Origin of the sequence: Bacteroides sp. AM32-11AC, from assembly GCF_003603515.1 — a bacterium.
GTDB lineage: Bacteria > Bacteroidota > Bacteroidia > Bacteroidales > Bacteroidaceae > Bacteroides > Bacteroides uniformis.
This window is the reverse complement of record NZ_QTNH01000002.1, coordinates 259,468-317,138: the sequence shown is the minus strand read 5'-3', so window position 1 is coordinate 317,138 and position 57,671 is coordinate 259,468. Positions and strand designations below refer to the sequence as shown.

The following is a 57,671-nucleotide window of genomic DNA, read 5'->3' as shown; positions in this document are numbered from 1 at the left end:
AATCGGGATAACCGCTGAAATCGGTCTGCGACACCCCCGTCACAATATGATTAATCCCCCGCTCGCGGGCGTAGACGGCGGCTATACTCAGGAAAAACAGATTGCGTCCCGGCACAAAAGTATTCGGAAAGCTGTCTGCCGGCTTCTCCTGGTCCATCTCCATGTCGGCATCTGTCAATGAGTTATGTCCCAGCCGGCCGATAAAGGAAACATCCATTACTTCGAACTCCACACCTGCCTTACGGGCAATGGCCCTCGCCAAGTCCACTTCCTTCTGATGTTTCTGTCCATACAGAAAACTCAGCGCATACACTTTCTTAAATTCACGTTTTGCCCAAAAGAGGCAAGTGGTCGAGTCCTGCCCGCCACTGAATACCACCAAAGCAGTGTCCCTATTCATCTTGTTAAAAGCCTCTCTGTTTCCCTCCCCCGTAGGGAGGGAAACAGAGAGGGCATTGCTAATTATTTGTTTGACATAATAACTGATTTCCCCTCACTACGGGTAAGGGGCTTTAAATATCGCCTATTTTCCATACTTTATAGGAGATGCCTTCATCATAGACATCACTACCGTCTATCCGCTTAATAGCTTTTACCACACGGATAGTCACAGGCAGTATCAATACCTCGTACATGGACTTCAGCAGAATCTGGATACACATCATCACCAGCAACTCCCGCCATGCAATGATTCCTCCGAACGCAACCGGAAAGAAAATCAACGAGTCTGCCGTCTCACCAACCACCGTCGACCAAATGGCACGTGCGGAGAAATTACGCCCGTTGCTTGCCAGTTTCATGCGGCTCATTACGTAGGCATTCAGAAAAGAGCCCACCAAGAATGCCGTCAGACTGGCTATGACAATACGGGGCGCCATTCCAAATACGAAATTGAAATGCGCGGCACCATCCCAGAAAGGGGCGGCAGGCAACGCCACGGCTATCAGTCCCAGCATTACCACAAAAAAGTTCATGGCAAAACCGCTCCAGATAATCAGGCGGGCTTTACGAAAGCCCCAAACCTCGGCTATGCAATCGTTGATAATATAAGAAATCGGGAAGACCAGCAATCCGGCTGTTACGGTAATACCAAAAACCTGGATAACTTTAGTCTCAAGAAGATTGGCTGCAATCAAGCATACATTGAACAGAATGCCCAGCAACATAAAAGGTACAGATACTTTTTGTTTCATACTCCTGTTTTTTACGTGGTGTTCTAGAATACACGACCGCTATTCACGGCATCATACATTTTAAATCCGGTTGCAAAGGTACAACAAGTTTTGCAAATGAACAAACAACATATATTTTAACTAAATCCCAAGCAAGACAAAGCTCCTTTTTTTTATTCGAAGTAATTACAGACAGTGCATATTTAGTTAACGAGACTTAAATAAGATTTCCCAAACCAAGAATATTATTTACAATAGTTTTAAAAAGCATAAACCAACAGCATAAAAATCAATATATTAACTGATTTTAGCACAAAATCAAAAACATGCAACCAAGTTTGCTCTCAAACAAGATTTCATTCACGCAAATTTCTTAAGCAAATAAAATAATGGACAACATATTTTAATACATACGATTCTATATTTTAAATAATGAAAATTAGGATTATATTTGATAACAACAATCCGGAAGCTCTGGAAAGCACATTGATATTAACCAAGAATATACCATATTATATATAGTAACCTTAGAAAAACAATGAATGCCTATGATTTACCCGAAAGCCCCAAGACACTATTAGTGTCATCTTCTATTCAACCTATTTATTTTGAGATCCATTAGCTTAAACAAAAAACATCTATTATGAATGAAAATCGTAAACGAGGAACATCGAACAACAAAATCCTCACAGCAATTGCCATCGCCTCCCTATTTATAGGAAGCAGCAAAATCATGGCAATAGAGACCTATTCGGAAAATTCATTCGGAGTGACAGAACAGATGCAGGCACAAACAGCCCGCGGTATCATTGTCGACCAGAATGGAGAGCCTATCATCGGAGCAAGTATCTTGGAAAAAGGTACTACCAATGGAGTTACCACCGACTTATACGGTAAATTCTCGCTAAACGTAAAAAGAGGTGCCACCCTGGTCATTTCCTACATCGGTTATAAGACGCAGGAAGCCAAAGCAGATGCCAACATGAAAATCACCCTTACAGAAGATTCCGAACTACTGGATGAAGTAGTTGTTGTCGGTTACGGTGTACAGAAAAAGAAACTTGTCACCGGCGCCACTGTACAAGTGAAAGGAGAAGACATAGCCAAGCTGAACACCGTGGATGCCCTGGGCGCTTTGCAGAGCCAGTCACCGGGTGTCAACATCACGCAAAACAACGGCTTCCTGGGTTCGGGCTTTAAGGTGAATATCCGCGGTATCGGTACTACCGGAACCTTCTCCCCGCTTTATGTGGTAGATGGAGTTGCCAACGGTAGCATCGACGGGCTGAACCCGAGTGACATTGAATCTTTGGACGTCTTGAAGGATGCCGCTTCTGCCGCCATCTATGGTGCGCGTGCTGCCAACGGCGTTATCCTGATTACCACCAAACGAGGTAAAACCGGCGTTGCCGAAGTCAGTTACGATGGCTATGTCGGTGTGCAGAACCTCTACAAAATCCCTACTATCCTCAATGCCCAAGAGTACATGATGATGCAGGATGAAGGCCGTGTAATGGACGGATTGAGTCCGTACAACTGGGCGACCTATATTCCGGAAAGGGATTTGCAGGCCATACAGAACGGAACATGGAAAGGGACAAACTGGCTGAAGGAAGTGCTGAATGAAGATGCATTGGTACAGAACCACGCAGTCAACATCACCGGAGGAACAGACCGTTCCAGATATGCCATAGGTATTTCATACACCAACCAAGAAGCTACCATGGGAGTTCCCGGCGAATTTCCAGAAATGAACCGCTACAACTTCCGCGTCAACTCGGACCACGTAGTCATGAAAAAAGGCAATCTTGACTTCCTGAAAGTGGGCGAAACCATCAACTACAAATATTCGCAAACGCAAGGTTCATTCGGAACCGGCGGCATTTATTGGAACGGAGTGCACAATATGCTCATCATGAGCCCGTTGATGCACCCTTACAATTCAGACGGGGGCTACTACCTCTATGCAGACCAGGAAAAGGATAACTACAAATGGGATATCTCCAACGGAGCCAATAAAAACCCGATAGCTTATCTGGACTACTATATGAACCAGAACCTAAGCAAGTCCCATTACATGCAGAGCAGCTTCTATGCAGAACTGCAACCCATCAAGAACCTGCGTATCAAGAGCCAGTTCGGTTACATCATGGGAGCCTCCAGTTATCGTTCCTATTTGCCGAGATTCGATTATCTGAGTGCGTCACTCAACAACGCAGAAGACAAGGTTACCCAATCCATGTCTATGTATAACCGTTGGTCATGGGACAATACAGCCAACTACATCTTCAATATCGATGACCACAACATCGACGTCCTGGTAGGTCAGAGTATTGAAAAATGGGGTATGGGAGAAGAAATGAGCGGTTCAGCCATAGGCTCAAACTTCTATGATTTCAAGCACGCTTATTTGTCCAATGTTCCATTGACCGCCAACAGTGTGTCCTCCTTGACTGGCAAGCCTAACGGGGAAGGTTCCATCGCCTCCTTCTTCGGACGTGTCAACTACAACTATCAGGAGAAATACATGGCTTCTGTCATCATGCGTGCGGACGGTTCCTCCACTTTTGCCCGCGGACACCGCTGGGGATACTTCCCTTCAGTATCCGCAGGATGGGTTATCAGCAACGAGTCCTTCATGTCAGGAATCAAATGGCTGGACTTCTTAAAGCTACGCGCTTCCTGGGGGCAAAACGGTAACTGTAATGTATCTACTTTCCAATATCTTTCACTGATAACTTCCAACAACGGATATGGCGGTTATACGTTCGGCGACTCCATGGACCTCATCAGTACCGGTTCATACGCCTACCGACTGACCAACCCGGACCTTACCTGGGAAACACAGGAGCAATTGAATTTCGGTATCGATGCACGCTTCTTGAACAACCGCCTGGGCTTTGAATTCGACTGGTATAACAAAAATACCAGAGACTGGCTGGTTACGGCTCCGGTACTCTCTTCCTTCGGTGCCAATGCAGTGTCCGTCAATGGCGGTAATGTAAAAAACACGGGTATTGAAGTAGGACTCCACTGGAACGACAACATCGGAAAGGATTTCCAATATGGAGCCAACCTGACCCTTGCTCACAACAAGAATGAAGTGACCAAGATTGCCAACAAAGACGGAATCATCCACGGTAGCGGCAGCGTTCTGTGGGAAGGAGCCGAAGAGTGCTTCCGTGCTGAAGTAGGCAAACCCATCGGCTACTTCTACGGCTACAAGAGTAACGGCATATTCCAGAACCAGGAACAGATAGACAACTACAAAGGTCCGAAACTGAACGGCGACAAGACACAGCCGGGTGACGTAATCTGGGCAGACACCGACAATAGCGGTACGCTCGATGCCAATGACCGTACTATGATAGGTAACCCGAATCCCGACCTGACAATGGGACTTTCCCTGAATGCCAGCTGGAAGGCCATTGACTTCTCAATCACTACTTACGGCGCATTCGGCCAGCAGATTCTGAAGTGTTATCGTGACTTCTCCTCCTCACCCTTGAATAACTATACAGCAGAGATATTCCAACGCTGGCACGGCGAAGGTACGTCCGACAAGTTCCCGAGACTGTCCAGCGCTTCCAGCTCCAACTGGAACAGAGTATCAGACATTTATATCGAAGATGGAGACTATCTCAAGATAAAGAACATCACTGTGGGATTCGACTTCAAGAAAGCATTCAAGAAGTTACCGGTACAACAGCTGCGCCTATATCTGACCGCACAGAACCTCTTTACCTTCACCGGCTATTCCGGTATGGACCCGGAAATCGGTTACGGTGGCGACGATTATGGTTGGGCATCAGGCATCGACCTGGGCTACTACCCCAGTGCACGTACCTATATGATAGGCTTAAATGTAAAATTCTAATTAACCGAAGAAATTATGAAAAAGATATTATTCATAGCATCAGCAATACTGATTCTTCTTTCAGGATGCGAAAACTTCCTCGATTCGGAACTTTTGACCGAAAAGACAACCGCCAACTTCCCGGAGACAGAAAAGGATGCCCAAGAGATGGTGACGGCCATATACGCCCATCTGTTGTTTGAAAGTCCTGAAACCTCTTCCCAGTATTACATTGCCCAGTTGGCAGGTGACGACTGTCTGGGAGGCAACCTCTCCTACTCCAACAACTGTGCCACCAACTTCCTTATGTACAGTGGCAATCTGAATACATTTGCCGGCATCTGGGACCGTTGCTACACCCTTATCAACCGTGCCAACAATGCCATCAACACAATGGAGAATGTGAAATCATGGTCCAGCGAGAGCGAACGTAACCGACTTTTCGGTGAGTCCTACTTCCTGCGTGCCATGGCTTATTATGAGCTGGCACAAGTCTTTGGCGGAGTTCCTTTACGCACCACACTGGAAAGTACCAACCTGCCGCGTGCATCCGTAGACGAAATCTACACCCAGATTGCAGCCGACTTGAAAAACGCTATCGAAATGATGCCGGCAAAGATTTATCCGAAAGGCTCAGACATGACCGGACACGCTACAAAATATGCTGCCGAAGCCATGATGGCACGTGTATTCCTTTTCTATACCGGACGCTACGAAAAAAACGAACTCCCCAACGGAACTACCAAAGAGGAGGTCATCTCTTGGATAGATGACTGTGTAAACAACTCCGGTCATAAACTGGTGTCCGACCAACGCAACATCTGGGCCTACACCAACGATGCTACCGAAGACAATACCGAAGGGTTCCGTTACCAATACGTTATCAACCATAACCTGAAATGGGAAGGAAACAGTTCCGACGAAACTTTATTCGCCAACAAACATAACCTGAAATCCGACTGGACCTATACCTGGTTCTCCAACACATGCGCGCAATTCTATTCACCGTCTGCCGACAACTATTCCAACAAAGACAGTTATCCCTTCGGCACCGGTTGGGGAGCTGGCCCCGTATCTCCGGCTATGGTCAACGAATGGAAAGACTGGGCCGCCAAGCAGACCTATACGGACGGTTACAAGGAGGATCCCCGTCTGACCGGTTCCATATGGTCGTACAAAGCACTTGATCCGAATGTTGCCGGCAATGTGCTGATGGACTGCACCATGGACGAGGGTGAACCGGAATATACCGTATCCTATCGTTACTATGAACAAACCGGCTATTTCCAGAAAAAATACATCAATATCAATTCCTACAATGAAGGCAAAATCGAACCTTTCGGCAAGCAGATGTTCCCCGGAATATCTTCGCAGACATCCCAACAGCTACTCCAAATTGCCGACTTGATTCATATCCGTTTTGCCGACGTCCTGCTCATGCAGTCCGAGCTGAAACAAGACGCTACGGGTCTGAACAAGGTACGTGCCCGCTCCCACTTGGCTCCGGTGGCCTACTCCCTGGAAGCCATCAAGCAGGAACGCCGCTGGGAACTTGCATTCGAGTCCATCCGCTGGTGGGATATCCTTCGCTGGTCGGGTCCTTCGCTTGAGGAAGCCGGTGATATACTCAACAAACAGACCGGGTTCAATATAATAAATGCCGCTACGGTGGTACCGATGGTAAAATTCGACTATAAGAAACGCCTACAAGCAACCCAAGGCTACTGGCCCATTCCGCAAGACGAAATCGACATCTCCAATGGAGTCCTTGAGCAGAATCCAGGCTGGGATGCATCTGCCCAGTTCTCGGATTGGAACAATATGTAAGAGTATTAACCTATAAATAAAGACAATATGAAAGTAACAAAAATATTGATAGCAATGCTTGCTTCAGCCTTCATCGTTACTGCATGCGATCCTATCGAAGACGAAGACTTGCGAGACAAATATGTGACTGATGCCGGTACACCCATAACCAAAGAGGCATTACAAGCCGCCATATCCATTACCCAACCCTTCCCCAACCAAGACGGAGTAGTGGAAGGCGACCAGTATATAGCCCTGAAAAACTCCCGCCCGGACATTGGCGGTTCATGGCACATAGAATGGGGGGGCGAAGGAAGTAAACAAAGTAAGACTCTGGTCACGGACAACGCTACGGTCATCATGGAGTCCAATGCGGACTATTCCATCTACTATATGGGCATTTCCGCCAATCAGATTATCAAGACAGATCCGGTTGTAGTGACTGTGACCAATGTATTCGACGATTGGTCCACTTACTTCACCGGTGCAACCGACAAGAGTGACAAATCTGCCAAGAAGACCTGGAAATTCCGTGAAGTCAGCTGGGGGTCCGTCTGCAATATGGGGGCTCATGGAGGCTGGAAATATACCAGTGCAGGCTATACTCCCGAATCAAATTTTGCCTGGTGGGCCAATGTCACTGCCGCCGAAGCGGGAGACCAGTCCATGGTATTCGAATTCGACGGAAACAAGATGAAAACCTATGATGCCAGCGGAAACCTGAAGGCAGAAGGTACTTTCTCCTTCACACACGAAAAACCGGAAGACGGAGTACTGGGTGAACTGATAACAAGTATCCCCACCATCGGAGGAAATTATGACGACAACGGACAAAGCGTAGGCAGCAACAAATTTTGGCTGCTGACACTGGATGAGAACTATATCACAATCTATCATCCCGGCAAGTATAGCGGTGGTGTGGATTGGGACGACAGCGGCTGGTATGCTTATTTCAAGACTGAAGCAGAAACCGATTCTGAATAATATGCACTCTCTATGAAAAGGAAACTGCTATTTATAATAGCTACTGTCTTTCTAGTAGCCGCATGTCACAATGACGACTACATGCCCGGACTGCCAGCTCCGGGAAATGAAGACAACGAGACCGAAATGGCCGAGCAGGTTGCAGGCCGGGTTGCATTGGGCTACGTCACTTATTATGGCACATCCATACCCGATGCCAAATACCTGACCCACATAAACTACGCTTTTGCAGAATTATATGTTAAAAACGGAATTTATGAAAAGTTTGGCCTGCAAGGTGATAAATCCCGTTTTGATAAGGTAAAGAAAATAAAGAGCCAGTATCCACATGTGAAGATATTACTCTCTTTTACCAATAGCGTTTCCAATACTGACAATTCCCAGGACGGAGGTTTCTCCGCCCTGGCGAAGAGTCCGGAAATGCGCAAGCAATTCGCACAAGACTGCAAAGCCTTTGTTTCGAGTGAGGGCATAGACGGTATTGACATTGACTGGGAATTTCCCGGTATGACCTTCGGCAGCAATGCCTATGACGAGTTGGTAGATGTGGAAAACTTCACCCTATTGATGAAAGACCTGCGTGCAGCGTTGGGGCAGTCCACCCTATTGACCTATGCAGGTTATTGCATGGACAAGCGTCCCCAAGGCGAAGGCTATAAATATATTGATGTAAAGGCCGTAGACCCGTATGTAGATTTCGTCAATATCATGGCCTATGATCTGGTTGATGCCCCCCAGCATCAATCAGCATTGAACAAGCCAAGTAATTACTGGGACTGCCAGCGTTCCGTAGACGAATACCTGAATGCAGGGGTATCTGCCGACAAATTAGTGTTGGGAATTCCGTTCTACGGAAGAGCCGATTTCAATGCCGGCGGCAGCATCAATTATCGGGATATTCTCAACCTGAGTAAGGATGACGGCTATGTCATCGAAAATTGGGATACAGAAGGCAATGTCCCCTATGTCACCAAAAACGGCAGTTTCTACTGTGGTTACGACAATCCCCGCAGTATTGCCGCAAAAGGTGAATGGATATTAAAAAATGGCATGAAAGGCATGATGTTCTGGGATTATGAAGGCGATGACACCATGGGAACTCTACGCAAAGCGCTGTGGAATGCCGTCATGAAAAAATAAGTAACTTAACACACATTCTCAGGAGGTTATTCCGGAAATTAGGGTAAGGGTAATTTTGCATACGATCTTCATTCAAGGCAAGAATACTGACGGAATAACCTCCTTTCCTCCTCCAAGACTACAAAACCTTTTTTCATTTAAGTTGTTGAAAGCACATTCATCAAAACCTAACTTAAATGAAAACAATCTTAAAAGCAATGTTTCTGTTGTGCGTAGCCGGACTTCCCTTGTCCACTATCCATGCACAAAAAAAAGAGATTATCGATGACGAAGCTCCAAACGGCATTGTCATAGTTACCATCGACAAAGCGGGCGACGAGATTATCCGCATCATGAATGAGTCACAATTGCCTTACATCCATGACCCGAAAGCTCCCCGCTTCCTATTGATGGACAAACAAGGCAAATTCGCCCTGGGTATCGGAGGGTATGTCCGTGCCACCGGCGAGTATGATTTTGGAGGTATTGTGGATGATATTGACTTTGTTCCTGCCAACATTCCAAGCAGTAGTAAAATCAAAAATCAATTTCAAATGGATGCCAGTACGGCCACTATCTTTCTGAAATTAGTCGGACACACCCGGCTATTGGGTGACTTCACAGTCTATACAGCCGGAAATTTCCGAGGAGGAGACAAAACATTCCAGCTACGGAATGCTTATATGTCATTCCGAAATATAACGGTGGGATATACTTACGGCGGTTTCATGGACTTAGGCGCCCTCCCCTCCACCATTGACTTCCAGGGGCCCAACGGTGCCACGTTCTACCGCGCTACACAATTGTCATATACTTATAAAGGGCTGAAAGACTTTCGTTTCCAAGCTTCCATCGAGGCGCCTGCCGTTGACGGCACAACAAGCAGCCAATTCGAAATTGCCCAGCAACGCATGCCGGACTTCACAGCTTCGGCACAATACAGTTGGAACAGCAGCAGTCATCTGCGTGTAGGAGGTATCATCCGCAGCATGACATATACCAGCACGGAAAGGGACAAGGCTTCCAGCGTCACCGGATACGGTGTACAAGCCTCAACGACCTTTAACCTCGGTAAAAAATGGCAGGCATTCGGACAAATCAACTATGGTAAAGGTATCGGGCAATACCTGAATGACATCAGTAATCTGAACGTCGATATTGTCCCCAATCCCGAAAAGGAAGGCAAAATGCAGGCATTGCCCATGCTGGGCTGGTATGCAGGTCTACAATATAACATTTCTCCAAAGGTATTCCTTTCAAGCACTTACAGCATGTCCCGCCTTTACTCTGAAGACGGTTATCCCAACGACCTGCCAAGTACCTACCGCTACGGACAGTATTTCGTAGCCAACGTATTCTGGAACGTAACCCCGAACATGCAGGTAGGCGCTGAATATCTGCGTGGCTGGCGCACCAACTTCGACAATTCCACCAACCATGCCAACCGTATGAACCTGCTTGTACAGTATTCTTTCTAATCCAATATAAAATAAGAAAGAAGCCGCCTCAAATCGATATTTGAGACGGCTTCTTAATATATAAAGGTAGGATTGTGAAATCAGAACTTATAGTCAACACCAAGACCAAACACTTTATTAGTACGGCTATAAACATTCTTGGTGGTTTCACTTATCTTCTTTGTATAATCATCATAGTTTGTCCAAAAATAGGCTATATTCATAGTCAAATGCTTTGTCATTTTGATGGCAGCACCAAACCCCAGTGAATAAGAGTCACATGAAAAACTTATATCACTCTGAAAATCATCAGCCAAGCCATAATCTGTACGCTGATAACCACCACTGATGGTCAGCTGTTTAGCTATATCCCATTCTGCACCAATCAAAATTTCATGTGTGCCATGCTTCAACGCTTTCTGCTTATCATTGGCCATCCCTGCCGCTTTATCAAAAAAATGGTGATATTCCAGCGTTGCACGAAGCGTAGGAAGGAATTCATAACCAACAGCTGCAGTCAATAATGCAGGGATATCACTCGGAGTATTCACACCATCCTTATAGTCAGCCAAAGGATTCCCTTCATCTCCCATAGCAGTTCCCATTGCACGCACTTCAGCTTTTTTGGTTTTATTTTCGAGATTAAGACTTGTCATAAACTCGTACTTCAACCCAATATTCCATTTGCCCAACTTCACATCAGCTCCCAAGATAGGGGTCAATCCCCAGCCGGTCTGGTCGCAGTCTAAATCGATACCAACCAATTCCATGCCACCATAAGTAGGAATATTACTGTGTGCTGTTGCAGTCAGAAATCCTTCATACCCACCGGTAAAATAATTCATACGTCCACCGGCAAACACACCTAACCAATCATTAACTTGATACGACAACCCCAATTGCACACCATAAATAAACTGGCTTCCATCCATTGCACTATTGATAGAATACATATTGGGAGTGATTTGACCACCCGAAATAGTATGGACTTGTCCCATCACCATTGAATCGAACATACCCAAACCATCATCAAACGATGCCTTACCACCACCACCTACAACAGCAAAGCTACCAGAAATAGTCCAGTCTCCTTTTTTATATGCACCTTGAAAACTAGGAATGAAAGGAGCAGAAGCTTTTCCTTTATAATAACGTGTATTCCCATCTTCAATAAACAAGGGAAATGTCGCCTTTATGTTACGAGTCTGATAAGCACTTTGTCCATTCAAAGACAAATAGAGACCATCTTCCGGCAAGAAGGCCAAACCGGCCGGATTAGAATAGACACCGTCAATATCAATGGAAGCACCACGCGCTAACATTCTAAGAAAAGATACATGCTGATTTGTATTTGTTAGGATACCACCCGCAAAAGTTGGAATTGAAACGATTAACATCGCAATGCCAATCAACGAAAATTTTCTCATCTAAATCTTTTTTAATTGTTTTCGGGCGCAAAGGTACAATAATATTGCACATGAAAAAGAATTTTGTGCATAAAGTTATCCTAATATAGAACTTTAATTGAAATACCAAATAGTTTCTGATGAAACAAATAGAAATAATTATCATTTTATGAATCCTTCCGGCCACTGAACCATATCAACTTTCCACTTGTTATCTCCCTATAATTATGTAACATTTTAAAAAACAACAAATCCCATGGCATACACTATCGCATTTTTTGGCAGCAAACCTTATGATGAAGCGTCTTTCAACGAAAAAAACAAGGAATATGGTTTTGAGCTCCGCTACTATAAAGGGCATCTTAACAAGCACAACGTTATTTTAACCCAAGGAGTAGATGCAGTCTGTATTTTCGTGAACGACACGGCCGATACCGAAGTTATCCGTCTGATGGCGGACAATGGTGTGAAATTATTGGCGTTGCGCTGCGCCGGCTACAACAATGTAGATTTGAAAGCGGCTGCCGACTGTGGCATTACCGTAGTGCGCGTCCCCGCCTATTCCCCTTATGCCGTGGCAGAGTATACCGTTGCCCTAATGTTATCCCTCAACCGTAAAATCCCACGAGCCACCTGGCGGACACGGGACGGAAATTTCTCGCTGCACGGGCTTCTGGGCTTCGACATGTACGGAAAGACAGCAGGCATCATCGGTACGGGAAAAATTGCCAAGAAACTGATATGTATCCTGCGCGGATTCGGCATGAATATCCTTGCCTACGACCTCTATCCCGACTATAATTTTGCCCGTGAACACCAAGTGGTATATACCAGCCTGGATGAGCTTTATCACAATTCGGATATCATCTCCCTGCACTGCCCGCTGACTGAGCAGACCAAATATCTCATCAACGACTATTCCATCAGTAAAATGAAGGACGGAGTAATGATTATCAATACCGGACGTGGACAACTCATCCATACCAACGCCCTGATTGAAGGACTGAAAAACAAGAAAATCGGCTCTGCCGGCCTGGATGTGTACGAAGAGGAAAGCGAATATTTCTATGAAGACCAATCGGACAAAATCATTGATGACGATACCCTGGCGCGGCTACTGTCCTTCAATAATGTCATCGTCACTTCGCACCAGGCCTTTTTCACACGCGAGGCACTGGCAAACATTGCTTCGACAACGTTGCAGAACATCAAAGACTTCATGAACCATAAGCCACTGGAGAACGAGGTCAGGGCATAGTCCACTCATTTATAAATTATTAGACATCAGTTTTTAAACTTTATAGCTTTCCAAAGCGTTACTAGTACATAAACCATTTTAAGAAAAGGAATAAATTATGAAAAAAGTTATAGATAAATCAGACAGCAGAGGTCATTCCCTATATGATTGGCTTGACAGCCACCACACCTTCAGTTTTGACGAGTATTACAATCCCCGCCGGATGAATTTCGGCGCCTTGCGTGTACTGAACGACGACCGTGTGGCTCCGGGAAAGGGCTTCGGCACACATCCTCATAAAAATATGGAAATCATCTCCATTCCCCTGAAAGGGAAACTGAAACATGGGGACAGTCATCAGAACAGCCGCGTCATCACTCCGGGAGATATACAAACCATGAGCGCCGGCACCGGCATCTACCACAGCGAAATGAACGGCAGTGACACTGAAGCGGTAGAATTCCTGCAAATCTGGGTGATGCCCGAAAAGCTGAACACACCACCCGCATACCAGGACTTCGACGTACGTCCACTCCTGCGCAAAAATGAAATGGCACTAATAGTATCCCCTGACGGCGATGCTCCTGCCAGACTGCTACAACAGACCTGGTTCTCTATCGGTGAAATAGAAGCCGGAAAGAAGATTGACTACCACATGCACCAATCGCATTCCGGTGTATACATCTTCGTAATGGAAGGTGAAGTCAAAGTGGACGGCACAATACTCTCACGCCGTGACGGAATGGGAGTATACGAAACCGGCAGTTTTGAGCTGGAAACATTGAAAGACTCTCACATTCTCTTCATAGAAGTACCGATGTAGCGTGCTTTTGCATAAAATAACAGCTTAAACCGGAAGTTTGTGTAGCGTTTTTTGTAATATTGCGCTATAATTCAATCCGTAAATGAAACTTGATTACATCTACCATAGCGGCTTCGCGATTGAAGCGGACGGAGTGACGGTCATTATCGATTACTATAAAGATTCCTCGGAAGAGGTTTTCAATAAAGGTATCGTGCACGACTATCTCTTGGAAAAGCCGGGCGTACTCTACGTACTATGCTCGCATTTCCATCCCGACCACTTCAATCGCGAAGTTCTTTCATGGAAAAAACTGCGGCCCGACATCCGCTACATATTCTCCAAAGACATCCTGAAGCACCGCCGCGCCTCAGCGGAAGATGCCACCTACATCAATAAGGGCGACACCTACGAAGACGAACATATCCGTATCCAGGCCTTCGGTTCTACCGATGTGGGTATCTCCTTCCTGATAAACCTGCAGGGCAGACGGCTGTTCCATGCCGGTGACCTGAACAACTGGCACTGGAGCGAGGAATCTACTCCGCAGGAAATACGCAAGGCCGAAGGTGACTTTCTGGCCGAAGTGAGAGAGCTGCAGCAAACTGCACCTGCCGTAGATGTAGCCATGTTTCCGGTGGACAGCCGTATCGGAAAAGATTATATGCGTGGAGCAGAACAATTCGTGGAACGAATAAAAATCACTATATTTGTACCGATGCACTTCAGCGAAGATTATCAGGGAGGCAACGCCTTCCGGCAGTTTGCCGAGAGCAAGGGATGCCGCTTTCTGAGCATTGCACACCGTGGTGAAAGTTTCGAACTCCCCAACTTGTAGCCCATAATTCGTAAATTAATAATTAAAACACATACTATTATGAAAAATTTGACACAACTTCTTTTTACACTGTTTTGCCTTTGTTTGCCGGCCATGCTGCAGGCGCAGGATAAGGACGACAGTAAATATCTGGCCGGTGCTGTTCCCGAGGTGGACGGCAAAGTGGTATTCACCAAAGAATTCAGCATCCCCGGCATGTCTCAGGATGAAATCTACGAACGTCTGCTCGGCTGGATGGATGCCCGTCTGAAAGAGAATGAAAATACCAGCCGTGTAGTATTCTCAGACAAAGAGAAAGGACAGATTGTAGGTATCGGGGATGAATGGATTGTATTCAGTTCTACGGCTCTGTCATTAGACCGTACCAAAATCCTTTACCAGCTGACTGTGACCTGCCAACCCGAAAAGAGCGTGCTCGAAGTAGAAAAGATACGGTTTAACTACCGCGAAGGAAAAGAAAAATATACCGCCGAGGAGTGGATTGTAGACAAGTATGCCTTGAACAAGGCGAAGACCAAACTGGTACGCGGACTTGCCAAGTGGCGCAGAAAAACCGTAGACTTCGTTGATGACCTTTGCCTGGGAGCAGCAGAAGCATTGAGCGCCACCACTGCCAAAGCTCCGGTAGAAGAAAAGAAGGAAGAAAAGAAAGAGGTGAAGGCTGTCGTCAATTCCGGTCCGACGGTAATCACCCCGAAGAAACAAGTTACCGTGGAACCTGCCCAGGCTGCTGAAAAGGCATCCGAAGGCATCGTGAAAGATGCCCAAGTCATCGAAGTGCCCCAAGTCAAGAAACCTGCCGCACTGGTTCCTGCCCAAAAGAGCCAGCAGCAAGAATACAAGACCATAGCCCCCGAGCAATTGTCAGCCGATGCCATCCAGACCGGAGCAGGCAAATTGGTTATCGTCATCGGCCAAGAGCCTTTCAACATGACCATGATGACAGCAAACTCCGGAGGTTCTTTGGGCAAAGTCAACGGCAAACCAGTTGTATTCAGCATACTGTCGCCCGACCAGCCGTATGAACAAATGGAAAAAGCAGAAAGCTATACCATCCGTTTCTATCCTACGGGACAGACAGAGCCTACGGTCATTCTGGAATGTAAGAAACTGCCTTCACCGGCAACGATGGAAGGTATGCCACGCACGTATGTAGGCGAAATTCTGAAAGCAATGGTCAAATGACCGCACACGCAGACTGCAAATTGTAAATAATCAAATCAGAAATAAACAAATGGAAATAAAAAGTAAATTCGACCATTTTAATATCAATGTCACCAACCTGGAACGTAGCATCGCATTCTACGAAAAGGCACTGGGCCTGAAAGAACATCATAGGAAAGAGTCGTCCGACGGCTCTTTCACTCTGGTCTATCTGACCGACGGCAGTACCGGCTTCCTGCTGGAACTGACCTGCTTGAAGGAGCACCCACAAGCCTACGAATTAGGAGAGAACGAGAGTCACCTCTGCTTCCGCGTATCCGGCGATTACGACGCCATACGCCAATACCATAAGGAAAACGGATGGGTATGCTTCGAAAACACAGCAATGGGACTGTACTTTATCAATGACCCGGATGACTATTGGATTGAGGTACTGCCGGAGAAATGATATTCTACTTTATTAAAACAACGAAATATATGAGTATAGAAGAAGCGATGATGGGTGGTATTGTCTTCAAAGGCAAAAAGGACAAACCTAAAGAAGAAAACAAGATAAAGACCAAAGCCAAGAAGAAAACCTACATTACCGGGCAACACGGTTCCGCCTCAGCCAAAATGAAAGCAGAAATCCGCCGCAAACGCGCTAACAGACATAAGAAATGATAAATACAGCCTTATTGCCTGCCGACAAGGACCCGATGGGCACAGCCATAGCCGATTACTTCAAACGGCATAAAGCCGACCGCCTACGCGTGTTCTCTTCACAATTCGATGAGGACGAAATTCCCGTCGAAGAGCTATTCCGCACAGAAAAGCAAATGCCCTTGCTGGAGCGTACTGCTCTGCAAATGGCGACCGGAAAGATTCTGGATGTGGGTGCCGGTAGCGGTTGCCATAGCCTTACCCTGCAAGAAGCCGGAAAAGAGGTCCATGCCATCGACATTTCCCCGCTTTCCGTGGAGGTGATGAAGCAGCGAGGTGTGCGTAGCGTATCACAAACCAATCTGTTCAATGAACAGTTTGCCGATGAATACGACACTATCCTGATGCTGATGAACGGTTCCGGCATTATCGGAAAGTTGGAGAATCTGCCTGATTTTTTCCGGAAGATGAAGCTGCTGCTCCGGCCTGGAGGCTGCGTTTTAATGGATTCCAGCAACCTGAGCTATCTGTTCGAAGAGGAAGATGGCAGTATTGTTATCGACCTTGCCGGTGATTACTACGGAGAGGTAGACTTCCAGATGCAATACAAGAATGTCAAAGGCGACTCCTTTGACTGGCTCTACATCGACTTCCAAACCTTGAGCTTCTATGCCGCAGAAAATGGCTTCAAAGCAGAGCTGGTGAAAGAGGGTACACATTATGACTATCTTGCCAAACTATCCCGACAAGCATAAAAGTGAAGTGCCCCCTAAAAGTTAGACAAAAACTTTTAGGGGGCACTTCCTTTTTTATATCTTGCCTATTCCTACTATTCAGAAAGCATTCCGTCAATCTCCTTCACCAGAGAAGCAAATTCTTCAGGGTTATACAGACGTGTCAGCTTCACAATACGCCCTTCCTTATCAATCAGGACATTGCGTGTGATACCTGCCTTGCGGAGCGCATACTTCGCAAATATATCCGCTCCCGGGTCCAGACCCAAAGGATAGGTCACTCCGGTTGACTTACCAAAAGCAATCACTTTCTCCAACGGCTCGTCACGGTCGATGCCAATCAGCATAAAATCCGGATTCGACTTATGCTTCAGCCATATATCCTTCTCAATGAAAGGCATCTCCTTACGGCACACTCCACACCAGCTTGCGGTAAACTGCAACATGACCACCTTCCCACGAAGTCCCGAAAGGGTAATGCTTTTCCCATCCGTCAGCTTCACTGTAAAATCTGGAGCCATCTCCCCTACCTTAACGATGTAGCCGGTACTGTCCGCCACTACATCCTGCGCCTTGCCTGCCATGCTGCACATAGCAAACAGACAGAAAATCAGAAATCCAACTTTTTTCATTTTATTCAATCTTTAATAAGTAAGCTGTAACTATTCAGCGAATGATATTTTATAGAATGGGCAAACAATTCCCTATAACAAAAAACTCCGAAACACTTTTAAAAAGCAGTTTCGGAGTTTTATTCTTCGAGGTACCTGGCAGATTCGAACTGCCGTACACGGTTTTGCAGACCGCTGACTAAGCCACTCATCCAAGGTACCGGTTCTTACAAGAACTCTTTATTTCTTGTTTGCGGATGCAAAGGTAGCACTTTTTTTGAAACTACCAACTATCCGCAACAACTTTTCTTCTTTTTTTTCGTCACTCCACTACACTCTGCACGCTTCTTATCATACAAATTCTTTAGTTCACAGCCACTTGCACAGCTATCACACGGATTATCATTTTCTTTGACCCTATGAAAAAAAGAATAAATACTCATGCCAATCCGCACAGCGCAGAACAACAACAATAAGGCTACTACCCACTCCTGCCAACTATTCATCATAAAAACAGACCTCCTATCTGATAAATTGCAAAAGACATCAGCCAGGCCAGCGCAGTAGTATAAAGCCCCGCAAACACGGCCCACTTCCAACTGCCCGACTCCCCTTTAATGGCTGCCAACGTGGCGATGCACGGAAAATAAATCAGCACAAACACCATGTAACCGAAAGCCACCAGGGGCGTTATCGGAATGCGTTCACCCAAGCTTACGGCATCTGCCTCGGCATCGTCGGCATAAAGCACTCCGAGCGTGCTTACCACCAGCTCCTTGGCGCCCACGCCGGAAAGGATGCCGATGCCCAGCTTCCAGTCGAATCCCAACGGTTCGATGACCGGTTCCATGGCTTTACCAATCCGGCCGATGTAGGAATTCTCCTGCTGTTCCGTCACACTTTCATATTCATCGTGGTTGGGATAATATCCCAATGCCCAGATAACGATGGATGCCACCATAATGATGCCTCCCATCTTGCGGAGATACTGCGCCCCCTTCTCCCACGTATGGCGGAAGATGGCCTTGGACGTCGGCATACGATAAGGCGGCAGCTCCATGACAAACGGCGTATCGTCTCCTTTCACCAGGAAGCGGCAGAAAAGACGTGCCATGACCACTGCCAACAGAATGCCGATGGCATAGATTACTAACAGCACAAAGCTCGCATTGTTCGGGAAGAAGGCGCCTACCAGCAATAAATAGATGGGTAGACGGGCGCTGCACGACATCAGCGGATTGATGAGCATCGTCACCAGACGGCTCTTGCGGTTCTCTATGGTACGCGAAGCCATGATGGCGGGCACATTACACCCAAAGCCCATAATCAGCGGAATGAAGGACTTTCCATGCAAACCCATCTTATGCATAATCTTATCCATGATGAAAGCGGCACGCGCCATATAGCCCGAGTCCTCCATCAAGGAAATGAAGAAATAGAGCAACAGAATATTCGGCAGGAATACAATGACGCCTCCCACACCACCGACAATACCATCCACCAGAAGGTCCTTCAGCGGTCCTTCGGACATGTTGTCGCGTATCAGGTCGCCCAATTCGCCTACCAGCCATTCAATCCCCTGCATAGGATAGTCGCCCAGCACAAAGGTGCCTTCGAACATCAGATAAAGGAAAAGGAAAAAAATGGGATAGCCCCATACGCGGTGGGTAACGATTGAGTCTATGATTTGAGTGGTCCGCGACGTATCCTGATGATTGTCCACATAGGTCTCGCGCAGGGCACCGGCTATGAAACCATACTTGGCATCGGTGATGGCCTGCTCGCTCTCCTCGTTCACCACCTCGGCAATCCGTGCCTCTTCCCGGTCGCGGACGGCAAGAATTTCCTTTCCGTTAGGCAGCTCCTCCACAATCTTTTTCAAGTCTTCGTCGTTCTCCAGCAGCTTGATGGCAAGGAAACGCGTGGAATATTTGTGACGAATGTTCTCATTGACGCTGATGACGCGCTTCACCTCCTCAATGCTACGCTCCAACTCTGGACCGTGATTGATGTGGATATGGCGGAAAAAGCCGCGCGGCTGTTCCACCTCTTCTTTATGGCTGCCGAAATCATGGTCGGGAACATACTCCTGATGCCAGCTGCGAAGGTCATTCAATATCTCGCTGCGTATCCTTCCTTTATGGTCGAGGAAATCGCACCCTTCGTAAATATTGATAATCACATGAAACAGCTGTTCGATGCCCTTCCCGCTACGGCTGACCGTAGGCAACATCGGGACTCCGAACAACTGGCTGAGCTTTACATAATCCAGCGTGTTTCCACTGGCTTCCAGCTCATCGTACATGTTCAGTGCAATCACCATGCGCACGTTCATGTCAATCAGCTGGGTGGTGAGATAAAGATTGCGTTCCAGATTGGAAGAGTCCACAACATTGATAATGATATCCGGCGTTTCATTGATGATGTGCCGACGAACATAGATTTCTTCAGGGGAGTAGGCCGAGAGGGAATAGGTTCCGGGAAGGTCGACAATACGGAAGTGATAGCCCTGGAAGTCAAAATACCCCTCCTTGGCATCTACCGTAACGCCACTGTAATTGCCCACATGCTCGTGCGAGCCGGAAGCGATGTTGAAAAGAGAAGTTTTACCACAGTTGGGATTTCCCACCAAAGCCACATTTATAGTGCGGCGTTTGCCGAGGGCCAGTTGCTTCAGCTCATCTTCGCCCAGATGCATGTTTTCGCCCAGCCCCTCGTGGTAATCGGGTTGCACAGCCTGCTCCTTGGCTTCCTGCTCACTGATAATCTCTATCATCTCAGCCTCCTGCCGACGAAGAGAAATCTCATATCCCATTACTTTGTATTTGATAGGGTCACGTAACGGAGCATTCAGCAAGACCTCCACTGTTTTACCTTTAATAAATCCCATTTCCACAATCCGTTTGCGGAAACCGCCGTGTCCCAGCACTTTTACGATTACACCTTTTTCACCGGTATTCAATTCGGACAAACGCATAGTCTTTCTGCCTTTCTTTTCTATTTTGGGGGCAAAGATAACACTTATGGCTACAAGGTACAAATAATTTAGAATGTTTTTAAATAAGAGACACTAAACAATAATTCCCAGAAGGCAGAACATTATATCCAGAGATACTAAATCGTAATTTTACCACAGCTTTGTTCTTTTCTTACCACAGCTGTGGTAAGAAAAGAACAAAGCTGTGGTATGCATAAAACACAACTGTAGTAAGATTAGCTTTTAGCAAATACGACCTTAGCCGATAAAGATTCTGAAAATAGATACTTGCAGATATGGCAATAAAAATCGTTTGCACTATCTTTGCACCACTCTATAAGTTGAATATGCAGAAGGTAGTACAATACATCGAGCGCCACAAGCTCTTCTCGCCGGACGACAAGATACTTGTGGCACTGAGCGGCGGGGCGGACTCCGTGGCGTTGCTGCGCCTGCTCCTCAGCCTGGGATACACATGCGAAGCCGCCCATTGCAACTTCCATCTGCGCGGAGCGGAATCCGACCGCGACGAGCACTTTGTACGCCAACTCTGCCTGGAGCACCGGGTGACGCTGCACACCGTCCACTTCAACACGGAGCAGGAAGCAAAGGAACGGCATATCTCCATCGAAATGGCTGCAAGGGAATTGCGCTACGCGTGGTTCGAAAAAACAAGGGAAGCATGCAGTGCAGCCGTCATTGCCGTCGCCCACCATCAGGATGACAGTGTGGAGACATTGCTGCTCAATCTAATTCGCGGTACCGGCATCAACGGGTTGCGGGGCATACGCCCCCGAAACGGACATATAGTCCGCCCCTTGCTCTGCCTGGACAGAAAGGAAATCACCGGTTATCTGGAAAGTATCGGGCAATCCTACGTGACGGACAGCACCAATCTGCAGGACGAATATACCCGCAACAAAATACGCTTGAACCTGCTTCCCATGATGCAGGAGATAAACCCCTCCGTCAAGGAAAGCATCCTCAAAACGGCAGAGCATCTGGACGATGCGGCCTCTATATATAATATAGGTATAGAAGAAGCCAAACTGCGGGTCAAGACATCGGAAGGCATAAGTATCAACGCCCTGAAGCAAGAAGCGGCATCGGAAACGGTCTTATTTGAGATCCTGCATCCGCTCGGGTTCAACGCCGCACAAGTAAGGGACATCTGCCGGACATTGGACGGACAGCCCGGCAAAGTCTTTGCCACCCCCGGCTGGCGTGTCATCAAAGACCGCGGCTCGTTGTTGATAGAACCCGTACAGGAAGCCGTAAAGCCGTTATTGGAAATGAAAGAGCATCCCTATGCACCGGATTTCATGATTCCACGCGACAAAGCTACCGCCTGCTTTGATGCCGACAAACTCCAGCATCCCCTATCACTGCGCCTTTGCAGGCAGGGAGACAGCTTCGTGCCCTTCGGCATGAAAGGCCGGAAGAAGGTAAGCGACTACCTGACCGACCGCAAGTTCTCCCTTCTGCGCAAAGAACGGCAATGGGTGCTTTGCTGCGGAGATGACATCATCTGGCTGGTGGGAGAACGGGTGGACAACCGTTTCAGAATAGACGAAAAAACCCGGAAAGTGTTGGTCGTATCAACCATCGACCAGTAGCCATCACAGAATGATTCTGTCCTCCTTCTGTTTCTTGAAGCAATCGGAAAGCAATACGGCAAACGGCGTGTCATACGTGCGCGCCTTCTGCGGACAGCCTTTCACACAAGCACAACATTTGATGCATTTCTCTGCAACCGTATTGCACTCGTCTCCTTTTATAATGGCTCCTGCAGGACAATGCTTCACGCAATATCCGCAATGCGTACAACGTTCCGCATCTACTTGCGGAGTGCGGGGCATAGGCACCCCACTCTTACGCAACTTGACGACTCTGCGCAAAAAGCGGAGCAACGGGAAGAAAGGCTGGCGCGGACGCTGGATACGGGTCACATCCACCCCATACAGTTTCTCCATATCTTCGGCCGCTGCTATTTTAGCACGTATCTTTTCACCAAAAAGCTTTGCATACTCCAAGTCGTCCGCATCCGGACGTCCGGCCGCCACCGGATATTTCTCACTGCTATAAGAATGCTCGCCTACAAACGTGGCGCCTGCAATTACCTTGAAGCCCAACTTCGTGACAAAAGCATCCAATTCCACCAAAGCCTTCTCATAGGCCCGGTTGCCGTAAACCACCACAACCACGGCAGGTGCACCGTCAGCATGAAGCTTCTTCATTCTCTCCAATGCCAAAGGAGCCACATGACCGCCATATACGGGCACCGTGATGACCGCCAAAGCATGGGAAGGCACCTCCCTTTTACCCGCCGCCTCCAAGGTGAGGTCCACTTTGGAGACAGACGAAATTCCCGTTCCGTGAACAATTGCCTCTCCCACTTGTTTAGAGGTACAAGTAGGTGAAAAAGTTATCAACTGTACTTCATCTATATTCATAAACCAATCCTTCATGTTGTTGTTAATACAGCAAAGATAAAGTTTTAAATTTAAAAAAAAGATGATTTGTTTATGAAACCAAAAATATTTATTACCTTTGCACCGTTGAAACATTCTGCGACTTCTTGCTGTGGCGAGAATTGTTTATCAGATTTCCGGTTCAATAATAAATATCCCATATAAATCATATATCACAAGGTAAACTTGCCCAAGTTGCTTCCTACAACAACTGCAACTGTGCACTTATGCCTTTCAATAAAAGTAAATTTTAAACCATTCACATATATACTGTATGTATAACATCATTCAACTGAACGACAAAAATTTGTCGGAACTACAAACTATTGCCCAAGAACTGGGTATAAAAAAAACAGACTCACTCAAAAAAGAAGAACTTGTTTACAAGATACTTGACGAACAAGCTATCGCAGGCGCTACCAAGAAAGTTGCCGCCGACAAGCTGAAGGAAGAGCGTAAAGGGGAAAAGCAAAAACGCTCGCGCGTCACTGTAAAGACCGTAAAAAAGGAAGGTGCCGACAAAGTGTTCTCAGCCAATAAAAACGGAGACCTCACCAAAGCCAAAACAGAGGAAGCACCGGCTGCGAAAGAACAACCCAAAACTGTGGAAGCACCCCAAGAACCGACCATAGAAGCTGCAACGCCGGCGCCAGCCAAAGAAGCCGCCGTACCCAAACGCAAACCGGGACGCCCCCGCAAGGTAAAGGAAGAGACTGCCGCACCCCAAGCAACGGAAACCCCGAAGGTTGCCGAACCGGAATTGAACTTCGAGGCTAAAGCTCCGAAAACGGAACCCCAAGCGGAAGCTAAAAAAGTGGAAGCTAAAAAAGCCGTGAAGAATATCGTACCGGACGAAAGCCCTATCCTGGCCGAAGCGGCAGATGACTTCATCCCCATTGAAGACCTCCCTACGGAAAAAATAGAATTGCCATCCGAACTTATCGGCAAATTCGAAGCGACCAAAGCAGAAACTCCCGCAACTCCCACTCCTGCCGTTGCCCCTGCCGAACTGCAACCGCAACAGCCACAACGCCCACGCCTCCGTCCCCGTGACAACAACAACCCATATAATAATAACAACAATAATAACCGTACCGGTGGCTATAACCAACAGCGCCCCGTGCAGCAGCGCCCTGCACAACCGTATAACAACGGAGAGAACTATCCCGCCGCTCCGGAACGCAAACCCGTAATAGAACGCGAGAAGACGTACGAATTCGATGACATCCTCACCGGAACCGGTGTACTGGAAATCATGCAGGATGGCTACGGCTTCCTCCGTTCCTCCGATTACAACTATTTGTCCTCACCGGACGATATTTACGTATCACAATCACAAATCAAATTGTTCGGCCTGAAAACCGGTGATGTGGTAGAAGGCGTAATCCGTCCCCCGAAAGAAGGCGAAAAGTACTTCCCGCTGGTAAAAGTATCCAAAATAAACGGACGTGACCCGGCTTTCGTACGCGACCGCGTACCGTTCGAGCACCTCACCCCCCTCTTCCCGGACGAGAAGTTCAAGCTTTGCAAAGGCGGATACTCCGACTCTATGTCGGCCCGTGTCGTAGACTTGTTTGCCCCCATCGGCAAAGGTCAGCGTGCCTTGATTGTGGCACAGCCCAAAACCGGTAAGACCATCTTGATGAAAGACATAGCCAACGCCATTGCCGCCAATCATCCGGAAGTCTACATGATTATGCTGCTCATCGACGAACGCCCGGAGGAAGTTACCGACATGGCGCGTACCGTCAATGCGGAAGTAATCGCCTCTACCTTCGACGAACCGGCAGAACGCCACGTGAAGATTGCCGGCATCGTCCTTGAAAAAGCAAAACGCATGGTGGAATGCGGACACGATGTTGTCATCTTCCTCGACTCCATCACCCGCCTGGCACGTGCCTACAACACCGTATCCCCGGCTTCCGGCAAAGTGCTTTCCGGTGGTGTGGATGCCAACGCATTACATAAGCCCAAACGCTTCTTCGGTGCAGCACGTAACATCGAGGGCGGCGGTTCACTGACCATCCTTGCCACTGCCTTGATTGACACTGGCTCAAAGATGGACGAGGTTATCTTCGAAGAATTCAAGGGTACGGGTAATATGGAGTTGCAGCTCGACCGCAACTTGTCCAACAAGCGTATCTTCCCGGCTGTCAATATCGTTGCCTCCAGCACCCGCCGCGACGACCTGCTGCAAGACAAGCAGACACTGGACCGCATGTGGATTCTCCGCAAGTACCTTGCCGACATGAATCCGATAGAAGCCATGGACTTCGTAAAAGACCGTCTGGAGAAGACCAAAGACAACGACGAATTCCTGATGAGCATGAACAGTTAACAACAACTGCATACAGATATTGTACAAAAGCTTCCATTTACGTTCATAAACGTAGGTGGAAGCTTTTTTTATATCCGTTTTTTCATACATTTGCCACCATACAATAACCTTGAACAAATAAAATCCAAATCTGATGAAAACGATTCACTCTTTTATGGGAATGGCATTGTGCAGCTTTCCGGTAATGGCACAGCAATCGCCCAATTTTCTTATTATCCAATGCGACCATCTGACCCAGCGGGTAGTAGGCGCATACGGTGCCGACCCCAGCTGCACTCCACCTATAGACCGAATTGCCTCCCAAGGTGTAACATTTGCCAACGCATACGTGGGATGCCCCCTCAGCCAACCGTCACGCGCTGCCTTATGGAGCGGACTGATGCCGCATCAAACCAATGTACGTTCCAACTCGGCCGAACACATCAATCCTCCGCTGCCCGACAGCATTCCGACCCTGGGAAGCCTCTTCACCGCCAACGGTTATGAGGCCGTCCACTTTGGCAAAACCCATGACATGGGTTCCCTAAGGGGATTCCGCCACAAGGAACCGGTTGCCAAGCCCTTCACCGACCCCGAATTTCCCGTCAACAATGACAGCTTTCTGGATGTAGGAACCTGCGAGGATGCCGTGGCCTATCTCAGCAATCCACCGCAAGAACCTTTCATCTGCATAGCCGATTTCCAAAACCCGCACAATATCTGCGGATATGTAGGCGAAAATAAAGGGGAGCACATAGATAGCCCCATCAGTACCCCACTCCCGCTACTACCCGAAAACTTTGAAGTGGAAGACTGGGAAAAACTTCCGTTGCCCATTCAGTACATCTGCTGCAGCCACCGGAGGATGATGCAAGCCGCCCACTGGAACGAGGACAATTACCGGCACTACGTCGCCGCCTTCCAGCATTACACGCGGATAGTGGCCAGACAGATAGAGAGTGTACTGGAAGCCCTCTACTCCACTCCCGCCGGCAAAAATACAATTGTCATTGTACTGGCAGACCACGGAGACGGAATGGGGTCACACCGCATGGTAACCAAGCAGGTCAGCTTTTACGAAGAAATGACAAATGTGCCCTTCATCATAGCCGGTCCCGGCATTCATCCCCGTCAAAAACCGGTGGAAGATTTACTGACCCAACCCACTATCGACCTGCTGCCCACTCTCTGTGAACTGGCAGGCATTCCGGTGCCTTCCTCCAAGCCCGGCATCAGCCTTGCCCCTTTTCTGCAAGGCGAGAAGCAAAAGAGGCAGCACCCCTATGCAGCCTCCGAATGGCACAGTGAATACGAAGTGACCGTCAGCCCGGGACGGATGATACGCAGTCCCAGATACAAATACACACACTATCTGGAAGGCAACGGGGAAGAACTGTATGATATGCTGAAGGATAAAGGAGAAAGACGAAACCTTGCCCATGACCCCAAATACTCAAAGATTCTGGCCGAGCACCGGGCACTGCTGGACGACTACATCCGCCGCACACAGGACGACTACCGAAGCCTGAAAGTTGAAGCCGACAAGAGATGGCGCAGCCACGCACCGGGATATCCCAACCACGAAGGACCCTGCGCCAGAGACATTATCAATAGAAAGTAAGCAAAAAGAACTAAAAAAAACAGAATAATATAGATGATTATCAGTGCCTTGACCGGCACTTCCATTCTTTTCGCCCATCCCGCTGCAAGTCTTCAATAATATTCTGCTTCAAAAGAAGGCAGTTAAAGGGATTTTTTGTACTTTTGCGCCTCAATAAGAGTAATTTGTAATTTAGTAATTGTAATTAGATACTATGTTCGATAATTTAAGCGAGAGACTTGAAAGGTCGTTTAAAATTTTGAAAGGTGAGGGCAAAATCACCGAAATCAATGTTGCGGAAACCCTGAAAGACGTACGTAAGGCACTTTTGGATGCCGACGTGAACTATAAGGTAGCCAAAAACTTCACCGATACCGTTAAGGAAAAAGCCTTGGGACAAAACGTGCTGACAGCCGTTAAGCCCAGCCAGCTGATGGTAAAAATCGTACACGATGAACTGACCCAGCTCATGGGCGGCGAGACTTCTGAAATAAACCTCGACTCCAAGCCTGCCATTATCCTAATGTCCGGTTTGCAAGGCTCTGGTAAAACAACTTTCTCCGGAAAGCTGGCCCGCATGCTGAAGAGCAAGAAGAACAAAAAGCCGTTATTGGTGGCTTGTGACGTGTACCGTCCTGCCGCTATCGAGCAGTTGCGTGTACTGGCTGAACAGATTGACGTACCGATGTACTCGGAAGCGGACAGCAAAAATCCGGTAGCCATTGCCCAAAATGCCATCCAAGAAGCCAAAGCCAAAGGTTACGACCTTGTAATTGTCGATACAGCCGGTCGTCTGGCAGTGGATGAGGAGATGATGAACGAGATTGCCGCCATCAAGAAGGCCATCAATCCGGACGAGATTCTGTTCGTAGTGGATTCAATGACCGGTCAGGATGCAGTGAATACCGCTAAGGAATTCAACGAACGGCTCGACTTCAATGGTGTAGTATTGACCAAACTGGATGGTGATACCCGCGGTGGTGCCGCCCTTTCTATCCGTTCGGTGGTAAACAAGCCCATCAAGTTTGTAGGTACCGGTGAAAAGCTGGATGCCATCGACCAGTTCCATCCCTCACGTATGGCCGACCGTATTCTCGGTATGGGTGACATCGTATCTTTGGTGGAACGTGCGCAGGAACAATATGACGAGGAAGAAGCCAAACGCCTGCAAAAGAAGATTGCCAAGAACCAGTTCGACTTCAACGACTTCCTGAGCCAGATTGCACAAATCAAGAAAATGGGTAACTTGAAGGAACTTGCCTCCATGATACCGGGCGTAGGTAAAGCCATCAAGGATATAGACATTGACGACAATGCCTTCAAGAGCATTGAAGCCATCATCTACTCCATGACTCCGGAAGAACGCAGCAATCCGGCCATTCTGAACGGTTCACGCCGCCAGCGCATTGCCAAAGGTAGCGGTACGAATATTCAGGAAGTAAACCGCCTGCTGAAACAGTTTGACCAGACCCGCAAGATGATGAAGATGGTCACTGGCAGCAAGATGGGTAAGATGATGCCGAAACTTAAAAGATAAGATAACAGCCTATGACACTGATTGATGGAAAAGCAATTTCAGAGCAAGTAAAGCAAGAGATTGCAGCAGAAGTAGCCGAGATAGTGGCTCGTGGGGGTAAACGCCCGCATCTGGCCGCCATTCTTGTAGGACACGATGGAGGTAGCGAAACCTACGTCGCCGCCAAAGTAAAGGCATGCGAAGTTTGCGGATTCAAGTCCTCACTTATCCGCTACGAGGCAGACGTTACTGAAGAGGAACTGCTCGCCAAGGTACGCGAATTGAACGAGGATGCGGATGTGGACGGTTTCATCGTACAGCTTCCCTTGCCCAAGCATATCTCCGAGCAGAAAGTGATTGAAACCATCGACTACCGTAAGGATGTGGACGGTTTCCATCCCATCAATGTGGGACGGATGTCCATTGGTCTTCCCTGCTATGTATCCGCTACCCCCAACGGTATCCTCGAACTGCTGAAGCGCTATCAGATAGAGACTTCAGGCAAGAAATGCGTGGTATTGGGACGCAGCAACATTGTAGGCAAACCCATGGCTGCCCTGATGATGCAGAAAGCTTATCCCGGCGATGCCACAGTGACCGTATGCCACAGCCGCAGCAAAGACCTGGTAAAGGAATGCCAGGAAGCGGACATCATCATTGCTGCGTTGGGACAACCGAACTTTGTTAAGGCGGAAATGGTCAAGGAAGGCGCTGTCGTTATTGATGTAGGTACTACCCGTGTGCCCGATACCTCCAAGAAATCCGGATTCAAGTTGACCGGTGATGTGAAATTCGACGAAGTAGCTCCCAAATGTTCATTCATTACCCCCGTACCGGGAGGCGTAGGTCCCATGACCATCGTTTCCCTTATGAAGAATACATTGCTCGCCGGCAAGAAAGCAATCTACCAATAACAAGGCGATGAAAACGCTCGCCGTCTTCATTGTTGTCCTACTGTATAGCGTAACCCTTTCCTCGCAGGAAAGGATTACGCTATTATTTGTCGGCGACCTGATGCAGCACCAGGCACAAATAGACGCTGCACATGTATCTGAAGGAAAATATGACTACTCCTCCTGCTTCTCCCTCATAAAAGAGCAAATATCCCAGGCAGACCTCGCCATAGGAAATCTGGAAGTCACATTGGGGGGCAGGCCCTATCGGGGCTATCCTATGTTCAGCGCCCCCGATGAATATCTTCAGGCCATAAAGGACGCCGGATTCGATATTTTACTGACAGCCAACAACCACTGTCTGGACCGTGGAAAAAAGGGAATGGAGCGTACCATACAATTGCTTGACTCCTCCGGTATTCGTTACGCAGGCACCTACAAGAATCTGTCGGAGCGCAGGCAACGCTATCCCCTGTTCATCAACAGAAACGGCTTTCGCATTGCCCTACTCAACTATACTTACGGCACCAATGGTATCAAGGCTACCTCTCCCAATATCGTAAACTATATTGATAAGAATACCATCCTGCAAGATATCCAAAGTGCCAAGGCACGCCAACCGGATGCCATTATTGCCTGCATGCATTGGGGAGAGGAATATCAGTCCCTTCCCAACCGTGAGCAACGCGAACTGGCCAACTGGTTGCTCCAACAAGGCGTAACACATATTATCGGTTCACACCCTCACGTCATTCAACCGATGGAACTACGTACCAACGGTACCGAACAGCACATCATAGTCTACTCCTTGGGAAACTTCATTTCCAATATGAGCAAGGCCAACACTGACGGCGGCCTCATCTTCACTTTGCAGTTGGAGAAACATCCTCTCCCCCAACCCATCCGTCCCTCTTACACCGGTCAGAGTCAGACGCCCCTGCCAGACTCCAATCCTCTGCCTTTTCCATACTGTCGTGTTTCCTATTGTGGATATAATCTGGTCTGGACCGGCCGGCCGGAACTTACTAAAGAAAAAAATTACATTCTTTATCCTGCCAGTTTTCCTACAGAACATTTAACGCCGGAAGCTCGTAAACACCTGGAAATCTTTGTCAAAAGCTCTCGAAAGCTGCTCCAGCAGCACAATATAGGTATCTACGAGAAGAAAAAATAATGCAGAAATCTCAAAAATTTTCGTCTCATTCTTTGCAATATTAAAGATTATCCCTATCTTTGCACCGCATTTAAGAAATGCACTAACATGGTGGCTGTAGTTCAGTTGGTTAGAGCGTCAGATTGTGGTTCTGAATGTCGTGGGTTCGAGTCCCATCTGCCACCCGCAAAGAAGAGGAAATTCGAAAGAATATTCCTCTTTTTTTGTTATTGTCCAAACAATCCCCCAAAGGGAGGCAACGTGGAATCAATGTAAAAAATTGTAGGGATACTCCTCACAGAGTATCCCTACATCATAGGAAGGAATCAATTACCTAAACCAGTCCTTGTACAAAAGAGTTTACTTTCTCAAAATGTTCAAAATAGCTGGAAACTTATTCCGATATTTTGCATTCTGTATCAATCACACTTAATAGTACTTCCTTCCTTACTTTATCAAGCCAGTGATAAGACAACCCGTTATCACCTTATAGAAATAAGAATACAAAAAGAATATTTCATCTTTCAAAAAACATTCTATACCAATAACTCTACTATTTTCGATTTCCGACATGCAAATATAACCCTTTTTGTTTATACGAAAAGCAAAATCAGTTATCTTTGCAAAGATGAAATTCAATCAAATATGAAAATTCTCTGGATAGACCTCAATAGCTCGTATGCACACTCTTCGTTGGCACTCCCTGCACTGCACGCACAAATAGCAAAGAACAATTCCGTAAAATGGGAAATCGTATCTGCCACCATCAATGAAAACGTAGGAATGATTGTCGACGAAATATACCGGCACCAACCCGACATCATTGCCGCAACGACATGGTTGTTCAACCACGAACAACTGTTGCACATCACAGCGAGATTAAAAGCATTGCTTCCCAATAGCTACTTCATCTTGGGTGGACCTGAATTCTTAGGAAACAATGAAGACTTTCTGCATAAAAACCCTTTCATCGACTGTGTATTCAGGGGAGAGGGAGAAGAAGCATTCCCCCAATGGCTGTCTTGCTGGAACCAGCCGGAAAAGTGGAACAGTATTCCGGGACTCTGCTATATGAATCCTCAAAAGCAATATATAGACAACGGCATAGCCCGTGTACTTAACTTTTCACGGCTCGTACCACCGGAAAACAGCTGTTTTTTCAACTGGAGCAAACCATTCGTACAACTGGAGACTACCCGAGGCTGTTTCAACACATGCGCATTCTGCGTCAGCGGTGAAGAAAAACCGGTGCGCACACTGTCCATTGAAAGTATCCGTGAACGCCTTCAAATTATCCACAGTCATGGAATAAAAAACGTACGCGTCCTCGACCGGACCTTTAATTATAATCCGCGCCGTGCTAAAGAATTACTGCAACTTTTCCTGGAATTCAACCCGGACATATGCTTTCACTTAGAAATACACCCTGCACTATTATCCGAAGAGCTGAAAAATGAATTGAAAAAGCTACCTAAAGGATTGCTCCATCTCGAGGCCGGTATTCAAAGCCTGCGCGAACCGGTCCTCCAGAAAAGCCGTCGGATGGGAAGCCTGGAGGACTCACTGCAAGGTCTTCGTTTCCTATGTTCCCTACCCAATATGGAAACACACGCCGACCTCATTGCCGGCTTGCCTCTATACCACCTATCCGAAATATTTGAAGATGTGCGTACACTTGCCGGATACAATGCCGGCGAGATACAGCTTGAATCCCTGAAGTTACTTCCCGGCACAGAAATGAGAAGAAGAGCGGAAGAACTAGGCATCCGATATTCTCCTCTCCCCCCTTATGAAGTGCTTCAAACAAATGAAATCAGTGTCAACGAGCTTCAAACAGCCCGGCAACTGTCACGTCTTCTGGATGGATTCTATAACACAACTGCTTGGCAAGCCATCACCCGCAAGCTGATTCTGGACGACAACGACTTCCTACGTCGCTTTCTGGAATTTTTAATCGATAAAAATCTTATAGACCAGCCCATGAGCCTGGAAAAGCGAGGCCTCGTACTCTATGAATTCTGCAGTATGCATTATCCGGCCTATAAAATCATGGTCACCATTGCCTGGATAGAGGCAGGCATGTCATTAAAGAAAAAACCAGCAGAGAAAGTCAAGACCAAGCGCCAGATGCCACCGGAATATTGGGAAGTCATCTATGGAAACTACAAAGAAAGCCTCCGCTTATGTTTTCTACCCATTGACGACAATACCCAAAATGGTTATTGGTTCGGCTTCGAATCGGAAATACAAAAAGCAGAACCAGTATTCAAAGCCAAAGGAATAATGGAGAGGTGTCAAAATACACAATCACCGCAGATTAACACAAATAAAAGTTCTTGATTATCAGAAATTCTATAGCAATCTGTGTAACCTGCGGCGAGTTATGCCCTCATTTCTTCTCCTATCCGCAGTGGAAATACTTCTCGACCAGTTTCAGCATCTCCTCCGGACTGTCTTGTATCTCTGCACGCAAGGTTCTATCCTCGTAAGAACGCAGTTTGGAAATAACCCCATCAACCATTGCAGGACTGAACACATGATATTGCTCAAAGACAGCACGCTGTCTTTCCAAACAATCGGCAGAAGCGGCACAACTGTCAGGAAGCTGTTCCAGTTGTTTCAACTTATCTTCATTTTCTTTCTTGTGGATATTTACATTGACATATGTTTTTTCTGCAATTCCTAAAGCATCGTCTATCTCAAATCCATAACGGCAAGCTACAGCAAGTCCGGCAATCAATTGATACAAATCGGCCGAACCGTCAGGCGAACGCATTTCCACCGTCTGTTTCTGTGTAGTATCATAATGACTTGGGGTCTCCAACGGATTTGCCAACATGCACATATCCGTTTTTGCCGACCAGCCCAACGGAACGCGTACCAATACCGAACGGTTGCGGTCGCCCCAGCAAATGTTGGTCGGTGCTTCCTGATGAGGAACCAGACGAAAATAGGAAGTAGGATTTGTATTACCGAAAGCCGTAATGGAAGAAGCCAGCTTCATCATGCCCGCAATGGCCTTACGGGCTGTTTCAGAAAGTGCCCCATCTTTCAGCATCTGGTTCTGCCCGTCCTTCATGATACGCATATGTATATGCAATCCGGAACCGGCTTTTCCTGCCGTGATTTTCGGTGCAAAAGTAATGTTATATCCATACTGGCTAGCCAGATTACGAATAACCCATTTTGCTATCACCAGTTGGTCAGCAGCCTCCTCGGCACGCACCGGCAGGAACTCTATTTCATTCTGCTCATAAATCTTATCGTCCAGCGTAAAATTACCGACTTCAGAATGCCCATACTTTATCTGTCCGCCTGCCTGCGCAATATATGACATACATTCCGTACGGAAATCATTGAACTTGGCATAAGGGGCCGATTCGTGATAACCACGCTGGTCGGTAGCCGGGAACAATCCGTCATTTTCAGAAATGACATAATATTCCAATTCTCCCATAGCCTGAAATTCCATCCCCGTAACCGTAGTGAATGCCTGACATGCCTTACGCAGGGTATATTCCGGAGAACTTTCCAGCGGTTCACCATCCTTATTGAAATAAGAACAGAGCATTGACAGTGTGGGCAATTCAGAAAAAGGGTCTATAAAAGCGGTCCGGAAACGCGGCACTACATACAAATCACTGCTACCGGCCTCTATAAACGGAAACAAGCTGGAACCATCTACGCGTTCACCACATGTAAGTATGGCATCAAGGTATGCTTCATTATTGATGACAAAGTTCAGTGTCTTCAGTCTCCCGTCTGCCGCAGGATACATGAAGTTCACCATACGAATGTCGTTCTCCTTTATATAGGAAACAATGTCTGCTTTCGTAAATTCGGAAGCCGGTTTTTGAAGGGCAGCCACCAATAGATTGGGGCTCATGGATAATTCCTGGTTCATAATACGCTGATTGTTTTTAGTTTTCTATATGGTTAACAAAACACATGCAATTTTCTGTCACAATAAAAAACTGCTGTTTCGCAAAGATACTAAAAGTTGTATCAGAAAAAAAACAAACAACCTAAATCTTATCAGAGAGCCTCAACCTTTTCCGTCGTATCCCCACTTCACGTAAATAGCCCCCCAAGCAAATCCTGCTCCGAATGCTGTAAAAATCAGTTTATCCCCCTTTTTCAGCTTATCCTCGAAATCCCATACACACAATGGAAGCGTGCCGGCACTTGTATTTCCATACCGTTCTATATTGACCATTACCTTTTCAGGAGATACTCCCAAGCGTTGCGAAACAGCAGTAATTATACGCATGTTTGCCTGATGGGGAATCACCCAGTCAATGTCCTCCTTCGCCAAGTGATTCCTCTCCATGACCGCCTCACAAGCATCCGCCATATTGGCCACAGCATATTTAAAGACTGTACGTCCTTCTTGATAAATATAATGCATCCGATTGTCCAGTGTATAGTAAGATGGAGCACATACGGAGCCTCCCGCTTTGATATGTAAAAAGGGCAGACCTTTCCCGTCTGTTCTCAATACGGCATCCATTACTCCCATACCTTCCCGGGTGGGTTCCAGCATGAAAGCGGCAGCACCGTCACCAAAAATCGGACAAGTGGCACGATCGGTATAATCAATCACCGACGACATTTTATCAGCCCCTACTACAATGACCTTCTTGTATTTTCCCGAACGGATAAAATTGGCTCCAGTTTCCAATGCATACAAAAAGCCACTACAAACAGCCTGCATATCAAAAGCAAAAGCATTCTTAAGCTTTACTCTCTCACATAATATGGATGCTGTTGAAGGAAAATGATAATCGGCCGTTGTAGTGGCCACAATCACCAAATCAATATCATCAGGATTAGATTTTGTACGTTGCATTAATTGTTTTACAGCTTTACGGGCCATATACGAAGTCCCCAATCCTTCTTCGTGCAAGATACGTCTTTCCTTTATACCGATACGCCCCATTATCCACTCATCTGTCGTATCTACCATTTTGGATATTTCTTCATTGGTCAGAATATAGTCAGGAACATACCCTCCCACTCCCGTAATTACTGCATTTATTTTCTCCATTAATTCTAGCTAGTTTAGTATTGGAATCGGCTCAAAGATAATATTCTTAAAACGCCGAGCGCAAATATACTGAAAAGAGGGTAAAATCCAATAAAGGAAGAACAAAAAGACACTCCCGACAAACTATCACATGGATATACAAAAAAAATCAACTGTCCTTTTTCTATCATTCTTTTGTCAATTTTGTATCAATGAGTTTGAGCAATACAGACTAAATTTGCATAATAAAATGTATCGGGCATTTAAAGAGCTAGTAACTAATCAAAAATACATACAAATAAAATTAACATAACATTTTTATATCTTATGAAACAAAACCGCTTAATTAGTATTGGGACTTTCATTTTAGTGCTTGCACTTTCAGGCCTTATGACAGGTTGTATGGAGAAAGACGTATACGACCCGAATCGTAAAAAAGAACCTCTTCCTGACCCGGATAAATATTTCGGCTTTGAGATGCGCAGTGATGTCCGGCTTTCTGTCAACTATGACATTTACGGGTTTACTCCTTTGATAGAAATTTACGGTGAAAATCCGATGGAAACAGTGGAAGGTACGCCGATAAAGAAAGAGGGTATAGAAGCCTTGTTCAAAACCTATACCGACAACAGCGGTAAGTATGAGGGAAAAATGCAGCTTCCTACCTATCTTAATAAAGTTTATTTATATACTGCGACATGGGGATTGCCGGGATGCATAGAACTTGAAATTAAAGACAATGCTGTCATTTTTGACATGTCGGCAAAATCAAATCCTAAAACAAAGTCTGTCACTCGCGCTTCGTCTGATGTACCTTATTTAGTAAACAAATCCCAAAATCTATACTCACTGTGCTATTGGGGAGAAGGAGGTCAGCTGGACAGCCAATATATGACAAAGGAAAAAAATATTGGTGATGAAAGTGTTTTGGATTTGGCAGACCGGATGAAAACATTCTTCAATAAAGGCGGACAAGACAATTCAAAATTACTTGGTAATGGAAAAACTATTAATATTTCGATAAAGGAGGACAACACCGCATTAAATCTCATTTTTCTCAATCGAAGTGCAAGTTATAATAATACTTTCGGATATTATTTTTATAAAACCGGAACGTCCGTCGATGTAGACCAAGTGAGGAAATACATTATATTCCCCAATGTGTCTTTTGACTGGTATGGCGGCCAAATATTGATTTTAGAATCCGGAAATAAAGTTCGTCTGCTTTACTTCGATGAAGACGGCCAAGCCCATGATACATTCCCAGCAGGATATACAGTAGGCTGGTTTCTTTATGCCGACGGTTTTAAGAACGGTTATGGAAATAATTTAGAAGATTATCTTAAATTGCCTGATTTATATAATCCATACGATTCAAATCTTCGCACTTCCAATCCCAAAAACAACATGCCAGCCTTTGTCTCTGTTAAAGACCCCAAAAGCGGCAAGACGATTCTTGGAGCAGAAGATGGTGTAAATCAAAGCTACTGTGACCTTTTATTTTATGTAGATGCTACTCCGGGAAGTTCTATTGACGATCCTGAAAGGCCGTCTATTCCCGATGAAGGTGATAAAGAAGAACCAAAACCCGATGAAGATGAAAATGTTACCGGCACACTGGCATTCGAAGATATTTGGCCTTCCGGTGGCGATTATGACATGAATGACGTAATTGTAGAATACGAACGCAAAGTCTATTTCGACAAAAAGAATATAGTAACGAAGATCGTTGACGAATTCACTCCGGTACATGATGGCGCTACATATGTTAACGCATTTGCCTATCAGATAGATGCAGCACAAATTGGCGATAAAATCACTTTGCCGGAAGGTGCAATATTGGAAAAAGAGACTTCGTCCATTATCGTAATGTCCAATGCCAAACAGAATATAGGTAATAAATATGTAGTCACCAGAGAATTCAACGGTTCTTTCCTAAAGAATCAGCTATTGTCCTATAATCCATACATCATCGTAAAATATTCACAAGGAAAGCGGAATCGCACAGAAGTTCATCTGCCCAAACACAAAGCTACAGCTTATGCCAATCAGTCATTGATTGGCAGCAATGATGATGCTTACTATATCGACCGTAAAGGAGCATATCCATTTGCTATCGATATACCGATGCTAGGGTTTACCCCGGTAACAGAAAGGAACAGAATTGACAGCCAATATCCCGGTTTTGCTACATGGGCAAAATCAATGGGAAATGACTGTAAGGATTGGTATAAAAAATAACAGAACAAAAGACAATGAATCATGTGTGGAGTGCCCCCTTATTCGGACGCTCCACCTGTTTTTTTTGAATTATTGCATATCGACTTGGAGAAATATTATATTCTGCCATGAAACACCTGGAAAAATAAGAAGGATTGGAATAGCCTACCATATACATTACTTCCGATACAGTGAATCTGCCTTGTAATAAAAGTGTAGCGGCTCTTATCATCCTAACACGCCGAATAAGGCTTACTGGAGTAACCCCCGTCAACTGTTTAATCTTTCGATACAACAGTTTTCGATTCATTCCCAACAGTTGACAGAGCATAGCAACATTAAACTCTGTATTTTCCATATGCTCTTCCAACACTGAAACAAGCTTGTTAAGCCAAATTCGTTTCAATTCCAGTTGTCTGTTTTCCAATGGTTTGCATGAATCCATTTTCTCCAATTTTAATATTCCTTCTAAGATCTGTTTGGCTTGTAGTGAGTCCATACCAACTTGATTTTGCAAAGCCTGCAGTTCATTTTTATCTGGTAAAGACACAATAATATTAATTAAGACTCCAGTATCATTTTCCTCACATCTTATGTCAACCTGGCCTTGATATAGATTAACAAATTTGGGAATTAAATGTAACCCCACAAGAGCGATTATTTCATCTATTATTTTAAGATATTCTTTCATATCTTTCTTGCCTTTTGGTATAAGTACAAATTATCCAAATATCAGACAAACATTCTCTCACGGTATTCTGACGGAGTAGTGCCTGTATGCTTACGAAAAAAACGTGTCATCGTAGAATTCGATTGAAAATTAGTTCGTGAAACCACTTCCTTTATTTCAAGATTGGAGTCTTTCAATAAGACTTTTATCTCAAGTATGGTATATTCCACAATCCACTCTTTAGCCGAACGACCAGTATTATCTGTTATTAACATTGTCAGATATTTAGGTGAGATACACATCTTATCTGCATAAAATGCCACATCACGACTTATAGTATGATACTCTATAACCAAATAAAAGAATTCAAAAACCTGCTTCTCTTTACGTACAAACTTCACGGAAGCCATAGCCTTGGGGTTACTCTTATAGCCCACATACAAGTCCCAATAATAAACCCTCAATAAATACATCACCGATTCCCTCCTAAGAAAGGCACAAGATAAATCTACACGGCATGACAATATATGACAGAAATGAACAAAGCGCTTATACTCTTCTTCACTGAGCGGAGAGCTATAATATTTCCTCATATAGAAAAAATAGTCAAGTGTAAGCCTACCCAGCCCATTAATGGTATCCATAAACAATTTCTTTGGTACTTTAAAGAAAATAACGGCAAAGTCTGTACTGATTTCGGTTATACTTGCCAACTGATAAGGAAAAATAGTTATCAAATCATTCTTCACAACCCTGCGTTTATTAGAAAACACATTAAAAAGAGCAGAGCCTCCGGTACAAACTCCATTTATCCCTTCTTCTAGATATGTCGGAATCCCGTCAAGAGGCAAATCAATTACCTTTGTATAAATATTGAACTCCTCTAAATCAAACACACCACTTGAAAAAGGCCTATTATCTTTTGTAGCTTTTACCATATTTGTTTTAAATATTATGCTAAGTTACAAAAGAAAATCATTTTTAGATTATTTGTTCTAAAATTGCACATATATACTGAAGTTCAGTCAAAACTAAAGTATAAATTCTTATTCTATAAAGGGCTAAATAATATCCGATAGGGCAGAGATAATGGAATAAAAAAAGTCCCACAAATCGTTGAATTTATGAGACTTACCTATTCATTATCCAGTTAGTTCAGCGGAGAGACAGGATTATGAACCTTTCTCTCCAAAATCCTTATGAATCAACATTTTAATTCAGTTCAATTTTTCAAGTGTAACGATTTAGTAACTGAAAACTGTCTTTTTGTGTCACTCATAGACTTTCGCTTGTCTAAGCTTTATCATTACATTACAAAGGTACATTTTCCTGTTTATAATTCCAAATTGTAGTCTCTTTTTTATGTTTTTTACATCGTTCTATAATCCCTTCTGAAAGCCACTTCTGCCTGATGCGCAAAAGCCGATTTCAGAAACAGTACAAGCAAAAGAAAAGCCCACAGCGACCACAATGTCATAAATGACACTGCCATCGCCGTGGGCACTTCTTTTATATGCTTGTACTAAAACGGTAAAACCGTTCTTACAGTCATTATTTCATCCATATACAAGTAGCCGAAAATGCCACTTCTACAGGACACGCCAAGCGTGGATCTGTTCTTGTGACCATTTTCGGCTACAATGTCCCGTGTCGTAAAACCAGTTTGCCTTCCATTGCAGACAAAGCAACGGCAGACAATCCCGTTTTACTACAATGTACCACCGGAGGAACACCAGTAACCGCAAGCCATGCACGCATGACAATGACGGTTACAGGACTTCCACACGGCGGTCGGAAAGCCAACTTTCCCCTTATTTGTAACACCGCCCTTAATCCATCCACATGGAGCTGCACGCCAATACATCTGTCCCTTTTCCTTTCCGCCTCTCTATGCGTATGCCTCTGTTTCCATGCCGCCATCCAGGACGGCATCAGGTGTCATTTTCGTTGCATGGGGCAAAGGTAAAGACGGGATTAGGAACTCAAATTTTTTGTCGAAAAATCTCCACGCCCTTTCAGGGGTAGTATTTTGTCTAAAAAATTTGCTAATCCTACTCCCTAACCTTTGAGAAGCCCCCGAAACGAAAACGACCAATGCGGTCGGAAGACGTCACAAGAAAACATCGGACATACAGAGAGGCGAAAAGAAAAAGAAACCGCCCACTCCAAATCCGAACAAGGTAATCAACAATCTAAAATCGGAAAATATGAGAATGATATTGAGTGACATCGGAAAGGTATTGTGGAAAGCATTATCCGCAGTAGTAACGACAACATCAAACATAGCCTTTTGTGCTGGCAGTTTGGTAGTAGGTATCATAGGAGAAATCCTATTCGGCATGTTGAGCATCATGTTCGGCATACTAATCTCCCTATTTTCAGTAATGGCGGCAATCGGCTTTTTCATTTGGTTATTAACTATTTAACAAATAAAGATATGGCAAGACGATACAGCAAGACAGCAGCGCAGCAATGCAGATTTTACGAGGTGGACAACATCTTTGAGTATATGGTGGAAACCTACATCAACGGCAACCATTCAACCCTAAGAAGGCTATACCACGAACTCAACAAGGAAGCGAGAAAGGACTTTATCGGTTTTCTTTTGGTGGAATGTCCTCCACAATACCACACGGAGATTTTACAAGAGATTGTCTGACCACATAAAGGAACGGATATGAACAGGACAACGGAAAAGATACCCACATGGAGTTTAGCCTACATCATCAATGGCGATGCAACCGCACTCACAGACGATGAAGTTCAGACAATAGACAGATGGATGAAGCAATGGCAAGTACAAGATGTTTCACCCCTCACAGATGAAGAAGGGAACGCACAGCCTTATTTCACCCATTACCCCCTTTTCGGACTTCCCACAGAAGTGGAAGATTGCGAGATACTTTATTTGAACGACAACCCGACTAAAATTTGAGATTATGAAAGGAACAGACCATTTCAAACGAACCATACAGATGTTTTTGGAGCAGAGAGCAGCGGAAGATGAACTATTCGCCAAAAGCTACCGCAACCCAGCCAAGAACATAGACGATTGTGTCACATACATTCTGAACTATGTGCAGAAAAGCGGTTGCAACGGCTTTTCAGACGGAGAGATATACGGACAAGCCATTCACTATTACGATGAAAACGAGATTGAAGTAGGCAAGCCTATACAATGTCAAGTAGTTGTAAACCATGTGGTGGAACTGACAGAAGAGGAAAAGCAGGAAGCAAGGAGAAAGGCGGTTGCCCAATATCAGCATATGGAACTCCAAAAGCTACAGAACCGCAACAAGCCGACAGCGAAAAAAGAAACACAAGTCCAACCCTCATTATTTGATTTTTGATATGAAACCGAGAACACGCATACAGAAAGAGGTAGTCCGTTTGTCAAGCGGACTGCCCGAACTGACAGACAAGCAGAAAGCATACGCTTTTGAACATTGCTTCAAGCATCATGCCTACCGCACAAAAGGCGGAACTATCACTTGTTCGGAATGTGGACATCGTTGGAAAGGCGGACACACTCTTGCGGAAACTATATGTGGCTGTAGCTGTCCCCATTGCGGAAAGGGACTTGAAATGCTTGATACCCGAAAGAGAGTTTTCAGGGACAGCGCATATTATGAAATCATTACGACCCGAAAAGGCTATCAAGTGTTGCGCTACTTTATGGTAGGAGCAACATACAAGGTGGGACAGAAGGCAGAGTATTCCATTCGGGAGGTGGTGCAATGGTGGATTGCCCCAAACGGAAAGACCGAAGTTATTGCCCGACTGAGAGCCATGCACACGATGTACTATGACCTTTGGACTGAATGGAGCGATATGGATTTGCGCAGCAACAAGATGCTGAAAGCATACAACATAGACGCATACAAGACTTATCCGGCAATGCGCATCATTCCCGAATTAAGGCGAAACGGCTTCAAGGGAGCATTCCACGAACTGACCCCATACGAATTTTTTACCGCCATTCTGACGGACAGCAAAAAGGAAACATTGCTTAAAGCGGGACAGACAGAAATGTTCAGATATGCCGTCATTTCAAATGTCAATTTGCATGAATATTGGAACTCCATAAAAATCTGTATCCGAAACGGCTATCATATTGCAGATGCCTCCATGTGGTGTGACCTTGTAAGACTGCTCCGACATTTCGGGAAAGACACCCACTGCCCAAAATATGTTTGTCCGACAGACTTGAAAAAGGCACATGACCGACTTGTCAGAAAACGTGAAGAACAGATTGAAAGGGAAAGAGCGGAGCAACGCAGGGAGCAGTTGGTCAAGGACGAAAAGAATTATCTGAAGTCCAAAGGCAAGTTTTTCGGACTTGTGTTTACCGACAACCTTATTCTTGTAAAGGTCATTGAGAGTGTAGCGGAAATGCAACTTGAAGGAAAACTGATGCACCATTGTGTGGGAAGCTATCACAAGAGGACAGACTCCCTTATCCTATCCGCAACCATTGACGGCAAACGCATTGAAACGGTGGAGGTTTCACTGACAACATTCAAGGTGGTACAGAGCAGAGGTGTATGCAATTCCAATACCGAATACCACGACCGCATCATCAGCCTTGTAGAGAGCAATGCCGAACTTATCCGCAAGCGGATGAGTGCTTGATTTATAGACTTCAAAATATACATGATATGGAAATAAAGATAGAAAACATACTGATATTATGGGACGAGAAAGTTACCGACATCTTTGTCAGTCTGATAAACACCTTGTCCTTGAGTTTCAGCGAAAAGGAAATCCGCAATTCAATGGCGAAACTTTCAGAAAACGAGAACTTCGGAAGGCTGTTCGCCTACGGCTTCGGAGCGCATCACCTTTGGGTAGCCCAAAGGATGATAACCGACCCCGAAAAGGTAATGGAGAACCGACTACTGATTGTTGAATTTTAATAAATGACTACCATGACAACAAGAATGACCATCAACGGAGTGAGTACCTGCCAGACGGCAGGTACTGAGAAGTACGAAAAGTACCAAACGACTATCAGACGGAAAAGAACAACCCTTTTCCAATATGACTACCGACACACGGACGGAGAACTTTTCTCTTGCGTGAGACCGACATTGGAGGAGTGCAGACACCTGCGTGACGAATGGATAAAAGGAAAGGAGGACAGATTATGACAGCATACTATGATACATTGATTGTGACATTCAGCGACCCTATTAGAATTTTGGATATGATGTGTACCGATACTTGTGATGTGGCAACACTAAAGGAGTGGATAGAAAGCTACGAAAGCACAAGAATGACCCCGATAAACGAACATACGGCAGTCATCACTTCCGAATACAACATGGTGCATGTGGTGGAATGGCTCAGAAAATATACCCCCATTGCCGAAATGAAAGAATACTAAAGGTGTGGCGGTACACAATACCGCCCGCACCCAAAACAGATAACCCAGAAAGAGCATGAAATACTATTTTATATTGACAGACAGCAGGGACACATGGATGCAGTTCGTTTACCTCCCTACGGGAGATTATGTGTCCGGCTATATCCGTGACTTGCAGAGTGTGGGAATATCCGTACATGACTATGACCTTTGGACGGAGGAAACACGCCCCATTGCCGAGCGCACATTGGAACATATAAGGCAAAGCATGAACGTATAAAAAATCGGGTGGCAAAAGCCACCCATTGACAATAACTTAAATTCATATACAGATGATAGCGAATACAATCTTACAGCAGTTGGGCGGTCATGGATTTACCGTCATGACGGGAAGCCGTAACTATATCAATTTGGGCAACGGACTACAAATGAGCCTTGCAAGAAACAAGACGTCAGCCAACAGACTGAAAATCATATTGGATGAAGACACGGATACATACACCATGTATTTCTATCGTCAGACACTGACGAAGTATGCGGACATCAAGGTCAAGGAGATAGCCAAATACGAGGGAGTGTACTTTGATATGCTCCAGCAGATTTTCACAGATGTAACGGGACTTTACACCCGACTTTAGGCAGAGGCGGCGAGAGCCGCCCTACTTTCTTTCGGTGAGCAGAAGGCGGACAAAGAAAGTAGCAAAGAAACCGCTGTTCCAATCTACGATGTTGTATAAAATAAAAAATATGACATTATGACATATTTTTGCGTCGTTAGATTTTGGGCACGCTGTTTGTATATTTATAATATAAACTAAAAATATATTTTATGGATTTTTTGAAAGATAACTCAGTATGGATAACTCCTCTTCTTGTTGCTATTGCCGGAGGTATTATTAGTGGTATTTTCTACCTGATTAAAAAAGGTGGAAAAAGTAATAAGCAGACAATTAAAAATGTTCATAATAGCACTATAAATCAGGTAAACGGCAATAACAATGAATTTCGGAAATGATCAGAAAATAGAGAGTGTTAATCAATCCACCATAGTACAAGCAAAAGGTGACATTAACTTTAATGGCATTACAGTTGAAACTGCTATGGAAATCTGCAAATATGTAGTAAAAGCAGAGTTGGCTGTTTATACTCAGGATGCAAGGGTCGAGGCCGAGAAAAGATTATCTGACATATCAGAAAAGACGATAGACCGAATAACTTCATTAAAGGAAGATTTATTACATCATTTCAAAGAACCTGCAATTCAGATGGCATTAAATGAGACATTTAAAAATTACATCGCATCCGGCAATGAAGAATTAGGTGAAAATCTTATAGATTTACTAATCGAACGCTTGAAAGTACAAGAAAGAACAACAGAGCAATCTATAATAGATGAGGCGAGAAACATAGTACCCAAACTATCTTCCAATACAGTTTCATTATTGGCAATAATGGTTTTTAGTAAACTGATATTCCCATACAATAAAAAACAATATGGTGACTTGTTATTGAAGTTGGCTCCGTTAGTGGAAAGATTGAAAAATATCAGTTCATTAGACATAGCCCACCTAAAGCAAGTCGGATGTGGCTATGGAATATCGGCATTTCACGTTGTAGAACCACTTGAAAAATATCTACTTTCTGATTATGATTTATTTTTTAGACATAACATTTCATTGAATGAATTAAATGAAATTTTTCAGAAGTATCCACAACTAATGAATGTTTCTCAGCTAACTAATTTACCATATATAATGGGGTTGTTTTCTATTGAAGGGCAATATGTGTCTTTTAATGTCACAAACACTAAGACTGTAACAGAAGCATTCAATAAAGCAAATAAAGACCAGTTAATCCCTCTGTTTGAAGATTTGAAAAATAAAGCAATTCCATTTACAGAAGATGAAGTTCGTAACTATCATATTCAAAAAGATGCTCGATGGCAATATGCATTTGACGTTTTCAGAAATAATCAAATAACAACTTTCCAATTAAACCCTGTTGGAGTGTATATCGGAATCAGGCAATTGACAAAAATATGCGAAATGTCTATACCAATGTCATTGTTCTACGCTTAGAGTAGAACAATGAGTAATTCACCTATTGGGGAATCAATAAGCACAATGGCAAACAAAGAAAGCAAAGAAACCATTACACTGTCTAAAGACTTCCACAGACAGAAGTCTTTTTCTTTTCACAGCTTACAAATTACGGTTCAGAGTAAGTGAAAGCGGATAGATATATTTGTTGTATGCTTTCAGTTTCTTCATATCCACACGGTTGTCCGAATACGGGTTGCTCTTCTCGTCGTAGAAAAAGATATCCGTTATGTTTTCCTTTCGGACAATACGCTCTCCGCACAGTGGAATATCCTCCACGTCAAAATCCTCCAGCGGAAGCGTTTCCAGTCTGCCGGGAAGATGGTTGCCAAGCTCGTTCATGTTGTAGTTGAAAAGAGCGAAGCCCTTGTGTTTGAAGTCAAGACGTATGCCATACGGACGCCCTGTCAGAAAGGCATCCGCTGCTTTTGCCATATAATTTTCCATGATTGTTTTTCAGTTTCAAAAAAAGTGATACAAAATTAGGTCTTTTCCCGGAGCAAAGCAAAACCTTTCCGGAAAATGACAAAGGGAGACTCCACCATTCGTGTGAAGCTCTCCCTTTGCGTTACTTCTCATACAGCAGCAAAAACTCCATTTTCCGTCGCCGCTCTATCGAGCGGATTTTCCGCCCCTTGTAGTGGCAGTAGGATATATACTCCTTATAGATGTCCCTGTCACCGGCTTCCAGCTTTTTCAGCAGACGGCTTTTCGGGTGTTTCCCATATCCGAGCAGAGTTCCGTGACCCACATTGTAGCTGAGTACGGTCAGGATCAGGGCATCTTTCCCATACTTGCTGAACAACCTGTAACGCTTCTCCAAATCCCTTATCAGCAGTTTTTCCGCTTCCGCCTCCGTCATATCATAGGACAGTTCCTCTCCCGGAAGTTTACAATGTCCGTAACCGTAGTACGGATAATCAGAACGGTCATGGAGTCCCTCGTATTTCTTAATCAGCTCGACGGCTAACCCGGCCTTCGCTTCATCTTTGAACGAGGCGGGTGTCCCAACCGTACCCGTATTCTGCGCCGGCAGGCTGGCGGAAAATGCAACCGCCAGCACCGCCGGGGCAAGCAGCCTTTTCATTACCCCCTTACTGATAGACACCTCCTTTCACCGTATTCAGCGTATCGTTTCCGGAGGGAGCCTCTTCCGCATCCGAATCGTTGTTGAAGTCCGTTTCCCATTCAAAAGAGTTCCCGAAATTATCCTCCACCGTAATGGTCAGGCTCTGTGACTCGTCACACTCCGATGTGTAGTACAGGCGGAACTTCTCGTTCTCCAGCAGGTAACGGTCGTTGGGCTGGAACACCAGCCCGTTGTCGAGCTTCAGCGTACCTTCGCCGTCAAACTGGAAATATCGGATGGTATAGACCGCCCCGTCAAACTCGCCCTCACGTACCAGTTCGCAGCGGATTTCCGCCGTTTCACCCTTTGCCAGCTCCTTCGGTACGGGCATCGTTTCCACCGTAAACGGATAAGCCTGCGTCACGTCCAGCCCATCATCGCAGGCCGTCATGCCGATAGAAAGCAGTCCGGCGCAGAAGACTGCCAGCATTTTTACTGTATTTACCTTTTCTCTTATTCCATCTTTAAGTCTGTTCATGTCCATAATCATTATAATTTTATTCCGTTGTTTTTTCCTTTCTTTTCGTTTTCCCGCCATGTCTGCCTTTCGGCAAGCGTCTTTTGCAGATAGTCGTTCAGGTCCTTGCAGCCGCCGTACAGTCCGGAGCAGTCCGTCACCTTTCCGCCGTACCGTGTACGCAGGGCTTCCAGCGTCCTCCGTCCGGCTTCATCATTGTCAAAGTGACATTGCAGCTTCCCGTAACCGTCCAGATGCCTGTATGCCTTCGTCAGGTTCGACACCGAGTTCAGCACGAGGTGGTCTTCACCGTTTCCAATTCCAAGCACACGTGCCGACAGATAGTCCATGAACCCCTCATACAGGTTGCAGCTTGCCGAACCGTAAGCCAGCAGTGTCACATCCTTGGGCGGCAGGCATCCCTTGAAGAAGCGGTTGCGTATCTCATAGCCGCCCCCTCCGTTACCGAATGCCACGGCAAAATACCGCTTCCCGTGTGTGGTGTAGTGTATCTCCCTGCATCCGCCGATGGCCACCCCCGACGATATGCCCCTTTCCTGCATGTAGCAGAGCAGCGCCCGGTTCTGGAGCGGCATCAGCTCCACGTTCTCGAAGGACGGCTCTACCGGCCGCCTCACTTCGCATGGGTGGTACACCTTCTTTTCCGGCAGCGGCATACCCGCCACTTCCGCCACATACCTTACCTGCGAGAGGAAATCCTCGCAATGGATGAACTCCCCGGCAAGGGCGAAGATATTGCCGCCCTTGCCCAGTCCGTAGTCATACCACAGGTTTCGCTCCATGTTCACCTTGAACGACGCCGTGCGTTCCTCCCTGTACGGAGCCTTGTACCACAGCGCGTTTGTCCTGCGCTGCACGGGCGAATGGCCCAGCCGTGCGAGGAACTCCTCAATCGGTATCCTCTTCATTCTGTCTATTTCCGTTTCCGTAGGCTCATACATCAGTTGATGATGAACTTTATACCTATCCCGTACTCCGTGCGGCACACGCCCGTACTGCCGCCCCATAGGAAACGCTCCCTTACCGAAGCCGTCAGTGCGATGAAGTCCGCAAGATACAGCTCCATGTCCAGTGTGGCGGCGCAGCCATAGACGAAGCCGTCCCTGTTGTTCAGCCTTGCCCCGTCATACAGCGTTCTTTCTCCCCAGTTTACCGTCTCGTATCCGGCAAGGGCTGACGCCCCCGCATAGAAGAACACCGTCTTTTTCACATCCGACAGGAAATTGTAGTAGAAACCGCCCTCCGCCGTGAACTGTGCCACGGGAACATTCACGCTCCTGTACGGATGATTGGTCTGCAGGTATTCCGCCCCGTACACCCATTTGTTGCCGCCCCTTGCATAGCTTGACAGTGCGGCTCCCAGCCAGTAGCCGTCCGCCCCGGTCATCCCGGCTTTCATCTCAATGCTCCGCATCTTCGGCAGGCATCGCTGGGCTTCCGCCCGTCCCATAAAAAGGACGGACAGAAGCATTGCTAAAAACACCGCCTTGCCTTTCATCGTACACGCAGTTCGTTGATGGTTTCAGCCTGTACCAGGTCTTCGTTCTCCACGGTGAACGTCTGGTGACGCCCGCCGTTCTTCTCATTCATTTCCACCACCAGCTGCTTGCCGTCGGGGATGGTGAACTTCTGCAGGCAGAACACCGTGCGCTCGGACTTTTTCCCGGCCACACGCACCGCATAGTTGTACGCGCGGAGCGGAAACAGCACCTGTTCCTGGATGGCGGTTCGTTTCGCCACCTTCTTGTCCACAATCTTGAACGTGATGTAGTCCACGTCAAACGGCACGTTGCTCTGGTTCTTTATCTCCGTGTGCAGGTACAGCAGGTCGTTGTGGACATATATCCCTTTCAGCAGATACTGGATGCCGAAACGCTTGCAGCCGATGTGCTTCACCTTGCGCTTGTTCTCCTTGTGCAGCGACTTCATGATGAGATGCACCAGCATGGGGCTTTCGCTTCCAAGTTCCTTCAGATAGATTTCCTGCGCGTTGTTCGGGCGGTTCACCGTGCTGCCGTCATGGATGAAGTCCTTCATCTCCACATTGAGCAGCAGCGGTTCGTCGGCGTATTTCACGTTGAACGAATAATAGGACCCGTCCTCCGTGATGACGCTCATGTTCGTCTCCGTGCGGAAGTTCCTTACCGTCGCCTTCACGCGGATGACGTTCTCCGCACCGTCAGCCTTGCCCGCTATAAGGTTGGGAGAACCCAAGTCCACATAGCGCACTGCCGAGGGAAACAGGATATGCACCGTCTTGTCATACGTGACCTCCAGACCGTGCGGCGGTATCATGCGGTCAAACATCAGTTTCCTGGTCAGTCCGTGATACAGGTCGCCGTTCTCCTCTGTCTGCGGATAGACGTCCTTTACCAGTTTCAGCTCCTCCGCCTTCGTGGTGGCGGTGCTGTCGTTTTTCACTTCCTGTGCGTGTCCTGCACAGACAATGCCCGTCATAAGGGCAAACATCATCATTACTTTTCTGATACTCATTTTTACGTTGGATTTAGTGGTTGATAAAATTTGAATGTTCTTTTTCCTTTCGTCTCTTGCTGTCTATTTTTCCTGATACAGCAGTACCCTGTATCCCGATTTCAGATGCATCCTTACCGTGCGCATCCTCTTCGATATATACTGCGAGACTCCCTGTATCACTCCCTTTCCCAGATCGGAGGCGAGCTGCGCCCCCGCATCGGTCGAGATGTTGATGCTGCTGCCGAGCGAACTGCCCATGTTCGCCCCGATTTCCTTTGCCGCGTCCGTTTCCATCGAGCCGGGCACAAAGATGCCCGCCTGTCCGTCGCTGTCGTACACCGCCAGTTCCACACCTACGATGGTTCCCTCATGCTCCAGCGAGCCGATGCCTATCTCCAGACGCTCACCCTGCAGGCGTGCCGTACCCACAAGGGTCGTGTTCCTTGGTATTGTCCGTCCAGACACCCGCATCGGCTCCAGCAGCCGCAGCCTTACCGTCTGTCCGTCCGTTACCGTCTGGTCGCCCTGCACGCAGGCTGCTATGGTGTTCTTTTCCGGTGCCTCCGTACTGCCGATGGCAGTGTGGAACCCGTAGTTCCTTTCGCCCCCGTAGTCCGCTATAAAGGCGGAATCTGTCAGGGGCTGCGGCAGGGCGGACACCGTTGACGGGCGCACGCCGCTCACTGGTTCAGCCTTCATTTTCTTTTCGCCGGCATTGCTTTCCGTCATTTCCGTCCCATCGGTCCGTGCGGTCTGCCCGGCATTGTTTCCTCCGTTCTGGTACTTCGCTGCCAGCTCGTACGACTTCTCCAGCAGGGCGACCTGTTCCTCCATCCTTGCGGGCTGTTTCTCCTGTTCCATGACCATGCGTTCCAGTTCGTCGATGCGCTGCCTGAGCTCCTTCTTCTCGGCATCCTCCTTCGGCGGCTCGTAGAACGTACCCAGCGAGGTGTTCAGCCGCTCGTTGGCGGCAGCCGAGGAGCGGATGCCTGTCTGTATTCCGCTTCCGCCCGTCTTCGGCGATGTCTCCGGTTGTGCCAGACGGCAGTCGTCCGTTCCGTCTGCCGTGTCCGTTCCTTCCGTCTTGTCGTCCCAGAATGCGGACAGGTCGCCCACCATGCCCCGGCGTTCCTTCTTCCTGTTCTCCAGCTGCTGCTGTTCGTATGCCTTCGCCTTGTCGCCGATGATTCCGGAGTTTTCCGGCAGGGGCATGTCCGTGTTGAATCCCAGTCCCTGCCGTTCCTTTCCGCCGTCCTTCTGCGAGGGGGCGAAGATGAGCCACATGCACCCCAGAAAGGTCAGCACCATCAGCGGATAGACCAGCATCTTCTTTCTCCGCTGGCGCTGTTCCTCTGTCAGCGGTCTTTTCTCTTTTGTCTCATTCCTTTTCTGTTCCTTTTCCATACATCCTGTTTTTATGATAATGTTCATACGCTTCCTGCAAATCCGCTTTTTGCGGCAGTTCCGGTTTCTTCATGTGCCGTATCTCCATCGTCCCGTTTCCTTTCCCGAAGCCGGCAATGGCGGTGGCGGTCATGTACAAACAGCCTGCGGCAAAGACGGCGGACATCACTGCCACCGTCGCCAGCCTTGCCTTCGGCGACAGTGCGTCCAGTCTCCTGTGCAGTTTTTCCCTGAGAACGGCAGCGCATTTTCCCGTCAGAATATTCATCTTTCCCATACGCCTATCTCTCCATGCTTCTGATGTCCCTGTTCTCCAGTATCGTGAATCCCTCTATGGTGAACCCGTTCGGATTGTCGTCCGAGCGGCTTGCGTTGAGCAGCCGGCAGGTCGTTACCAGCGTGCGCTCCGTCACGTTGCTTTCCCTGATGATCATCTGCCTTGCGTAGGTGCGTGCCTCATAGGGATAGTGGTCGAAGTTGCAGACCACGCTGTCCACCTGGAGCACCTGGTTGATGTTCCCCGCGATGATGCGGTTGTAGAATCCCTTTTCCGCAAAGTCGGCGTAGTAGTTGTACGCGCTTCTGTCCGCCAGCAGCAGCGCACGCTTCACGTTGTGCTCGATTGCGCTTTTCTCCGGCGAGAGGGTGAAGAACAGCTCGTGGAAGCGGCGCACATGCTCCCTCGCTTCCGCCGGACGGTTCTGCGACAGGTCCTGCGAGAGGGCGAGCATCAGGCTCTTTCCCCCGTCAAGTACGTATATCTTCTGCCTCTGCGCTTCGGCGAAGCGGAAGGCGCATACCACCGAGCAGAGGACGATGGCGGCACATACCGCCGTGTAGATGATTCCGAACAGACGTATCTGCCGGAAACTAGTTTCTATGTTATTCAGACTCTTGAACTCCATTCTTTCTGTTTTTTATGGTTTGTAAAATCATTTTCCGGTTCTCCGGCTGTTACCTTTTCAGCAGCCGTCCGGCCTGTTTTCTGATAAACTTGCCCGTGCGTCCCGCCACGTTTCCGGCTGCCGCACCTGCCAGACTGCCGCCAAGGGCGCCCGCAGTACCGATGTTCTTGTTGTAGCTGCCCACTCCGCCACCGGCCTGGATTATCCATCCGGCTACCGTCGGGATGGTGAAGTATCCCACGATGCCGATAACGAGGAACACGATGTACACCCCGTTGCTCGCCTCTACCGAGAAGTTCGGGTCTGCCTGCATCGCCTCGATGTCATTCTGGAGCATCAGTATCTGTATCTTCGCCAGTATCGTGCTGAACAGGTCGGAGACGGGCAGCCACAGGTAAATCTGTATGTAGCGGCTGAACCATGCCGAAAGCGTGGAGTGGAAGCCGTCCCATACCGAGAAGGCGAAGGCGACGGGTCCCAATATCGACAGCACCACCAGGAAGAACGTCCTGAGCGTGTCGATGACAAGGGCGGCAGCTGCGAACATCAGCTCCAGCAGTTCGCGGAACCAGTCACGCACGCTCTTCTTGATGTTGTACGCCGCACGGTCCATGTACATGCCCGTCATGGTGATCATGTCCGACGGCGACCAGCCCAGCTCGTCTATCTGGCGGTCGAACTCCTCGTCCGAGGCGAGATAGGCGGTCTCCGGGTTGCGCATCATCGCCTCGTATTCCAGCTTGTCTTTCTGTTCCCTGTACTTCTCCATGTCAAAGGTCTGTTCCTCCAGTATCGAGTGTGTCCCCTGTACGATTACTCCCAGTACGGAGTTCATCGTTCCCAGCACGATGGTCGGGAAGAAGAGGATGCACAGTCCGATGGCAAACGGCCGCAGCAGCGGGTACACGTCTATCGCCTCGGCACGGGCGAGCGACTGCCACACGCGCACCGCCACATAGAACAGGGCGCCCAGTCCGGCAAGCCCCTTTGCCACTCCTGCCATGTCCGAGCAGAGCGGCATCATCTCCTCATACAGCGAGAGGAGTATCTGGTGCAGGTTGTCAAACTCTCCCATAGGCTACCAGTATTTTTCGTTGGAGTTCCCGTAGAGTGCCATCACCCGGTCCATGTCGTTCTTCTTTCTCGCCCGCAGGTACGACACCGATATGGTCTTGTTCGTGTAGTAGCGCACGAGGTTGCGGTAGTTCATCAGGCTGCGGTAGGCATTGTCTATGATGGCGAGCCTTTCCGCATCCGTCAGTGACATGCCCGTCACGTTCACCACATTCTTCAGGTCCTGCAGCACGTCCGAGCTTTCGTCTATCAGCATCGCATAGCCCGACGAGATGGCGGCAAGCTCCTCCGGCGTGTAGTTCTCGTCCGAAAGCATCTTCTGGTAGTTGTCCACATAGATTTCCGATATTTCCATTACCAGAGAGATGCTTTTCGCCACCTTCGCGCCGCCCTTTACCACGTCGTGCACTGATTTCAGTGCGTCGTAATACGCCTTTCCCTGCTCGAACACCTTCTTCGTTTCCAGAAAGCCGTTCAGGGTGTTTGCCTTCGTCCCGGCTGTCTCCACCATCTCCTTGGCGGAGTTGATGATGCTCTGCGCAAGATTTCCGGGGTCGGACACCACCCATTGGGCATTTGCCCCGCCTGTCCCCGCAAGGCACAGGCAGACCGCAATCAGCGGTATTTTCAGTTTCTGTCTCATTCTCATTCTTTTTTGGGATTTAGTGGTTCGTTAAGTTGCTATTGCATATTCTCTTTCTCCTTTGTCTTTTCGCCGTCACCTGCATCCGTGTTCACCCGGACATAGTCACCGCCCGGCGAAAATGTCAGCACATCCGTCTCCTCGTTGTATGCCACGTCAATGCGGAACCCCGTGTTCATATACAGGTTGCCGTTCTCCTCCCTCTGCAGCAGATAGGTTTCCGGTCTCAGTACGCGGCGTACGCCCTTGCGTCTGAACAGTGTCACCTTATATGATTCTCCCTCCCTGTACACCAGTATGTCTGGACCGGCTTCCGCGTTTTCCCAGTTTCCGCAGATTCTGTCGCGGGTGTCGCCGTCTTCTTTTGCCATTATATCACAGGCTTGCAGCATCAGCGATGCCATGCCTATCAGACCGCCGCACAGCAGCAGCCTTTCGGTCTTTGTCAGTTTGATGTTCATTTTCTTGTCTTCTTTAAGTTTCGTTCTTTCATTTTTTTCAATCCTTTTTTCTTTTCGTCTTTTCCGTAGCCGGAGTCCGCCCGGTTTCCTTTTCCGTCAGAATCCCGGTCTTCTGCCTTTACGCCTGCACATGCGGTTTTCCCTTGCGCCATTCTCCGGTGCCTCCTTCTGTGCAGGTACCGACTGCCGTACTGCGGGCTTGCCGAACAGCTCGTCCGCATCCGGCTTCTTGCCCGTCATCCGGCAGAATCGGGCATCCAGTTCCCGGTATGCCTTTTCCACCTGCTTGAGCACCGTTTCGCGCGGTCCCTTGTGGTCAATGCCGTATTTGTTCAGGATTTCCGGCTTGTACCACATCGGGTCGTCATAGTCTTTCCGGTACACCATACCTCTCAGATAGAGCAGTTCCTGATATTTTTCTTCCAGATAGTCCCGTGCCGGAACGGGGCAGATGCTTTCGTAAGCCTTTTCCACCGCAAGAGTGATTTTTCCCTTGGCTCTTCCTGCCTCGCACAGTTCTTTCATACGCTGCTCCTTCCCATATCCCCTGCAGTCCGGTTCAGCAGGCATCCGGTGAACCTGTATTTCCAGTTTCTTGTACCGCTGGTAGTCTTCTTCCAGTCCGTATCGCCTTCTGATATGTTCCGGTAGCGAAGTCCCGAATGTCAGGAACTCACGGAACCATGAGATATGCTCCCGGATTTCCTCCCGTTTCCGCAGCGCTTCATCGCTGTATCGGTCATCAATGTACATGTTGTCAGTCTGTTGGTTCATAAATCATTTTTTATTTTTCATTTACTGTATATTTCCTGCCGGTTCACTGTCCCGTCCGTTCCTCCAGCCGTCGCTCCGCCACCTGACGGATGGCAGCTTCCATGTCGCCTCCCGGTTTCTCCGCCAGTTCGCGTACTTCCATCTTCTCCGTTTCCTCCGTCGTGTAGGCAAGGTACTCGTGCATCGACACCTCCGTGGCATACACCGCCGAGTGCGTGCCGCCAAGTCCGATCCAGACCTCCTTGTACCGCCTCGACGGGTCATTGGACTGGTTGATGGAGAGTATCTGCGACTTCTCCTTTTCCGTCAGACCCAGGAGCGACTGTATCTGGTCAAAGCGGTTCATGTATTTTCTCTGGTCAAGCAGTATCTTGCAGTCCGAGTTGTTGATGATGCTCTCCTTCACGATGGGCGAGCTGATGATGTCGTCCACCTCCTGCGTCACCACGATTGCCTCCCCGAAATACTTTCTCACCGTCTTGTACATATAGCGCAGGTAATCAGCCATGTTTGCCGAAGAAAGGGCTTTCCATGCCTCTTCCACAATCAGCTGTTTCCTTACGCCTTTCAGCCGGCGCATCTTGTTTATGAAAGCCTCCATGATGATAATCGTCACCACCGGGAAAAGCTCGGCGTTGTCCTTCACCGCATCAATTTCGAAGACCACGAACCGCTTGTGCAGCAGGTCGATGTTCTCCACCGAGTTGAGCAGGAAATCGTAGCGTCCGCCCCGGTAATACTGCCGGAGCGTGGTCAGCAGGTTGTCGATGTTGAAGTCCGACTTCTCCACCTTGATGTAGCGCTCCTCCATTTCCTTGCGGTACACGTCCCGCAGGTACTCGTAGAACGTGTTGAACGACGGCACGATGTTACTGTCCTGCTGGATTTTCAGGATATAGGCATTTACCGCACTTCCCAGCTCCGCCGATTCCGTTTTCGTGGCGGGTTCGTTCTCGCTTTTCCACAGCGTCAGCAGCAGCGTCTTGATGCTGTCCTTTTTCTCCACGTCGAACACCCCGTCATCCGTATAGAACGGGTTGAACGAGATGGGCTTCTCCTCCGTATAGGTGAAGTAGATGCCGTCCTTTCCGTGCGTGCGGCGGTGTATCATCTCGCACAGTCCCTGATAGGAGTTTCCCGTGTCCACCAGTACCACGTGCGTGCCCTGCTCGTAATACTGTCTGACCAAGTGGTTCATGAAGAACGACTTGCCGCTTCCGCTCGGTCCCAGCACGAACTTGTTGCGGTTGGTCGTGATGCCGCGCTTCATCGGCAGGTCGGATATGTCGATATGCAGCGGCTTGCCGCTGATACGGTCTGCCATGCGGATGCCGAAAGCCGAGGGCGAGTCCCGGTAGTTGGTCTCTCCGGCGAACAGGCATACCGCCTGCTCGACAAACGTGTGGAACGATTCCTCTGCCGGGAAGTCCGCCGCATTGCCCGGTATGCCCGCCCAGAACAGTGTCGGGCAGTCCGTCGTGTTGTGGCGGGGCACGCATCCCATCGAGGCCAGCTGGCTCCCCACGTCGTTCCTTATCCGTTTCAGCTCCTCCGTGTCGTCGCTCCACGCCATCACGTTGAAGTGGGCGCGGACTGACTTCAGCCCCTGTGAGTGGGCTTCGTTCAGATATTCCTCTATCCACTCGCAGTTGATGGCGTTCTGGCGGCTGTAGCGCGAGAGCGACTGCATGTTCCTTGCCGACTTCTCGAAGCGGCGCAGCTCCTCGTCGCTGTTGCCGACAAACACATACTGGTTGTAGATATGGTTGCAGGGAAGCAGCAGTCCCAGCGGGGCGGCAAACGACAGGCGGCAGTCCGAGCGGTCGGTCGAGAGCCGTTCGTAACGGCTGTCCGTGGCTACCGCAGCCGGCAGGTCTTCCGTGTCCGACAGCGTGTGCAGGCACAGGCGCTTGTCGCCGATGCGCATCTCCTCCGCGCTCATGGCTATGTCTTCCAGACACGCCGTATCATCCGTCGTCAGTGCCAGGTATCTGCCTATGATACCCGTTTCCTTTTCCGTTCCCGTAATCTCATCGTCCCTCAGGCGGCGCAGGCGGACGTGTCCCGAATCGTTCAGGATGCGGGCGAACTGTTCCACCGCCTCCATGAACTTCACCGCCGTCTCCCTGTCCTGTATCTCCTTCGGGATGATATGTCCGCGGCACAGCGTGCTCCAGTTGCTCTGCCGCCTCA

Annotated in this window: 58 protein-coding genes and 2 tRNA genes (2 of these 60 only partly in view); 32 read left to right on the top strand and 28 right to left on the bottom strand. The window is 47.3% G+C overall.

Annotation, left to right across the window (positions count from 1 at the left end; all coding sequences use genetic code 11):
• Positions 1–400: the 5' portion of a 7-cyano-7-deazaguanine synthase QueC gene (gene queC / locus DW800_RS03285; RefSeq protein ID WP_119957803.1), read on the bottom strand. It extends 257 nt beyond the left edge of the window; only the first 400 of its 657 coding nucleotides appear in the window; its start codon is at positions 398–400; the stop codon falls past the left edge of the window.
• 112 nt (positions 401–512) lie between these two features.
• Entirely contained in the window at positions 513–1,193 is a 681-nt protein-coding gene (locus tag DW800_RS03280) for a queuosine precursor transporter (RefSeq protein WP_005831504.1), read from the bottom strand.
• A gap of 622 nt (positions 1,194–1,815) precedes the next feature.
• On the opposite strand from DW800_RS03280, the gene DW800_RS03275 reads away from it, so the two are divergent.
• From DW800_RS03275 to DW800_RS03255, 5 genes are all read left to right on the top strand, one after another.
• Positions 1,816–5,049 (top strand): SusC/RagA family TonB-linked outer membrane protein, encoded by a 3,234-nt coding sequence (locus DW800_RS03275; protein ID WP_057258680.1) that lies wholly within the window; start codon positions 1,816–1,818, stop codon positions 5,047–5,049.
• Between the two features lie 15 nt (positions 5,050–5,064).
• Positions 5,065–6,855, top strand: coding sequence for a RagB/SusD family nutrient uptake outer membrane protein (locus tag DW800_RS03270; RefSeq protein ID WP_022402014.1), 1,791 nt, complete (start codon positions 5,065–5,067; stop codon positions 6,853–6,855).
• 27 nt (positions 6,856–6,882) lie between these two features.
• Positions 6,883–7,818 (top strand): hypothetical protein, encoded by a 936-nt coding sequence (locus DW800_RS03265; RefSeq protein ID WP_016274291.1) that lies wholly within the window; start codon positions 6,883–6,885, stop codon positions 7,816–7,818.
• 12 nt (positions 7,819–7,830) lie between these two features.
• Positions 7,831–8,958, top strand: coding sequence for a glycosyl hydrolase family 18 protein (locus DW800_RS03260; RefSeq protein WP_016274290.1), 1,128 nt, complete (start codon positions 7,831–7,833; stop codon positions 8,956–8,958).
• 176 nt (positions 8,959–9,134) lie between these two features.
• Positions 9,135–10,415, top strand: a complete 1,281-nt coding sequence (locus tag DW800_RS03255; RefSeq protein WP_034522666.1) for a hypothetical protein — start codon at positions 9,135–9,137, stop codon at positions 10,413–10,415.
• A gap of 80 nt (positions 10,416–10,495) precedes the next feature.
• Here the strand turns inward: DW800_RS03255 and DW800_RS03250 are convergent, their stop codons facing one another.
• The gene (locus tag DW800_RS03250; protein ID WP_005831520.1) at positions 10,496–11,821 is read right to left on the bottom strand and encodes an OmpP1/FadL family transporter; all 1,326 of its coding nucleotides are present in this window, start codon (positions 11,819–11,821) and stop codon (positions 10,496–10,498) included.
• Between the two features lie 235 nt (positions 11,822–12,056).
• On the opposite strand from DW800_RS03250, the gene DW800_RS03245 reads away from it, so the two are divergent.
• The 7 genes from DW800_RS03245 to DW800_RS03215 all read left to right on the top strand — a co-directional run bounded on the left by DW800_RS03245 (position 12,057) and on the right by DW800_RS03215 (position 17,238).
• Positions 12,057–13,058 carry a 2-hydroxyacid dehydrogenase gene (locus DW800_RS03245; protein ID WP_087331978.1) on the top strand — a complete coding sequence of 334 codons (1,002 nt, stop codon included), beginning with the start codon at positions 12,057–12,059 and terminating at the stop codon, positions 13,056–13,058.
• A gap of 97 nt (positions 13,059–13,155) precedes the next feature.
• Positions 13,156–13,860, top strand: coding sequence for a pirin family protein (locus tag DW800_RS03240; protein WP_117703173.1), 705 nt, complete (start codon positions 13,156–13,158; stop codon positions 13,858–13,860).
• Positions 13,861–13,942: 82 nt separating this feature from the next.
• Positions 13,943–14,677: an MBL fold metallo-hydrolase gene (locus DW800_RS03235; protein WP_061412169.1), complete on the top strand. Its 735-nt coding sequence runs from the start codon at positions 13,943–13,945 to the stop codon at positions 14,675–14,677.
• 39 nt (positions 14,678–14,716) lie between these two features.
• Complete coding sequence (locus tag DW800_RS03230; protein WP_044468423.1) at positions 14,717–15,862, top strand: DUF4468 domain-containing protein; 1,146 nt, start codon at positions 14,717–14,719, stop codon at positions 15,860–15,862.
• A gap of 49 nt (positions 15,863–15,911) precedes the next feature.
• Positions 15,912–16,289, top strand: coding sequence for a VOC family protein (locus DW800_RS03225; protein WP_025834860.1), 378 nt, complete (start codon positions 15,912–15,914; stop codon positions 16,287–16,289).
• A 29-nt stretch (positions 16,290–16,318) separates the two neighbouring features.
• On the top strand, positions 16,319–16,504 hold the full coding sequence (locus tag DW800_RS03220; RefSeq protein WP_008664928.1) for a hypothetical protein: 186 nt from the start codon (positions 16,319–16,321) through the stop codon (positions 16,502–16,504).
• Positions 16,501–17,238, top strand: coding sequence for a class I SAM-dependent methyltransferase (locus DW800_RS03215; RefSeq protein WP_119957802.1), 738 nt, complete (start codon positions 16,501–16,503; stop codon positions 17,236–17,238). Before DW800_RS03220 ends, DW800_RS03215 begins: the two co-directional genes overlap by 4 nt.
• Positions 17,239–17,312: 74 nt before the next feature.
• Here DW800_RS03215 and DW800_RS03210 read toward each other — a convergent pair whose 3' ends face one another.
• From DW800_RS03210 to feoB, 4 genes are all read right to left on the bottom strand, one after another.
• Positions 17,313–17,849, bottom strand: a complete 537-nt coding sequence (locus DW800_RS03210; RefSeq protein WP_005831535.1) for a TlpA family protein disulfide reductase — start codon at positions 17,847–17,849, stop codon at positions 17,313–17,315.
• A gap of 129 nt (positions 17,850–17,978) precedes the next feature.
• Positions 17,979–18,050: transfer RNA gene (locus DW800_RS03205), tRNA-Cys, on the bottom strand.
• A 68-nt stretch (positions 18,051–18,118) separates the two neighbouring features.
• Positions 18,119–18,337: a hypothetical protein gene (locus DW800_RS19870; protein ID WP_081030723.1), complete on the bottom strand. Its 219-nt coding sequence runs from the start codon at positions 18,335–18,337 to the stop codon at positions 18,119–18,121.
• Positions 18,334–20,805 (bottom strand): ferrous iron transport protein B, encoded by a 2,472-nt coding sequence (gene feoB, locus DW800_RS03195; protein WP_117866772.1) that lies wholly within the window; start codon positions 20,803–20,805, stop codon positions 18,334–18,336. Before feoB ends, DW800_RS19870 begins: the two co-directional genes overlap by 4 nt.
• 347 nt (positions 20,806–21,152) lie before the next feature.
• Between feoB and tilS the strand changes: the two genes are divergently transcribed.
• Positions 21,153–22,421 (top strand): tRNA lysidine(34) synthetase TilS, encoded by a 1,269-nt coding sequence (gene tilS, locus DW800_RS03190; RefSeq protein ID WP_119957834.1) that lies wholly within the window; start codon positions 21,153–21,155, stop codon positions 22,419–22,421.
• A 3-nt stretch (positions 22,422–22,424) separates the two neighbouring features.
• On the opposite strand, the gene DW800_RS03185 is transcribed toward tilS, so the two are convergent.
• Positions 22,425–23,258 carry a 4Fe-4S binding protein gene (locus DW800_RS03185; RefSeq protein WP_057089127.1) on the bottom strand — a complete coding sequence of 278 codons (834 nt, stop codon included), beginning with the start codon at positions 23,256–23,258 and terminating at the stop codon, positions 22,425–22,427.
• Positions 23,259–23,550: 292 nt separating this feature from the next.
• Here DW800_RS03185 and rho point away from each other — a divergent pair, with 292 nt between their 5' ends.
• The 7 genes from rho (at position 23,551) to DW800_RS03150 (ending at position 33,095) form a co-directional block, all read left to right on the top strand.
• The gene (gene rho / locus DW800_RS03180; RefSeq protein WP_119957801.1) at positions 23,551–25,614 is read left to right on the top strand and encodes a transcription termination factor Rho; all 2,064 of its coding nucleotides are present in this window, start codon (positions 23,551–23,553) and stop codon (positions 25,612–25,614) included.
• Between the two features lie 133 nt (positions 25,615–25,747).
• Positions 25,748–27,214, top strand: a complete 1,467-nt coding sequence (locus DW800_RS03175) for a sulfatase (protein ID WP_165859883.1) — start codon at positions 25,748–25,750, stop codon at positions 27,212–27,214.
• Positions 27,215–27,407: 193 nt separating this feature from the next.
• Positions 27,408–28,730 (top strand): signal recognition particle protein, encoded by a 1,323-nt coding sequence (gene ffh / locus DW800_RS03170; protein WP_119957799.1) that lies wholly within the window; start codon positions 27,408–27,410, stop codon positions 28,728–28,730.
• An 11-nt stretch (positions 28,731–28,741) separates the two neighbouring features.
• Complete coding sequence (gene folD, locus DW800_RS03165) at positions 28,742–29,623, top strand: bifunctional methylenetetrahydrofolate dehydrogenase/methenyltetrahydrofolate cyclohydrolase FolD (RefSeq protein WP_117866760.1); 882 nt, start codon at positions 28,742–28,744, stop codon at positions 29,621–29,623.
• 7 nt (positions 29,624–29,630) lie between these two features.
• On the top strand, positions 29,631–30,776 hold the full coding sequence (locus tag DW800_RS03160; protein ID WP_005831561.1) for a CapA family protein: 1,146 nt from the start codon (positions 29,631–29,633) through the stop codon (positions 30,774–30,776).
• Between the two features lie 90 nt (positions 30,777–30,866).
• A tRNA-His gene (locus tag DW800_RS03155) sits at positions 30,867–30,940 on the top strand.
• Positions 30,941–31,400: 460 nt separating this feature from the next.
• Complete coding sequence (locus tag DW800_RS03150) at positions 31,401–33,095, top strand: B12-binding domain-containing radical SAM protein (RefSeq protein ID WP_117703177.1); 1,695 nt, start codon at positions 31,401–31,403, stop codon at positions 33,093–33,095.
• A gap of 61 nt (positions 33,096–33,156) precedes the next feature.
• On the opposite strand, the gene DW800_RS03145 is transcribed toward DW800_RS03150, so the two are convergent.
• The gene (locus DW800_RS03145; RefSeq protein WP_005832480.1) at positions 33,157–34,659 is read right to left on the bottom strand and encodes a glutamine synthetase family protein; all 1,503 of its coding nucleotides are present in this window, start codon (positions 34,657–34,659) and stop codon (positions 33,157–33,159) included.
• Positions 34,660–34,800: 141 nt separating this feature from the next.
• Complete coding sequence (locus DW800_RS03140) at positions 34,801–35,802, bottom strand: beta-ketoacyl-ACP synthase III (protein WP_117703178.1); 1,002 nt, start codon at positions 35,800–35,802, stop codon at positions 34,801–34,803.
• Positions 35,803–36,108: 306 nt separating this feature from the next.
• Between DW800_RS03140 and DW800_RS03135 the strand changes: the two genes are divergently transcribed.
• A complete protein-coding gene (locus DW800_RS03135) occupies positions 36,109–38,022 on the top strand; it encodes an LruC domain-containing protein (protein ID WP_117703179.1) in 1,914 nt (637 codons plus the stop codon).
• Between the two features lie 19 nt (positions 38,023–38,041).
• Here the strand turns inward: DW800_RS03135 and DW800_RS03130 are convergent, their stop codons facing one another.
• The 4 genes from DW800_RS03130 to DW800_RS03115 form a co-directional block, all read right to left on the bottom strand.
• A complete protein-coding gene (locus DW800_RS03130; RefSeq protein ID WP_227224495.1) occupies positions 38,042–38,692 on the bottom strand; it encodes a helix-turn-helix domain-containing protein in 651 nt (216 codons plus the stop codon).
• Between the two features lie 41 nt (positions 38,693–38,733).
• A complete protein-coding gene (locus DW800_RS03125) occupies positions 38,734–39,609 on the bottom strand; it encodes a helix-turn-helix domain-containing protein (protein WP_005831578.1) in 876 nt (291 codons plus the stop codon).
• Positions 39,610–40,306: 697 nt separating this feature from the next.
• On the bottom strand, positions 40,307–40,603 hold the full coding sequence (locus tag DW800_RS03120; RefSeq protein WP_119957798.1) for a hypothetical protein: 297 nt from the start codon (positions 40,601–40,603) through the stop codon (positions 40,307–40,309).
• A 178-nt stretch (positions 40,604–40,781) separates the two neighbouring features.
• Complete coding sequence (locus DW800_RS03115) at positions 40,782–41,078, bottom strand: hypothetical protein (protein WP_119957797.1); 297 nt, start codon at positions 41,076–41,078, stop codon at positions 40,782–40,784.
• Between the two features lie 30 nt (positions 41,079–41,108).
• Between DW800_RS03115 and DW800_RS03110 the strand changes: the two genes are divergently transcribed.
• The 11 genes from DW800_RS03110 to DW800_RS03060 all read left to right on the top strand — a co-directional run bounded on the left by DW800_RS03110 (position 41,109) and on the right by DW800_RS03060 (position 46,114).
• Entirely contained in the window at positions 41,109–41,330 is a 222-nt protein-coding gene (locus tag DW800_RS03110) for a hypothetical protein (protein WP_005650250.1), read from the top strand.
• A gap of 18 nt (positions 41,331–41,348) precedes the next feature.
• On the top strand, positions 41,349–41,606 hold the full coding sequence (locus DW800_RS03105; protein ID WP_005650248.1) for a DUF6926 domain-containing protein: 258 nt from the start codon (positions 41,349–41,351) through the stop codon (positions 41,604–41,606).
• Positions 41,607–41,610: 4 nt separating this feature from the next.
• The gene (locus DW800_RS03100; RefSeq protein WP_119957796.1) at positions 41,611–42,021 is read left to right on the top strand and encodes a PcfK-like family protein; all 411 of its coding nucleotides are present in this window, start codon (positions 41,611–41,613) and stop codon (positions 42,019–42,021) included.
• A gap of 1 nt (position 42,022) precedes the next feature.
• The gene (locus tag DW800_RS03095) at positions 42,023–43,303 is read left to right on the top strand and encodes a PcfJ domain-containing protein (protein WP_119957795.1); all 1,281 of its coding nucleotides are present in this window, start codon (positions 42,023–42,025) and stop codon (positions 43,301–43,303) included.
• 26 nt (positions 43,304–43,329) lie between these two features.
• On the top strand, positions 43,330–43,587 hold the full coding sequence (locus DW800_RS03090) for a hypothetical protein (protein WP_022232584.1): 258 nt from the start codon (positions 43,330–43,332) through the stop codon (positions 43,585–43,587).
• 12 nt (positions 43,588–43,599) lie between these two features.
• Positions 43,600–43,821 (top strand): DUF3873 domain-containing protein, encoded by a 222-nt coding sequence (locus tag DW800_RS03085; protein WP_072543831.1) that lies wholly within the window; start codon positions 43,600–43,602, stop codon positions 43,819–43,821.
• A complete protein-coding gene (locus DW800_RS03080) occupies positions 43,818–44,057 on the top strand; it encodes a DUF6956 domain-containing protein (RefSeq protein WP_005650234.1) in 240 nt (79 codons plus the stop codon). The genes DW800_RS03085 and DW800_RS03080 overlap by 4 nt, the downstream gene beginning before the upstream one ends.
• A 55-nt stretch (positions 44,058–44,112) precedes the next feature.
• A complete protein-coding gene (locus tag DW800_RS03075; RefSeq protein ID WP_018709730.1) occupies positions 44,113–44,316 on the top strand; it encodes a hypothetical protein in 204 nt (67 codons plus the stop codon).
• 52 nt (positions 44,317–44,368) lie between these two features.
• The gene (locus tag DW800_RS03070) at positions 44,369–44,674 is read left to right on the top strand and encodes a hypothetical protein (RefSeq protein WP_005650230.1); all 306 of its coding nucleotides are present in this window, start codon (positions 44,369–44,371) and stop codon (positions 44,672–44,674) included.
• Positions 44,675–44,865: 191 nt separating this feature from the next.
• Positions 44,866–45,051 (top strand): hypothetical protein, encoded by a 186-nt coding sequence (locus DW800_RS03065; RefSeq protein WP_119957794.1) that lies wholly within the window; start codon positions 44,866–44,868, stop codon positions 45,049–45,051.
• Complete coding sequence (locus tag DW800_RS03060; RefSeq protein ID WP_119957793.1) at positions 45,035–46,114, top strand: LPO_1073/Vpar_1526 family protein; 1,080 nt, start codon at positions 45,035–45,037, stop codon at positions 46,112–46,114. Before DW800_RS03065 ends, DW800_RS03060 begins: the two co-directional genes overlap by 17 nt.
• A 123-nt stretch (positions 46,115–46,237) precedes the next feature.
• On the opposite strand, the gene DW800_RS03055 is transcribed toward DW800_RS03060, so the two are convergent.
• From DW800_RS03055 to DW800_RS02990, 14 genes are all read right to left on the bottom strand, one after another.
• Complete coding sequence (locus DW800_RS03055) at positions 46,238–46,582, bottom strand: hypothetical protein (RefSeq protein ID WP_119957792.1); 345 nt, start codon at positions 46,580–46,582, stop codon at positions 46,238–46,240.
• A 121-nt stretch (positions 46,583–46,703) separates the two neighbouring features.
• Positions 46,704–47,222 (bottom strand): glycoside hydrolase family protein, encoded by a 519-nt coding sequence (locus DW800_RS03050; protein ID WP_119957791.1) that lies wholly within the window; start codon positions 47,220–47,222, stop codon positions 46,704–46,706.
• Between the two features lie 7 nt (positions 47,223–47,229).
• A complete protein-coding gene (locus tag DW800_RS03045) occupies positions 47,230–47,748 on the bottom strand; it encodes a DUF3872 domain-containing protein (protein WP_119957833.1) in 519 nt (172 codons plus the stop codon).
• A gap of 5 nt (positions 47,749–47,753) precedes the next feature.
• A complete protein-coding gene (locus DW800_RS03040; protein WP_119957790.1) occupies positions 47,754–48,683 on the bottom strand; it encodes a toprim domain-containing protein in 930 nt (309 codons plus the stop codon).
• On the bottom strand, positions 48,683–49,240 hold the full coding sequence (locus DW800_RS03035) for a conjugal transfer protein TraO (protein ID WP_119957789.1): 558 nt from the start codon (positions 49,238–49,240) through the stop codon (positions 48,683–48,685). Before DW800_RS03035 ends, DW800_RS03040 begins: the two co-directional genes overlap by 1 nt.
• Positions 49,237–50,235 (bottom strand): conjugative transposon protein TraN, encoded by a 999-nt coding sequence (gene traN, locus DW800_RS03030; RefSeq protein WP_239473400.1) that lies wholly within the window; start codon positions 50,233–50,235, stop codon positions 49,237–49,239. The genes DW800_RS03035 and traN overlap by 4 nt, the downstream gene beginning before the upstream one ends.
• A 63-nt stretch (positions 50,236–50,298) precedes the next feature.
• On the bottom strand, positions 50,299–51,621 hold the full coding sequence (gene traM / locus DW800_RS03025) for a conjugative transposon protein TraM (protein ID WP_119957788.1): 1,323 nt from the start codon (positions 51,619–51,621) through the stop codon (positions 50,299–50,301).
• Positions 51,596–51,898, bottom strand: coding sequence for a TraL conjugative transposon family protein (locus DW800_RS03020; protein ID WP_182423792.1), 303 nt, complete (start codon positions 51,896–51,898; stop codon positions 51,596–51,598). Before DW800_RS03020 ends, traM begins: the two co-directional genes overlap by 26 nt.
• Positions 51,899–51,902: 4 nt before the next feature.
• Positions 51,903–52,526, bottom strand: a complete 624-nt coding sequence (gene traK / locus DW800_RS03015) for a conjugative transposon protein TraK (RefSeq protein WP_118028105.1) — start codon at positions 52,524–52,526, stop codon at positions 51,903–51,905.
• A 49-nt stretch (positions 52,527–52,575) separates the two neighbouring features.
• On the bottom strand, positions 52,576–53,601 hold the full coding sequence (traJ, locus tag DW800_RS03010; RefSeq protein WP_018709718.1) for a conjugative transposon protein TraJ: 1,026 nt from the start codon (positions 53,599–53,601) through the stop codon (positions 52,576–52,578).
• A 3-nt stretch (positions 53,602–53,604) separates the two neighbouring features.
• Positions 53,605–54,243 (bottom strand): DUF4141 domain-containing protein, encoded by a 639-nt coding sequence (locus DW800_RS03005; RefSeq protein ID WP_005650203.1) that lies wholly within the window; start codon positions 54,241–54,243, stop codon positions 53,605–53,607.
• A gap of 38 nt (positions 54,244–54,281) precedes the next feature.
• Complete coding sequence (locus tag DW800_RS03000; protein WP_118233209.1) at positions 54,282–54,704, bottom strand: DUF3876 domain-containing protein; 423 nt, start codon at positions 54,702–54,704, stop codon at positions 54,282–54,284.
• 96 nt (positions 54,705–54,800) lie between these two features.
• Positions 54,801–55,478 (bottom strand): hypothetical protein, encoded by a 678-nt coding sequence (locus DW800_RS02995; RefSeq protein WP_118233208.1) that lies wholly within the window; start codon positions 55,476–55,478, stop codon positions 54,801–54,803.
• Between the two features lie 43 nt (positions 55,479–55,521).
• A protein-coding gene (locus tag DW800_RS02990; RefSeq protein WP_119957787.1) for a TraG family conjugative transposon ATPase crosses the window boundary here: on the bottom strand, positions 55,522–57,671 show its 3' portion. It continues 367 nt past the right edge of the window; only the last 2,150 of its 2,517 coding nucleotides appear in the window; its start codon lies beyond the right edge, outside the window; the stop codon is at positions 55,522–55,524.

Excerpts from the sequence above, each read along its gene's own strand:
- DW800_RS03160 (WP_005831561.1), top strand. The coding sequence starts at position 29,631 with ATGAAAACGCTCGCCGTCTTCATTGTTGTCCTACTGTATAGCGTAACC.
- traN (WP_239473400.1), bottom strand. The coding sequence starts at position 50,235 with ATGAGTATCAGAAAAGTAATGATGATGTTTGCCCTTATGACGGGCATT.
- DW800_RS03175 (WP_165859883.1), top strand. The coding sequence starts at position 25,748 with ATGAAAACGATTCACTCTTTTATGGGAATGGCATTGTGCAGCTTTCCG.
- DW800_RS03035 (WP_119957789.1), bottom strand. The coding sequence starts at position 49,240 with ATGAAAGGCAAGGCGGTGTTTTTAGCAATGCTTCTGTCCGTCCTTTTT.
- DW800_RS03255 (WP_034522666.1), top strand. The coding sequence starts at position 9,135 with ATGAAAACAATCTTAAAAGCAATGTTTCTGTTGTGCGTAGCCGGACTT.
- DW800_RS03275 (WP_057258680.1), top strand. The coding sequence starts at position 1,816 with ATGAATGAAAATCGTAAACGAGGAACATCGAACAACAAAATCCTCACA.
- tilS (WP_119957834.1), top strand. The coding sequence starts at position 21,153 with ATGCAGAAGGTAGTACAATACATCGAGCGCCACAAGCTCTTCTCGCCG.
- DW800_RS03135 (WP_117703179.1), top strand. The coding sequence starts at position 36,109 with ATGAAACAAAACCGCTTAATTAGTATTGGGACTTTCATTTTAGTGCTT.
- DW800_RS03105 (WP_005650248.1), top strand. The coding sequence starts at position 41,349 with ATGAACAGGACAACGGAAAAGATACCCACATGGAGTTTAGCCTACATC.
- DW800_RS03100 (WP_119957796.1), top strand. The coding sequence starts at position 41,611 with ATGAAAGGAACAGACCATTTCAAACGAACCATACAGATGTTTTTGGAG.
- folD (WP_117866760.1), top strand. The coding sequence starts at position 28,742 with ATGACACTGATTGATGGAAAAGCAATTTCAGAGCAAGTAAAGCAAGAG.
- DW800_RS03060 (WP_119957793.1), top strand. The coding sequence starts at position 45,035 with ATGAATTTCGGAAATGATCAGAAAATAGAGAGTGTTAATCAATCCACC.
- DW800_RS03145 (WP_005832480.1), bottom strand. The coding sequence starts at position 34,659 with ATGAACCAGGAATTATCCATGAGCCCCAATCTATTGGTGGCTGCCCTT.
- DW800_RS03080 (WP_005650234.1), top strand. The coding sequence starts at position 43,818 with ATGACAGCATACTATGATACATTGATTGTGACATTCAGCGACCCTATT.
- DW800_RS03240 (WP_117703173.1), top strand. The coding sequence starts at position 13,156 with ATGAAAAAAGTTATAGATAAATCAGACAGCAGAGGTCATTCCCTATAT.
- DW800_RS03265 (WP_016274291.1), top strand. The coding sequence starts at position 6,883 with ATGAAAGTAACAAAAATATTGATAGCAATGCTTGCTTCAGCCTTCATC.
- DW800_RS03090 (WP_022232584.1), top strand. The coding sequence starts at position 43,330 with ATGGAAATAAAGATAGAAAACATACTGATATTATGGGACGAGAAAGTT.
- DW800_RS03150 (WP_117703177.1), top strand. The coding sequence starts at position 31,401 with ATGAAAATTCTCTGGATAGACCTCAATAGCTCGTATGCACACTCTTCG.
- DW800_RS03110 (WP_005650250.1), top strand. The coding sequence starts at position 41,109 with ATGGCAAGACGATACAGCAAGACAGCAGCGCAGCAATGCAGATTTTAC.
- DW800_RS03260 (WP_016274290.1), top strand. The coding sequence starts at position 7,831 with ATGAAAAGGAAACTGCTATTTATAATAGCTACTGTCTTTCTAGTAGCC.
- traK (WP_118028105.1), bottom strand. The coding sequence starts at position 52,526 with ATGGAGTTCAAGAGTCTGAATAACATAGAAACTAGTTTCCGGCAGATA.
- traJ (WP_018709718.1), bottom strand. The coding sequence starts at position 53,601 with ATGGGAGAGTTTGACAACCTGCACCAGATACTCCTCTCGCTGTATGAG.
- DW800_RS03250 (WP_005831520.1), bottom strand. The coding sequence starts at position 11,821 with ATGAGAAAATTTTCGTTGATTGGCATTGCGATGTTAATCGTTTCAATT.
- DW800_RS03210 (WP_005831535.1), bottom strand. The coding sequence starts at position 17,849 with ATGAAAAAAGTTGGATTTCTGATTTTCTGTCTGTTTGCTATGTGCAGC.
- DW800_RS03215 (WP_119957802.1), top strand. The coding sequence starts at position 16,501 with ATGATAAATACAGCCTTATTGCCTGCCGACAAGGACCCGATGGGCACA.
- ffh (WP_119957799.1), top strand. The coding sequence starts at position 27,408 with ATGTTCGATAATTTAAGCGAGAGACTTGAAAGGTCGTTTAAAATTTTG.
- DW800_RS03005 (WP_005650203.1), bottom strand. The coding sequence starts at position 54,243 with ATGAGACAGAAACTGAAAATACCGCTGATTGCGGTCTGCCTGTGCCTT.
- DW800_RS03220 (WP_008664928.1), top strand. The coding sequence starts at position 16,319 with ATGAGTATAGAAGAAGCGATGATGGGTGGTATTGTCTTCAAAGGCAAA.
- DW800_RS03230 (WP_044468423.1), top strand. The coding sequence starts at position 14,717 with ATGAAAAATTTGACACAACTTCTTTTTACACTGTTTTGCCTTTGTTTG.
- DW800_RS03020 (WP_182423792.1), bottom strand. The coding sequence starts at position 51,898 with ATGGGAAAGATGAATATTCTGACGGGAAAATGCGCTGCCGTTCTCAGG.
- traM (WP_119957788.1), bottom strand. The coding sequence starts at position 51,621 with ATGGAAAAGGAACAGAAAAGGAATGAGACAAAAGAGAAAAGACCGCTG.
- DW800_RS03045 (WP_119957833.1), bottom strand. The coding sequence starts at position 47,748 with ATGGACATGAACAGACTTAAAGATGGAATAAGAGAAAAGGTAAATACA.
- feoB (WP_117866772.1), bottom strand. The coding sequence starts at position 20,805 with ATGCGTTTGTCCGAATTGAATACCGGTGAAAAAGGTGTAATCGTAAAA.
- DW800_RS03140 (WP_117703178.1), bottom strand. The coding sequence starts at position 35,802 with ATGGAGAAAATAAATGCAGTAATTACGGGAGTGGGAGGGTATGTTCCT.
- rho (WP_119957801.1), top strand. The coding sequence starts at position 23,551 with ATGTATAACATCATTCAACTGAACGACAAAAATTTGTCGGAACTACAA.
- DW800_RS03000 (WP_118233209.1), bottom strand. The coding sequence starts at position 54,704 with ATGAACATCAAACTGACAAAGACCGAAAGGCTGCTGCTGTGCGGCGGT.
- DW800_RS19870 (WP_081030723.1), bottom strand. The coding sequence starts at position 18,337 with ATGATGAATAGTTGGCAGGAGTGGGTAGTAGCCTTATTGTTGTTGTTC.
- DW800_RS03050 (WP_119957791.1), bottom strand. The coding sequence starts at position 47,222 with ATGAAAAGGCTGCTTGCCCCGGCGGTGCTGGCGGTTGCATTTTCCGCC.
- DW800_RS03225 (WP_025834860.1), top strand. The coding sequence starts at position 15,912 with ATGGAAATAAAAAGTAAATTCGACCATTTTAATATCAATGTCACCAAC.
- DW800_RS03065 (WP_119957794.1), top strand. The coding sequence starts at position 44,866 with ATGGATTTTTTGAAAGATAACTCAGTATGGATAACTCCTCTTCTTGTT.
- DW800_RS03280 (WP_005831504.1), bottom strand. The coding sequence starts at position 1,193 with ATGAAACAAAAAGTATCTGTACCTTTTATGTTGCTGGGCATTCTGTTC.
- DW800_RS03085 (WP_072543831.1), top strand. The coding sequence starts at position 43,600 with ATGACAACAAGAATGACCATCAACGGAGTGAGTACCTGCCAGACGGCA.
- DW800_RS02995 (WP_118233208.1), bottom strand. The coding sequence starts at position 55,478 with ATGAACCAACAGACTGACAACATGTACATTGATGACCGATACAGCGAT.
- DW800_RS03070 (WP_005650230.1), top strand. The coding sequence starts at position 44,369 with ATGATAGCGAATACAATCTTACAGCAGTTGGGCGGTCATGGATTTACC.
- DW800_RS03075 (WP_018709730.1), top strand. The coding sequence starts at position 44,113 with ATGAAATACTATTTTATATTGACAGACAGCAGGGACACATGGATGCAG.
- DW800_RS03245 (WP_087331978.1), top strand. The coding sequence starts at position 12,057 with ATGGCATACACTATCGCATTTTTTGGCAGCAAACCTTATGATGAAGCG.
- DW800_RS03130 (WP_227224495.1), bottom strand. The coding sequence starts at position 38,692 with ATGAAAGAATATCTTAAAATAATAGATGAAATAATCGCTCTTGTGGGG.
- DW800_RS03040 (WP_119957790.1), bottom strand. The coding sequence starts at position 48,683 with ATGTATGAGCCTACGGAAACGGAAATAGACAGAATGAAGAGGATACCG.
- DW800_RS03125 (WP_005831578.1), bottom strand. The coding sequence starts at position 39,609 with ATGGTAAAAGCTACAAAAGATAATAGGCCTTTTTCAAGTGGTGTGTTT.
- DW800_RS03185 (WP_057089127.1), bottom strand. The coding sequence starts at position 23,258 with ATGAATATAGATGAAGTACAGTTGATAACTTTTTCACCTACTTGTACC.
- DW800_RS03235 (WP_061412169.1), top strand. The coding sequence starts at position 13,943 with ATGAAACTTGATTACATCTACCATAGCGGCTTCGCGATTGAAGCGGAC.
- DW800_RS03120 (WP_119957798.1), bottom strand. The coding sequence starts at position 40,603 with ATGCCGTCCTGGATGGCGGCATGGAAACAGAGGCATACGCATAGAGAG.
- DW800_RS03270 (WP_022402014.1), top strand. The coding sequence starts at position 5,065 with ATGAAAAAGATATTATTCATAGCATCAGCAATACTGATTCTTCTTTCA.
- DW800_RS03115 (WP_119957797.1), bottom strand. The coding sequence starts at position 41,078 with ATGAAAAAGCCGATTGCCGCCATTACTGAAAATAGGGAGATTAGTATG.
- DW800_RS03055 (WP_119957792.1), bottom strand. The coding sequence starts at position 46,582 with ATGGAAAATTATATGGCAAAAGCAGCGGATGCCTTTCTGACAGGGCGT.
- DW800_RS03095 (WP_119957795.1), top strand. The coding sequence starts at position 42,023 with ATGAAACCGAGAACACGCATACAGAAAGAGGTAGTCCGTTTGTCAAGC.